The sequence below is a fragment of the Winkia sp. C0117E2 genome, assembly GCF_056590455.1.
On the sequence record NZ_JBWPWD010000008.1, the window covers coordinates 1 to 56,793 of the forward strand.

48 protein-coding genes, 4 tRNA genes and 1 CRISPR repeat array are annotated in these 56,793 nt (G+C 56.3%); of the genes, 21 read left to right on the top strand and 31 right to left on the bottom strand.

Annotated features, from left to right (window positions below; genetic code table 11):
• The first annotated feature begins 57 nt into the window (after positions 1-57).
• Positions 58-483 (top strand): D-aminoacyl-tRNA deacylase, encoded by a 426-nt coding sequence (gene dtd / locus AC1EKG_RS09900; RefSeq protein ID WP_004807228.1) that lies wholly within the window; start codon positions 58-60, stop codon positions 481-483.
• A gap of 3 nt (positions 484-486) precedes the next feature.
• On the opposite strand, the gene AC1EKG_RS09905 is transcribed toward dtd, so the two are convergent.
• The 7 genes from AC1EKG_RS09905 to AC1EKG_RS09935 all read right to left on the bottom strand — a co-directional run bounded on the left by AC1EKG_RS09905 (position 487) and on the right by AC1EKG_RS09935 (position 7,127).
• Entirely contained in the window at positions 487-1,275 is a 789-nt protein-coding gene (locus AC1EKG_RS09905) for an ABC transporter ATP-binding protein (RefSeq protein WP_004807225.1), read from the bottom strand.
• Positions 1,275-2,303, bottom strand: a complete 1,029-nt coding sequence (locus tag AC1EKG_RS09910; RefSeq protein ID WP_481067848.1) for a FecCD family ABC transporter permease — start codon at positions 2,301-2,303, stop codon at positions 1,275-1,277. Before AC1EKG_RS09910 ends, AC1EKG_RS09905 begins: the two co-directional genes overlap by 1 nt.
• Positions 2,303-3,334 (bottom strand): FecCD family ABC transporter permease, encoded by a 1,032-nt coding sequence (locus AC1EKG_RS09915; protein ID WP_004807222.1) that lies wholly within the window; start codon positions 3,332-3,334, stop codon positions 2,303-2,305. The genes AC1EKG_RS09910 and AC1EKG_RS09915 overlap by 1 nt, the downstream gene beginning before the upstream one ends.
• On the bottom strand, positions 3,318-4,346 hold the full coding sequence (locus tag AC1EKG_RS09920) for an iron-siderophore ABC transporter substrate-binding protein (RefSeq protein ID WP_004807220.1): 1,029 nt from the start codon (positions 4,344-4,346) through the stop codon (positions 3,318-3,320). The genes AC1EKG_RS09915 and AC1EKG_RS09920 overlap by 17 nt, the downstream gene beginning before the upstream one ends.
• Positions 4,347-4,511: 165 nt before the next feature.
• Positions 4,512-5,708: a CAF17-like 4Fe-4S cluster assembly/insertion protein YgfZ gene (gene ygfZ / locus AC1EKG_RS09925; RefSeq protein ID WP_004807219.1), complete on the bottom strand. Its 1,197-nt coding sequence runs from the start codon at positions 5,706-5,708 to the stop codon at positions 4,512-4,514.
• The gene (locus AC1EKG_RS09930; protein ID WP_004807217.1) at positions 5,698-6,255 is read right to left on the bottom strand and encodes a heme-binding beta-barrel domain-containing protein; all 558 of its coding nucleotides are present in this window, start codon (positions 6,253-6,255) and stop codon (positions 5,698-5,700) included. Before AC1EKG_RS09930 ends, ygfZ begins: the two co-directional genes overlap by 11 nt.
• Positions 6,256-6,272: 17 nt before the next feature.
• Positions 6,273-7,127, bottom strand: coding sequence for a hypothetical protein (locus AC1EKG_RS09935; protein ID WP_004807216.1), 855 nt, complete (start codon positions 7,125-7,127; stop codon positions 6,273-6,275).
• A gap of 568 nt (positions 7,128-7,695) precedes the next feature.
• On the opposite strand from AC1EKG_RS09935, the gene AC1EKG_RS09940 reads away from it, so the two are divergent.
• Both AC1EKG_RS09940 and AC1EKG_RS09945 read left to right on the top strand, forming a co-directional pair.
• On the top strand, positions 7,696-8,328 hold the full coding sequence (locus AC1EKG_RS09940) for a DUF47 domain-containing protein (protein ID WP_004807214.1): 633 nt from the start codon (positions 7,696-7,698) through the stop codon (positions 8,326-8,328).
• A 3-nt stretch (positions 8,329-8,331) separates the two neighbouring features.
• The gene (locus tag AC1EKG_RS09945) at positions 8,332-9,378 is read left to right on the top strand and encodes an inorganic phosphate transporter (RefSeq protein WP_004807212.1); all 1,047 of its coding nucleotides are present in this window, start codon (positions 8,332-8,334) and stop codon (positions 9,376-9,378) included.
• A gap of 80 nt (positions 9,379-9,458) precedes the next feature.
• Here the strand turns inward: AC1EKG_RS09945 and pstB are convergent, their stop codons facing one another.
• The 7 genes from pstB to AC1EKG_RS09980 all read right to left on the bottom strand — a co-directional run bounded on the left by pstB (position 9,459) and on the right by AC1EKG_RS09980 (position 18,179).
• Positions 9,459-10,238, bottom strand: a complete 780-nt coding sequence (gene pstB / locus AC1EKG_RS09950) for a phosphate ABC transporter ATP-binding protein PstB (RefSeq protein ID WP_004807210.1) — start codon at positions 10,236-10,238, stop codon at positions 9,459-9,461.
• A 21-nt stretch (positions 10,239-10,259) separates the two neighbouring features.
• Positions 10,260-11,276 carry a phosphate ABC transporter permease PstA gene (pstA, locus tag AC1EKG_RS09955; protein ID WP_004807208.1) on the bottom strand — a complete coding sequence of 339 codons (1,017 nt, stop codon included), beginning with the start codon at positions 11,274-11,276 and terminating at the stop codon, positions 10,260-10,262.
• A gap of 9 nt (positions 11,277-11,285) precedes the next feature.
• Entirely contained in the window at positions 11,286-12,242 is a 957-nt protein-coding gene (gene pstC / locus AC1EKG_RS09960; RefSeq protein ID WP_004807206.1) for a phosphate ABC transporter permease subunit PstC, read from the bottom strand.
• A 74-nt stretch (positions 12,243-12,316) separates the two neighbouring features.
• Positions 12,317-13,432 carry a phosphate ABC transporter substrate-binding protein PstS gene (gene pstS / locus AC1EKG_RS09965; RefSeq protein WP_004807204.1) on the bottom strand — a complete coding sequence of 372 codons (1,116 nt, stop codon included), beginning with the start codon at positions 13,430-13,432 and terminating at the stop codon, positions 12,317-12,319.
• 189 nt (positions 13,433-13,621) lie between these two features.
• Positions 13,622-14,920, bottom strand: coding sequence for an NUDIX hydrolase (locus AC1EKG_RS09970; protein ID WP_481067849.1), 1,299 nt, complete (start codon positions 14,918-14,920; stop codon positions 13,622-13,624).
• Positions 14,921-15,005: 85 nt separating this feature from the next.
• Entirely contained in the window at positions 15,006-17,501 is a 2,496-nt protein-coding gene (locus AC1EKG_RS09975) for an RNA degradosome polyphosphate kinase (RefSeq protein WP_004807201.1), read from the bottom strand.
• 9 nt (positions 17,502-17,510) lie between these two features.
• Positions 17,511-18,179 (bottom strand): hypothetical protein, encoded by a 669-nt coding sequence (locus AC1EKG_RS09980; RefSeq protein WP_004807199.1) that lies wholly within the window; start codon positions 18,177-18,179, stop codon positions 17,511-17,513.
• A 247-nt stretch (positions 18,180-18,426) separates the two neighbouring features.
• Here AC1EKG_RS09980 and AC1EKG_RS09985 point away from each other — a divergent pair.
• The 3 genes from AC1EKG_RS09985 to AC1EKG_RS09995 all read left to right on the top strand — a co-directional run bounded on the left by AC1EKG_RS09985 (position 18,427) and on the right by AC1EKG_RS09995 (position 21,067).
• Positions 18,427-18,502, top strand: a tRNA-Lys gene (locus tag AC1EKG_RS09985).
• Positions 18,503-18,928: 426 nt separating this feature from the next.
• On the top strand, positions 18,929-19,663 hold the full coding sequence (locus AC1EKG_RS09990) for a glycerophosphoryl diester phosphodiesterase (RefSeq protein WP_004807195.1): 735 nt from the start codon (positions 18,929-18,931) through the stop codon (positions 19,661-19,663).
• A gap of 75 nt (positions 19,664-19,738) precedes the next feature.
• The gene (locus AC1EKG_RS09995) at positions 19,739-21,067 is read left to right on the top strand and encodes an MFS transporter (RefSeq protein ID WP_004807193.1); all 1,329 of its coding nucleotides are present in this window, start codon (positions 19,739-19,741) and stop codon (positions 21,065-21,067) included.
• 112 nt (positions 21,068-21,179) lie between these two features.
• Here the strand turns inward: AC1EKG_RS09995 and AC1EKG_RS10000 are convergent, their stop codons facing one another.
• Complete coding sequence (locus AC1EKG_RS10000; RefSeq protein WP_004807191.1) at positions 21,180-21,635, bottom strand: hypothetical protein; 456 nt, start codon at positions 21,633-21,635, stop codon at positions 21,180-21,182.
• 108 nt (positions 21,636-21,743) lie between these two features.
• Here AC1EKG_RS10000 and AC1EKG_RS10005 point away from each other — a divergent pair, with 108 nt between their 5' ends.
• On the top strand, positions 21,744-23,060 hold the full coding sequence (locus tag AC1EKG_RS10005; protein ID WP_141740543.1) for a hypothetical protein: 1,317 nt from the start codon (positions 21,744-21,746) through the stop codon (positions 23,058-23,060).
• A gap of 196 nt (positions 23,061-23,256) precedes the next feature.
• Here the strand turns inward: AC1EKG_RS10005 and AC1EKG_RS10010 are convergent, their stop codons facing one another.
• The 4 genes from AC1EKG_RS10010 to AC1EKG_RS10025 all read right to left on the bottom strand — a co-directional run bounded on the left by AC1EKG_RS10010 (position 23,257) and on the right by AC1EKG_RS10025 (position 26,984).
• Positions 23,257-23,523, bottom strand: a complete 267-nt coding sequence (locus AC1EKG_RS10010) for a GlsB/YeaQ/YmgE family stress response membrane protein (RefSeq protein ID WP_004807188.1) — start codon at positions 23,521-23,523, stop codon at positions 23,257-23,259.
• Between the two features lie 153 nt (positions 23,524-23,676).
• Positions 23,677-24,534 carry an endonuclease/exonuclease/phosphatase family protein gene (locus AC1EKG_RS10015; protein WP_004807187.1) on the bottom strand — a complete coding sequence of 286 codons (858 nt, stop codon included), beginning with the start codon at positions 24,532-24,534 and terminating at the stop codon, positions 23,677-23,679.
• A 3-nt stretch (positions 24,535-24,537) separates the two neighbouring features.
• The gene (msrB, locus tag AC1EKG_RS10020; protein ID WP_004807185.1) at positions 24,538-24,939 is read right to left on the bottom strand and encodes a peptide-methionine (R)-S-oxide reductase MsrB; all 402 of its coding nucleotides are present in this window, start codon (positions 24,937-24,939) and stop codon (positions 24,538-24,540) included.
• Complete coding sequence (locus AC1EKG_RS10025; protein WP_004807184.1) at positions 24,939-26,984, bottom strand: mechanosensitive ion channel family protein; 2,046 nt, start codon at positions 26,982-26,984, stop codon at positions 24,939-24,941. The genes msrB and AC1EKG_RS10025 overlap by 1 nt, the downstream gene beginning before the upstream one ends.
• A gap of 204 nt (positions 26,985-27,188) precedes the next feature.
• On the opposite strand from AC1EKG_RS10025, the gene AC1EKG_RS10030 reads away from it, so the two are divergent.
• The 3 genes from AC1EKG_RS10030 (at position 27,189) to AC1EKG_RS10040 (ending at position 27,494) form a co-directional block, all read left to right on the top strand.
• Positions 27,189-27,261 (top strand) — tRNA-Glu (locus AC1EKG_RS10030).
• 48 nt (positions 27,262-27,309) lie between these two features.
• A tRNA-Asp gene (locus AC1EKG_RS10035) sits at positions 27,310-27,383 on the top strand.
• Positions 27,384-27,421: 38 nt separating this feature from the next.
• Positions 27,422-27,494, top strand: a tRNA-Phe gene (locus AC1EKG_RS10040).
• 320 nt (positions 27,495-27,814) lie between these two features.
• On the opposite strand, the gene AC1EKG_RS10045 is transcribed toward AC1EKG_RS10040, so the two are convergent.
• Both AC1EKG_RS10045 and AC1EKG_RS10050 read right to left on the bottom strand, forming a co-directional pair.
• Positions 27,815-29,587 (bottom strand): ABC transporter permease/substrate binding protein, encoded by a 1,773-nt coding sequence (locus AC1EKG_RS10045; RefSeq protein ID WP_004807182.1) that lies wholly within the window; start codon positions 29,585-29,587, stop codon positions 27,815-27,817.
• Positions 29,584-31,026 (bottom strand): quaternary amine ABC transporter ATP-binding protein, encoded by a 1,443-nt coding sequence (locus AC1EKG_RS10050; RefSeq protein ID WP_004807179.1) that lies wholly within the window; start codon positions 31,024-31,026, stop codon positions 29,584-29,586. Before AC1EKG_RS10050 ends, AC1EKG_RS10045 begins: the two co-directional genes overlap by 4 nt.
• Positions 31,027-31,325: 299 nt before the next feature.
• Here AC1EKG_RS10050 and AC1EKG_RS10055 point away from each other — a divergent pair, with 299 nt between their 5' ends.
• The 3 genes from AC1EKG_RS10055 (at position 31,326) to AC1EKG_RS10065 (ending at position 34,257) form a co-directional block, all read left to right on the top strand.
• Complete coding sequence (locus AC1EKG_RS10055) at positions 31,326-31,508, top strand: hypothetical protein (protein WP_141740542.1); 183 nt, start codon at positions 31,326-31,328, stop codon at positions 31,506-31,508.
• A gap of 25 nt (positions 31,509-31,533) precedes the next feature.
• Positions 31,534-31,959 (top strand): ABC transporter ATP-binding protein, encoded by a 426-nt coding sequence (locus AC1EKG_RS10060; RefSeq protein WP_004807177.1) that lies wholly within the window; start codon positions 31,534-31,536, stop codon positions 31,957-31,959.
• Positions 31,960-32,055: 96 nt separating this feature from the next.
• Positions 32,056-34,257 (top strand): AAA family ATPase, encoded by a 2,202-nt coding sequence (locus AC1EKG_RS10065; protein ID WP_004807174.1) that lies wholly within the window; start codon positions 32,056-32,058, stop codon positions 34,255-34,257.
• A gap of 245 nt (positions 34,258-34,502) precedes the next feature.
• Here the strand turns inward: AC1EKG_RS10065 and cas2e are convergent, their stop codons facing one another.
• Genes cas2e through AC1EKG_RS10085 form a run of 4 tightly spaced genes read right to left on the bottom strand, consistent with a single transcriptional unit; the run spans position 34,503 to position 38,954 of the window.
• Positions 34,503-34,778, bottom strand: coding sequence for a type I-E CRISPR-associated endoribonuclease Cas2e (gene cas2e / locus AC1EKG_RS10070; protein WP_004807173.1), 276 nt, complete (start codon positions 34,776-34,778; stop codon positions 34,503-34,505).
• Positions 34,778-35,722 (bottom strand): type I-E CRISPR-associated endonuclease Cas1e, encoded by a 945-nt coding sequence (gene cas1e / locus AC1EKG_RS10075; protein WP_004807171.1) that lies wholly within the window; start codon positions 35,720-35,722, stop codon positions 34,778-34,780. Before cas1e ends, cas2e begins: the two co-directional genes overlap by 1 nt.
• The gene (gene cas3 / locus AC1EKG_RS10080; protein WP_481067850.1) at positions 35,722-38,322 is read right to left on the bottom strand and encodes a CRISPR-associated helicase Cas3'; all 2,601 of its coding nucleotides are present in this window, start codon (positions 38,320-38,322) and stop codon (positions 35,722-35,724) included. The genes cas1e and cas3 overlap by 1 nt, the downstream gene beginning before the upstream one ends.
• 2 nt (positions 38,323-38,324) lie before the next feature.
• Positions 38,325-38,954, bottom strand: a complete 630-nt coding sequence (locus tag AC1EKG_RS10085) for a type I-E CRISPR-associated protein Cas6/Cse3/CasE (protein WP_256172958.1) — start codon at positions 38,952-38,954, stop codon at positions 38,325-38,327.
• Between the two features lie 211 nt (positions 38,955-39,165).
• Here AC1EKG_RS10085 and AC1EKG_RS10090 point away from each other — a divergent pair, with 211 nt between their 5' ends.
• The 4 genes from AC1EKG_RS10090 to cas5e are packed head-to-tail and all read left to right on the top strand — an operon-like array spanning position 39,166 to position 43,102.
• Positions 39,166-40,770, top strand: coding sequence for a type I-E CRISPR-associated protein Cse1/CasA (locus AC1EKG_RS10090; RefSeq protein ID WP_004807165.1), 1,605 nt, complete (start codon positions 39,166-39,168; stop codon positions 40,768-40,770).
• Positions 40,767-41,363 (top strand): type I-E CRISPR-associated protein Cse2/CasB, encoded by a 597-nt coding sequence (casB, locus tag AC1EKG_RS10095; protein WP_004807161.1) that lies wholly within the window; start codon positions 40,767-40,769, stop codon positions 41,361-41,363. The genes AC1EKG_RS10090 and casB overlap by 4 nt, the downstream gene beginning before the upstream one ends.
• A 1-nt stretch (position 41,364) precedes the next feature.
• On the top strand, positions 41,365-42,423 hold the full coding sequence (locus tag AC1EKG_RS10100) for a type I-E CRISPR-associated protein Cas7/Cse4/CasC (protein WP_004807160.1): 1,059 nt from the start codon (positions 41,365-41,367) through the stop codon (positions 42,421-42,423).
• Positions 42,416-43,102 (top strand): type I-E CRISPR-associated protein Cas5/CasD, encoded by a 687-nt coding sequence (gene cas5e / locus AC1EKG_RS10105; protein WP_004807158.1) that lies wholly within the window; start codon positions 42,416-42,418, stop codon positions 43,100-43,102. Before AC1EKG_RS10100 ends, cas5e begins: the two co-directional genes overlap by 8 nt.
• Positions 43,103-43,416: 314 nt before the next feature.
• Positions 43,417-44,666: a CRISPR direct-repeat array (repeat unit 29 nt; unit sequence GGAATTACCCCCGCTCGCGCGGGGAAAAG).
• Positions 44,667-44,809: 143 nt separating this feature from the next.
• Here the strand turns inward: cas5e and AC1EKG_RS10110 are convergent.
• The gene (locus AC1EKG_RS10110) at positions 44,810-46,843 is read right to left on the bottom strand and encodes a hypothetical protein (protein WP_004807155.1); all 2,034 of its coding nucleotides are present in this window, start codon (positions 46,841-46,843) and stop codon (positions 44,810-44,812) included.
• 180 nt (positions 46,844-47,023) lie between these two features.
• Between AC1EKG_RS10110 and AC1EKG_RS10115 the strand changes: the two genes are divergently transcribed.
• A complete protein-coding gene (locus tag AC1EKG_RS10115) occupies positions 47,024-47,431 on the top strand; it encodes a YccF domain-containing protein (protein WP_040315302.1) in 408 nt (135 codons plus the stop codon).
• Positions 47,432-47,490: 59 nt separating this feature from the next.
• Positions 47,491-48,150 (top strand): SDR family oxidoreductase, encoded by a 660-nt coding sequence (locus AC1EKG_RS10120; protein WP_004807150.1) that lies wholly within the window; start codon positions 47,491-47,493, stop codon positions 48,148-48,150.
• A 158-nt stretch (positions 48,151-48,308) separates the two neighbouring features.
• Here the strand turns inward: AC1EKG_RS10120 and AC1EKG_RS10125 are convergent, their stop codons facing one another.
• Complete coding sequence (locus tag AC1EKG_RS10125) at positions 48,309-48,530, bottom strand: hypothetical protein (RefSeq protein ID WP_004807149.1); 222 nt, start codon at positions 48,528-48,530, stop codon at positions 48,309-48,311.
• Between the two features lie 298 nt (positions 48,531-48,828).
• Between AC1EKG_RS10125 and AC1EKG_RS10130 the strand changes: the two genes are divergently transcribed.
• A complete protein-coding gene (locus AC1EKG_RS10130; RefSeq protein WP_004807147.1) occupies positions 48,829-49,512 on the top strand; it encodes a helix-turn-helix transcriptional regulator in 684 nt (227 codons plus the stop codon).
• Positions 49,513-49,585: 73 nt separating this feature from the next.
• On the opposite strand, the gene AC1EKG_RS10135 is transcribed toward AC1EKG_RS10130, so the two are convergent.
• The 4 genes from AC1EKG_RS10135 to AC1EKG_RS10150 form a co-directional block, all read right to left on the bottom strand.
• The gene (locus tag AC1EKG_RS10135; protein WP_004807143.1) at positions 49,586-50,728 is read right to left on the bottom strand and encodes a trans-sulfuration enzyme family protein; all 1,143 of its coding nucleotides are present in this window, start codon (positions 50,726-50,728) and stop codon (positions 49,586-49,588) included.
• A 79-nt stretch (positions 50,729-50,807) separates the two neighbouring features.
• A complete protein-coding gene (locus AC1EKG_RS10140; RefSeq protein WP_004807142.1) occupies positions 50,808-52,160 on the bottom strand; it encodes an aromatic amino acid transport family protein in 1,353 nt (450 codons plus the stop codon).
• A gap of 26 nt (positions 52,161-52,186) precedes the next feature.
• Entirely contained in the window at positions 52,187-52,570 is a 384-nt protein-coding gene (locus tag AC1EKG_RS10145; RefSeq protein ID WP_004807140.1) for a Rid family detoxifying hydrolase, read from the bottom strand.
• A gap of 297 nt (positions 52,571-52,867) precedes the next feature.
• Positions 52,868-54,199: an SLC5/6 family protein gene (locus tag AC1EKG_RS10150; protein ID WP_004807138.1), complete on the bottom strand. Its 1,332-nt coding sequence runs from the start codon at positions 54,197-54,199 to the stop codon at positions 52,868-52,870.
• A 687-nt stretch (positions 54,200-54,886) separates the two neighbouring features.
• Here AC1EKG_RS10150 and AC1EKG_RS10155 point away from each other — a divergent pair.
• On the top strand, positions 54,887-56,793 hold a 1,907-nt coding region (locus AC1EKG_RS10155), incomplete at its 3' end, for a Rib/alpha-like domain-containing protein (protein ID WP_285444520.1).

A 56,793-nucleotide genomic window follows, 5' to 3' on the forward strand; every position in this document is an offset into this window, starting at 1 on the left:
CGCCCCGCCCACCCGCGCAGCTCAAATGGGGCACCGTATTCGCGTTACCATGGCTGTATGCGAGCACTCATCCAACGCGCAGAAGGCGCCAACGTAACGGTCGAAGGAAAGCAGCTGGGAGGCTTTACCGGGCAGGGATTGATGGTTCTGCTTGGTATCACCCACGAAGATGGCAAGGAACAGATAGATAAGGTAGTTCGCAAGATCGCCGATCTTCGCATTTTCGAGGACGAAACTTCCGCCAGCGACAACGACGCTCCCATTCTGCTGATCAGCCAATTCACCCTGTATGGGGACACTCGCAAGGGGCGTCGTCCGTCCTGGTCGAAGGCTGCTCCTGGGCAGGTAGCTGAACCGATATACGAGGCTGTCGCGGCTGGCCTTAGAGAGCGCGGCCTGCACGTAGAGACCGGCCAGTTTGGCGCCCACATGAAGGTTTCCTTCACTAACGACGGACCCTACACCGTACTGGTCGAGGCCTAGTCCCTATACTCTGTGTCTGCCGATGGGCAGTACCAGGGGCGCCCCGGAGGTTGGGTCGGCGATCACCCGGGCATTGATGCCAAATACCTGCCGCATATTTGCGGCCGTCACTACTTCGGCCGGACTGCCGGCTGCAACAATTTTGCCCGCCCTCATGGCGATCAGCTGGTCGCAGTAGCGGGCGGCCATGTTCAGGTCGTGTAGCACCATCAAGATGGTGGTGCCGCGTTCCTGGTTGAGTTCTACCAGCAGGTCCAAAATGTCCAGCTGGTTAGCTACGTCTAGGTAGGTGGTGGGCTCATCCAGTAGCAGCACGTCGGTATCCTGAGCCAGGGCCATGGCGATCCACACGCGCTGGCGCTGCCCACCCGATAGTTCCTCTATGGGCCGGTTCGAAAATTCGGCGGTGCCCGTCGCCTCTAGGGCGTGGGCAATGATCTGATAGTCCTGCTTGCTGTAGCGGCCCCACAGCCCAAGGTGCGGGTGTCGCCCTCGCCCAACCAGGTCAGCTACCGTTATCCCTTCTGGAGCAACCGGAGACTGCGGCAGCAGCCCCAGTACCTTAGCCAATTCCTTGCCGGTAAAGTCGGAAAGGGACTTCCCGTCGAGCTCCACGCGACCACTGGCCGGGGCCAGCAGCCTAGAGAGGGCGCGCAGCAATGTTGATTTCCCGCACCCATTGGGGCCCACTATTGCGGTAATTTTTCCGGGTTCTACCTGCACAGAAAGGTCTGTAGCGACCGGCTGCGCCCCGTAGGTTAGCGTGAGAGTTTTTGCCTGCAGTGAAGCCATTACAGCGTCCTTCCTTCCCTGTTGGCGCGCACCAGCAGCACCACCAAGAAGGGTGCTCCCAGGGCCCCGGTTATGACTCCCACCGGGTAGGAGGTTCCGAACGCAAACTGACCCACAAAATCGGACAGCAGCACCAGAGCCGCCCCTACCAGTGCGGCGGGGAACAGCAGCGGACTCGCCGGCCCGAATATACGTCCGGCAATTGGTCCGGCCATGAACGCCACGAATGCCACGGGCCCGCACGCGGCCGTTGCCACCGCGATCATCGCGACCGCGTACCCAATGAGCAGTAGTCGTTTGCGCTCTACCGAAACGCCTAGGCTGGCTGCGGAGTCGTCGCCGAGCCGCAACACATCCAGATCCCGCGCGTTCATTCCGAGGGCGACTAGTCCCGCTACGCAGATGAGCGCCACGGGCATGACTCGTTCCCAGGTTGCCCCGTTTAGCGACCCCGACATCCATCTGGCGGCCTGGTTTAGGTCCCACGCGGCCGCCCTCGAGAGGGCATAGGTGACCACGGAATTGAGCGCGGCCGCCATCCCAATGCCGATCAGGATGAGGCGGGTCCCCGCAAAGCCGTCGCGCAGCGACAGGAAGTAGATCAGCCCGGCTACTGCCAGCCCTCCCAGGAGCGCCCACGCCGACACCGCCATCGCGGAGAGGTCGAAAAACAGGATCGCAACAACGCCGGCGGCGCTTGCCCCCGCGGAAATTCCGATTACATCCGGGGAGGCCAGTTGGTTTCGCAGCAGAGTTTGGAAGGTGGTGCCAGCGGCCCCGAAGCATGCTCCGGCCACCACGGCGAGGGCGGCGCGCGGCAACCGTAGTTCCCCTACCGTGTAGGAGGCTCCCGGCACGTCGCGGCCGGCGATGACGCCCGCTACTTCGGCGGGGCTGTAGTAAGTCTGCCCGAACAGTAGTGAGGCCACGAATAGGCCGCCCACAATGGTGGCGAGGAGCGCCATTAGGCAGAGGCGGCGGCGCCGTAGGCGGGCGGAGCGCCTGCTGAGCTGTGTTGCCATTCCCATTACAGCGCCTGACCCTTCTGCCTGCGCACAATCCAAATGAAGAAGGGAGCTCCCAGTAGCGGCGTAATGATGCCTACGGCGATCTGCTCGGGACGGGCAACCACGCGTCCTACCACGTCTGCGGCCAGTAGCAGCCCGGCTCCTCCCAGTGCCGCAAACGGCAGCAGCCACCGGTGGTCCGGGCCGAGCAGCAGCCGAAATAGGTGGGGCACGATCAAGCCCACGAAGGCGATAGGCCCGGCCAGGGCGGTAGCTACCCCACACAGCACCACTGCCGCAATTGAGGAAAGTGCGCGGGTGCGAGCTACGTCCTCGCCCAATCCTCTGGCCAGATCATCGCCCAAGGCCATTGCGTTCAGCCCACGCGCGCAGGCAGTGGCCATTGCGAAGGCTACTACGAGGGCGGGGATGGCCCAGCTCATGCGGGTCCAATCGGCCCGGCCGAGCCCGCCAATCTGCCAGAAGCGGTAGGAGTCTAGCGCCTGCGCCCTGGGCAGCAAGATGGCGTTCGCGAATGACACTAGTGCCGCGCCGGTAGCCGCGCCGGCGAGGGCGAGTTTCAGGGGCGAGGGGCCGCCGCGCCCCAGGGAACCAATTGCGTATACTGCGCCAGCGGCCACGCCGGCCCCGATAATGGCCAGTAGCATCTGCACGTTAGGGCTGGTAATGCCGAAGAAGGCGAGGCCGGCCACCACCGCGAAGGAGGCTCCGGGCAGGACCCCGAAGATGCCTGGGTCTGCCAGTGGGTTGCGGGTTACTGCCTGCATTAGTGCGCCCGCTACGGCCAAGGAGGCCCCTACTAGCAGTCCGAGCAGGCAGCGGGGCAGGCGGGTGGAGGCGACGGCTTGGCCCACGCCCTCTTGCTTTCCTAGCAGTGCCGCCCACACGTCAGCCGGGCTGACGTTGCGCACTCCTAGGGTGATTTCTAATAAGCAGAGCCCTGCTAGCGCTACCAGCCCAACGCCTAGTAGCGCCCACCGCTTCTTGCCCTCTACCACCCGCTTTGGCGTGCTGTTACTTGAGGGCGCCATCTAGCAGGTCAAGGAACTTGCCGAATCCCCACTGCAGTCCGAGCGGAGACGGATTTGCTGCCGCTCCCAGATCGTCATTCTTCAGCACGGCTACGTGCCCGGCCTTCACCGCGGGAATGCGCCCTACTAGCGGGTGCTTTTGCATGTCGGCTACTAGCGAGGTCGGGTCGTCCTGCGGCCCGTAGGTGACTATCAAGTCCACGTCAGAGAACATTTCTGGCTTGTCCGAGGAAACCTCCTTATAGAAGCTGTCGGTGTTGCCCGAATACTTCTTCACAATGTCCGGTACGCCCATTCCGGCTTTTTCGAGGATGTCTGCACGCGGGTCGCCACTGACGTAGAAGCCCACCTTAGATAGGTCCGAGCCGTTCGTGCCGAAGGCTGTAAACAGCACCTTCTTGCCTTTCAAGTTCGGGTGCTTGGCCATCTGCTGGTCCACTTCCTTGTCCAGGTCGGCCAACAGCTGTTTGCCTTCCTTTTCCATTCCTAGCGCTTTCGAGTCCATGGTGACCATCTGCTTCATAGTGGTATTCCACGGCTTGTTCGGGTAGGCAACTGTGGGGGCAATCTTGGACAGCTTTTCGTAGTCTTCTTTTGTAAGCCCGGAGTAGGCGGCCAGGATCACGTCCGGCTTCGTATCGGCAACCTTTTCGAATTGGATGCCGTCGGTTTCGTCAAAGAGGACGGGCTTTTCCCCGCCCAGTTCTTCGACTTTTTGTTTTACCCAGGTGACCATGCCGTCCCCGTCGGCGTCACCGAAGGCGGCCTTGGGCATTCCTACCGGTTGAATGCCGAGGGCGAGGGGTACTTCCTGGTTGTTCCAGCCCACCGTTGCTACCCGTTTTGGCTTGCCGGTGATTTTGGTGGTGCCGAGCGCGTGGGTAATCGAAACGGTCTGGCCTTCCCCTTCGTTTTTTCCCGAGGACGCAGCGTCATTTTCCGCTGGCGAACAGGCAGTTAGGGCGAGGGCGGCGCTGGCTGCGAGGGCAGCTAAAATACGTAGCTTTTTCATTCTCACATTCACATTCGTAGCTGAATACTTAGGCCAACCTATCCTAGCGCTACGACAGTGGCTACTCCAGAGCGCGGCTCGCTCCTGGGTGAATTGATTGAAATATTGCCCGGATACTAACTGCCGCGCGGGGCAGCACCTGCACCCCGCGCGCAATTGTTTTGGTTAGGCCAGCCCCAGGCCCGCCTTTTGGCCTCCGGTCAGGCCCGCGGTTGAGCCTCGCAGCCCTGCCCCTGGGCGTTCGGTCGGAGACACGTCCGCTTTGCCGGCCGGGTCCACGATGTCGCTTAGTAGCCCGGCTACTCCGCCCACATCTACCTGCCCGCTCTTGGCAGACCGTTTCACTAGGGCCAGCCCAATGGGTCCGTCCTCGCAGTGGCGGGCAACAGAGGTGAGGGTTCCTACCTTCTTGTCCCCTACCTTTATTTCGGTACCCACCTGGGGTAGCTCGTCGGCAGAGCCATCGAGCGAGACAAAGGCGAGGCGGCGCGGCGGGCGCCCTAGATTCACAATGCGCGCCACCGATTCTTGCCCGCAGTAGCAGCCTTTGTGCAAGTGTACGGCTGTTCTTAGCCAGTCCAGCTCGTGGGGCAGGCAGCGGGCGTCTACCTCGCGCCCAAAGCGAGGCCGGTGGGCCAAAATCCGCATCGCTTCCCACGCGGCGATACCGGCAAGGGTCGGTTCGCCAACCTCGTAGCCCAGTTCGGTTTCCAGTGGGAACCCATCGTTGGCGTTCTTCAGCACGGCGGCTACGGCCTCTTCTAGGCTGGCGCGAGGGGCGAGCCAGATCGCAAACTGCAACGCGTCTTCAGGGGCGGGCCCGTAAGAGGCTCCCCCTTCGCATACTCCCGGCCACGGGTCTTCCCACACCAGTTCGCCAGCTAGGGCCCTCTGCAGCGGCCCACCCAGCGTGAATCCCATAGGGGCCAGATCGGTGGCGACCTCGACTTCGAGCCTGGACATAAAGCGCATTCGCAAGATGTAGTCGGCCATCTGCTCGGCACGGCCAGCGTCAGTTATCAGGTAGGCCACGTCGTGGCGATCAATAATTGCGGCCGAAAAAGCAACGTGCCCGTTGGCATCCAGCAGCAACAGTTCCCGCGACTGCTCACCAATGTCCGTCACTATCTGCGTGCTCAGCGTTGTCAGCAGCGTAAGCCTGTCCGGGCCGCTTACTCGCACTACACCGAAGTGGGAGAGGTCGGTAAGGCCGGCGCCTACCTGCAACGCCCACTGTTCTGCTACCGGGTCCCCGTAGTAGGCGGCTACTGCCTGGTCGGGGCCTTGTCCGCATACTCGCCCTTTGGCAAGCGCCGAGGGCGCGGGCGCGCTGGCAGGTGCATATTCGGGCTCAATCTGCATTTTCAACCTTCGCAAGACGGCCCGAGAAGTCCGTGCCACCCTGGTCGCCGCGGGCCACGTCCTGCGTCCAGAACAATTCGCTGTTTACGAGCCCAAACATGCGCGACGCCTTTGCCGGGGCAGCCGTGTCGGAGGCCAGTTTGATCGAGATTCGGGGGCCGGAAGCCATACCATCCCAGGTGCCGCTTGCCATGGGGTGGCCCTTGCTCGACACTTCGATGCTGGCCTGCACGGGACCCGAACCGGAGTCCGCCACGTTCCGCACCCTCCACCTGGCTTCTTCTTGCCAAAGCTGTTCGCCCTTTTCGAGGCCGCCTACGCCCTCGCGCGCCGTGGCGGTGACGGGAATATCGCCTTCCCTAGGCGTGGCTGCGTAAGTGGTGGTGGTTTGCAGCAATTCTTCGCCTTGAGCGGTGAACGTGATTTCTTGGATGATCATGTGGTCATCCCCATCTGGAACGACCTGCGAACCATAGCCGCGCCACGATCCGACTAGCCAGGCTAGCGGGTAGAGGGTGCGGGGCAAATCAGCATCAATAGTGAACATGCCCCCACCTTACCGATCTATGCGCCGGCTAGCCTAGCGAGGGCGTAGGCCGGGATGGACATTGCCAGCGGCATCATCAGTCCGGTAGCAATAAGGGCGCTGACTGGAACCGGTTTTTTGTCTAGGGCGCGGAAGTCTGCAACGAAGCCCTGCACAAAGAATGCGCCGGCGGACAGGACGGCTCCAAAGATTGGAAACAGCAGGTAGGGGCTGGACCAGGTTGCTGGCAGCGACGGCAGGAATACTTTCGTGGTGGCGTTCAGGGCAGAAGAATTGGTGATTATCACTGCCACAATTAGGCCAACCACTACCCCTGCTCCTAGGGATACGCCCAGTCGTTTTAGCCCGCGGCGGAAGAAGCCACCCACCGAGGCCACGATGATTACTAGCCCAACGGGCAGAGCCATCAGCTGCCACAGTGGGTCTTCCCCCAATGCCACCCAGGAGGCGCCCGCGGTGGCGATTGCCGCGCCGGTGGCCGAGCAGGCTACCGAGATTGACATGTGGGTGCGTTCCATCCCGCGCGAAATCTCGCCGATAAAGGTTGCTAGCAGTGCAAAAGAAAAGCACGCCGGCACCGAAGAGAAATCTTCGGTAAACATCAAAACAATCAGAGTCACGAGCGACACGATCAGTGCCACGGCGGAGGAGACCAGTGGGGCGGGGGCGTGCGCCGCCCTCCCCCAGGGGATACAGAAGCCGGCGACCATTGCCCCGACTATAGCGGCGAAGACCGGGAAGGGGCACAGCGCCCCGACGATCAGCGCCAACCCGGCGAAAGCGGTGGTCAGATAGAAGGCGGGCCGATTCGCAAGGACTTTCCCCCACGTCTCGGTAGTTCCTGCCGTTCTGGCCTTTTGCTGCTTTCTCACGCGCCTATAGTCTCATAAGTTCTGCAATTTTTTGCTTTCCTTCCCCGCTCGGCGCCTTTCGCTGGCGCTGCCCTTACTTTCCCCGGCCCTTTCTTTCTTTTCGAGGGCGAGGTATCTTCCCTGTTCGCGCCTTCGATTTGCTCAACTAACTTTTCCGTAACAGCTAGGACCAGCGCGTATGCATAGGTGGCGGACAACCGTTACACTAAAGGTGGCGTCGGACCGTTTTGCCCCGGGCTCCACTTATAGCCGCTACGAGCGGCCTTCGCGCCGACAGGCGCATCTCGGTCCGACGTCTTTTTCTATGCTCATGCGAACCTATAGCCCCGCCCCGAAAACGGTAGCGGGGCATTCAGGCCCAAAAAACACAAAAATGAAAGTGGGGTTCGTCACAGATTGTTGCGACGCCTGATTTGTTAACCCCAAGGTAAACGGCTATTTACCCGATGATAATTGCGCGACCACAAAAGCACTTCAAAACATTCATGGGACTATTTGAGATTTAACCCCTTAGATTCAAACTAGGCTTTTATTGCAATACCGCGAACGAAATGGAGTTTAGGCCGACATGTTCAACCGCATTTTTAAACGGTCGAAGTCTTCGGACGATTCATTCTTTGCTCTAATGGCGCAGACCGCGTTGCGGCTGAAAGACGCAACTGAGCTGCTGGCACAGATCATTCACGCGAATCCCGAGGATCGCCCTCCTCTTCGCGACAAGCTGCACGACGTGGAGCACGCCGCTGACGAGCTCACCCACCAGATTTCCCGCAAACTCAACCAGACTTTCGTCACTCCCCTAGACCGGGATGACATCCAGATGCTTGCCTACGCCCTAGACGATTGCGTGGATCAGGTGGACGAGGGCGGCGGCCTGATCGTCACCTACAACGTGGACGCCTTCCCCAAGCAGCTTTCCGTGCAGGTAGACGTGCTGCAGCGATGCGCAGAACTGACTGCAGACGCCATGCCCCGCCTGAACGGCCTTTCCGACTTGCGCGACTACTGGGTAGAAATCAACCGCCTGGAAAACGAGGGCGACGTTGCCTACAACAAGCTACTCGCCAAACTGTTCAACTCTGATCTAGATCCGATCGATATTATTAAGCTGAAGGACATCATCGATTCCTTGGAAGAAGGCATTGATTCCTTCGAGACTTTGGCAAACACGATCGAAACGATCGCGATCAAGGAGTCCTAAGCCGTGGAACTCACACTAGTCCTAGTCGCCCTGGTGGTAGTACTGGCACTAAGTTTCGACTTCACCAACGGTTTTCACGACGCTGCCAACGCGATCGCTACCTCGGTATCCACCCGCGCACTAACGCCGCGTGCTGCCCTAATCATGGCCGCGTCCATGAATATCGTGGGCGCGCTTTTAGGCACCGAAGTTGCCAAAACCATTGGTCAGGGCATTATCGACATCAGCCAGTACTCTGAAGCGGCAGATCCGAGCCTGCGCCTACACGGGCTGGTAATCATTCTGGCTGCCCTAATTGGTGCAATTACCTGGAACCTGATCACCTGGTGGTTCGGCCTGCCTTCCTCGTCCTCGCACGCCCTAATCGGCGGCCTGGTGGGCGCAGGTCTAGCCTCTGCCACCCAGGTGCAGTGGAGCGGCATTGTTGAAGAGGTCGTCATCCCCATGTTCGCCTCGCCACTGCTGGGCTTCGCAGTTTCCTACCTGGTAATGAAACTGGTTCTGGCCCTGTGCGCCAATCTGCAGTATCACCGTACAATGCGCCATTTCCGCATCGCCCAAACCATTTCGGCCGGGGCAATGGCCCTAGGGCACGGCCTCCAGGACGCCCAGAAAACAATGGGCGTCATTGTTATGGCACTGATGGCCGGCGGCTACCACGGCATTGACACTAATGGCGAACTAACCATCCCTCTGTGGGTGAAGCTCGCCGCAGCACTAGCAATTTCTGCCGGCACTTACTCTGGCGGTTGGCGAATCATGCGCACCCTCGGCCGCAAGGTCATCGAGCTAGACCCCGCGCACGGCTTCGTAGCCGAAACGGTTGCAGCCTCGGTACTCTACCTTGCCGCCTATGTCTTCCACGCCCCCGTTTCCACCACGCACACCATCACCGCCGGCATTATGGGCGTTGGCGCAACCCGCCGCCTGTCGGCAGTGCGCTGGGGAATGGCCGGCAACATCGCCGTAGCGTGGGTACTAACCATGCCCGCCGCAGCACTGGTTGCAGGCCTGCTATACCTGCCCCTACACCTGCTGATTGGGGCCTAACCCAAAAGTTTGCGCTCGCGGTCCGGGCGCAAAAAGTGCACACAGCTTTTTGGCTGTGTGCACTTTTCTTTGTCTTCTTTTTAGCCGAAGCGCCCGGACACGTAGTCTTCGGTTGCCTTGTTGGAGGGGTTCGAGAAGATCTTGTCGGTCTTGTCGATCTCTACCAGCACGCCGGGCTTGCCGGCACCTTCCAGGTTGAAGAAGCCGGTGCGGTCAGAGACACGCGCCGCTTGCTGCATGTTGTGGGTGACGATGACGATCGTGTAGTTCTCTTTCAACTTGATCATCAGGTCTTCGATCGCCAACGTCGAGATGGGGTCTAGTGCCGAACAGGGTTCGTCCATCAGCACTACCTTCGGGCGCACTGCCACTGTGCGGGCAATGCACAGGCGCTGCTGCTGGCCGCCGGAGAGCGAAGAGCCGGGCCGGTCCAGCCTGTCCTTGACCTCGTCCCACAGGTTTGCGCTGCGCAGGGATTCTTCGACCAGCGCGTCTGCGTCAGACTTGGCTAGACGACGCGAGTTTAGCCGCACCCCCGCCAGCACGTTCTCGTAGATGGACATGGTGGGGAACGGATTTGCCCGCTGGAACACCATGCCTACTAGGCGGCGCACCTGTACCGGGTCCACGTCCTTGTCGTAAATGTTCTTGCCTTCAATTAGCACTTCGCCCTCGACGTGGGCGCCGGGGATCGCTTCATGCATGCGATCTAGAGTGCGAAGGAAAGTAGATTTACCGCACCCGGAAGGGCCGATCAGCGCGGTGATCGAGTTCGGCTCAATTTCCATATTGACGCCGCGGACGGCTAGGAAATCGCCGTAGTAGATGTTTTCGTTGCGAACTTCAATGCGAGTAGACACTGCCATTTTCCTTTCGGGGTCTTAGTTGCGCCCCTTCGGGGCAACGGCCGTTGCAATTGCACGCGCAATAATGTTCAGGGCCATTACTAGGATGATTAGCGCGAGGGCGGCGGCCCAAGCACGCTGGTAGTTGATGTCGGCGATGCAAGTGCCACCGCCTTTACAGGGCACTAGGCCCTGCGAGTACTGCCGGTAGGCATACACCGGCAGCGTGGTCATCTGCCCCTTGAACGGGTCAAAGTTAATCCAGTTGACCAGGCCCGCGGTGAACAGCAGCGGGGCTGTTTCGCCAATGATGCGGGCGATTGCCAGCATGATCGACGTGGTGATGCCGCCAGCTGCGGTGCGCAGTACGACCTTCAGGATTACCCTCCACTTGGGCACGCCGAGGGCGAGTGCCGCCTCTCGTAATTCCTGCGGTACCAGCAGCAGCATTTCCTGACAGCCGCGCACCACGGTGGGGATCATGAGTACTGACAGTGCCACCGCACCTACGATGCCTGCCTGGTATCCGGGCTTTACTAGCAGCGCGAAGGCTGACAGGGCGAACAGGCCGGCGACGATCGAGGGGACGCCGGTCATGACGTCCACGAAGAACATGATTGCCCGAGCCAGCTTGTTGTTGCCGCCATATTCGGTAACGTACACGGCGGTGAATAGGCCAATTGGCGCCGATATGAGGGTTGCCAGGGCGGTGATGATCAGGGTACCAATGATGGCGTGGTAGATGCCGCCCGCATCCATGCCGCCCGAGACACCCTTCATGGACACTGCCACGAAGTAGGGGAAATCCCTGAGTAATCTGGCCCCGCCCCGAGCGACGGTAATCCACAGCAGGGACACCAGTGGGATCATGGCCAGGATAAAGCAGATCGAAACCACTACGGTCGAGATCTTGTCTTTGATTGCCCTGCGTCGGTTCAGACCCGGATCAGCAGGCGCGAACGGGTTATTCTTCGGGGCCTGCGGGCGGGCATCCGAGGACGAGGATGGGGCGAGCGCAGACGAGGAGCTGCGGGCCCTTGACGTATCAGACATTGGATCCCCCTACTTTGTGCCTGTGCGGGCTAGAATCCAGCGCGCAAGCATGTTGACGATCATGGTGATGAAGAACAGGGCCAGACCGGTGGCGAAGAGGCCAGACAGGGCGAGGCCGGTAGATTCGGGCTGTTGCAACGCAATGTTGGCCGCAATGGTCGAGTGCTTGCCCGCTTCAAGAATGTGGAACGAGTAGCTGGCGCCAACCGACAGCACCATTAGCACTGCCATGGTTTCGCCGAGCGCGCGTCCGAGCCCCAGCATGGATGCTGAGACGATGCCGGAGCGGCCGTGCGGCAGCACTGCCAGGCGAATCATTTCCCACCTGGTGGCACCAAGGGCCAGTGCTGCTTCTTCATGCAGCCCCGGGGTCTTTAGGAAAATTTCGCGGCTAATCGAGGTGACAATGGGAAGAATCATGACGGCTAGGATCACGGCGGCCGACGAGATGGTGCGCCCGGTCGGAGAGGCCACCCCGCCAAATAGGGGGAACCAACCGAAGTGGGCATTGAGCCACTTATTCAAAGGCACTAGCTTCGGCACTAGCCAGAGGGCGCCCCACAGGCCGTAGATTACCGAGGGGATAGCTGCCAGCAGATCCACCAGGTACCCCAGGGTTTGCGCCAGCTTCTTGGGCGCGTAGTGGCTGATGAAGAGGGCGATCCCGATTGCAACCGGCACAGCCATCAACATTGCCATGCCAGAACCTAGCAACGTACCGAATACCTGCGGCATCGTGAACTGCCAGATGTTTACGTGACTTGCCGACCCCATGGTGGTAAACACTTTGCCCTGCGCCAAGATCGCATCCTTGGCTTGCAGCAGCAAGAACACTGCTACCAACGCCAATGTGGCCAAAATGGTGATACCTGCCAGCAGGGCGATGGCGCGGAATACAGCGTTACCCGTTTTACCCGTTCCTTTGGAATCGGTCAGCAAGTTAGCTTCTGATCGCTTGACCGTCATGAACTTCCTACTTCCAACTCTCATGCGAAAGCGTTCGGTAGCGGTTTCCCACTACCGAACGCCTCGTTGCATAATTAGCCGATCTTGATCTTGTCTAGGCTCTTCTGAACCTTCTGTCGCATCTCGTCAGAAATCGGGGCAGAGCCTGCGCTCTCGGCAGCGGCCTTCTGGCCCTCCTTGGAGGAGACATACTCCATGAAGGCCTTTACTAGGTCGCCCTCTTCCTTTTCGTACTTGGAGCAGACGATCTCGTAAGAGATCATGATCAGCGGGTAGGCGCCCTCTTCCTTAGGAACGCGAACCACGTCCAGGGCCAGGTCGCCATCTGCGCGATCCTTGGCCGGCTCGGCGATGTCCGCAGCCTTGGCAGCGGTTTCCTGCGACGGAGCAGTGTAACCGTCACCGGACTTCAAAGAAGCAATGCCCAGATCGTCGCCTGCCTTAGAGAAGTCGGCGTAGCCGATGGTGCCCTCGGTGGACTGTACTGCCTGGATCAGGCCAGAGGTCTTGTCACCGGTCTCGCCACCAGCAATTGGCCAGGTCTTGTCGGCTTCGTCAGTCCACACGTCCCCAGCGGCTTCGTGAAGGTAAGAGGTGAAGTTTTCGGTAGTACCGGACTTGTCAGAACGGTGAACCGGGGTGATTGCCAGATCGGGTAGCTTGGCATCCGGGTTGGCCTTGGCAATGGCCGGATCGTTCCAGTTCTTGATTTCGCCCTTGAAGATCTTGGCAACTACGTCAGGATCCAGGTTCAGCTTCTTGACGCCCTTGATGTTGAAGACGACGGCTACCGGGGAAATGTAGGTGGGCAGATCGAAAGCATCGGCGCCACAGCGATCCTTGGCCTTCTTTACTTCGTCGCCCTCGAGGTATGCGTCGGAACCGGCCCACGCTACCTGCTTGCCAATGAACTGTTCAATGCCAGCGCCCGAGCCAACTGCACCGTAGGTGATCTGGGCATCGGGGTTGTTTTCCATGAAGGTCTGAGTCCAGGTGGTCATTGCCGACTCCTGTGAGGAAGCGCCCGCACCCTTCAGGGAACCGGATACGGATTCGCTCTGCTGCGAAGTCTTGTCATTGCCGTCCGCCTTTTCGCCAGTAGCGTTGTCGGAACCGCAAGCAGCTAGTGAGGTGACCGCGAAGGAAGCGGCTGCAGCCACACCCAGGAACTTGTAAAACTTCTGATTCACTTGTGATACTTCCTATTCTTCGTACCGAATGGGAGGGCCTAGGCCCTGACATGTACAAGGTACGGAAGTCAGGTGTAGATAAAGTTCAACCCAAGTGAACAGTTGGTGAACAAACTCGATTTACAGTTGTGACGTGCACATACGCTAACGGCGGTGAGTTAGAACACTCTAATGATTCGGTTTCTTACCTTACGCGCGCACCAGTTCGAGGGCGACTACCACCGGTCGGCATTCCAGCTGCGCTTCCCGATCTACCGCAGCGGGAGCCGAGACTGCCTTGACAGGCTGAGCCTTCGACTTCTTCGCAGGCTTGGTGGTGCGCAGGGCCGACCCCTTGGTGGGGAGCGCTACCGGAGTTCCCTTCTTACCCGCCAGCAGCGCGGGCGACGGGCCCTTCTTCTTCGGCTTGGCCTCGTGCTCCAGTTCCGGGCCGCCCTCGTAAGCGACGGGCACTTCCCCACTGTCAGACAGCAGATGCGCCACGGGCGTGGGCAACGGATCGTCCTCGGCAAGAGGCACGAGCGCGATGTGGGCAACCAGCATTTGCGCGGTGTGCAGATACGGGTCTTCCTGCGGCAACTGCCGCGTAATAGCGTTCGGAGTGATCCCGGCTAGGGCTCCGACGAGGGCGGGCAAAGTAGGCCGGTGCACGCACACGCCCCTGGCCTGCCCGTCCGCCAGCCACTTCTTGGCCAGTTCGCGCACGGCAGTCCCGTCTGCCGCATAGGCAGCCTCGGTCAGATCCGCGAGCGCGGTAAGAGGCGCGCCAGTGAGGGTGGCAAAAGGAGCCACGGTCTGGAAGCAGCGCCGCCACGGCGAGGTCAGTACCTGGCCGATGCCATAGGCGGACAGGATCGGAACCAGGTTCTTGGTTTGCCCGACACCCTTGCGAGCGAGCGGGCGGGCCGATTCTTCGCCCTCCCACTTCTTGCGCCCTACCGCCTTGGCGTGGCGCATGATCAGCAGCGGCTGGGTTTGTGCGGTGCGGTTACGAATGTGCGCAACCGCCTCGTCGAGTAGACGCTGGTCCCCTCGCCGGGTAAGCATTTTGCGGGCTTTAGCAGGCTTCGCCCACTTGGTCTGATCGATTTCAGAGATGGGGGCACGCTTGGCGAGCGGACGGCCAACCATTGCCGGCTCACTGACATCTAGCTGGCCCAGCCAGTAGCGCACCTCTTTGGTGTGCCCGACGCCCAGCCGGTACCGCTGTGTCTGCAACGGCACGCCCAGGCGCACCGCAAAGCCGGTTTCCTCTTCGACCTCGCGGACAGCGGTAGCCACTATGTGTTCACCGCGTTCCATCTTGCCCTTCGGCCACGACCAATCGTCGTAGCGGGGCCGGTGCACGATCAGCACCTCAATGTCGGCCTCACTGCGCGGAATCTGCGTTCCCGGGATTGTCCTGCCACCTTGGCGCAACCGCCACACAATAGCTCCACCTGAACGCACAATACGGGAAACAGGCGGCCGAGGGCGGGGCCTTGACATTGGACCATCCTTTCATTACCGGCATGCCGGATAGCTAATTCTAGTTGTTAACCCTACCCGCCCTTGCCGGTGAATGCCGAAACGTCTACTTACGCCCCTTGACACGCTTGTTAGCCTGCTCCATCAAATACGTCTGAATATCCAGCAGCGGCTGGCCTTCTTTGTCTTCGATGTGCCGCTTCCAAGTCCCATCCGCCTGCAGGTGCCAGCTGGAAACCTTCTCGGAAGCCTCCAGCTCTACCAAGCCTGCCAAATGTTCGATCATGTCAGGATCAGTGATGCGGATTAGTTCTTCGACGCGCCTGTCCAGGTTACGGTGCATCAGGTCAGCCGAGCCGATCCACACTTCGGTGTCTCCACCGTTGCAGAAGGAATACACGCGCGAGTGTTCCAGATACCGCCCCAGAATGGAGCGGACGCGGATATTGTCAGAGACGCCCTCGATCGGGGCACGCAATGCGCAAATACCGCGCACCACAATATCTACCGGGATGCCCTCCTGGGAAGCGTGGTAGAGGGCATCAATGATCGCTTCATCTACCAGCGAGTTCATCTTGAAGCGAATCCAAGCCGGCTTGCCCGCACGCTTGTTCTCTATTTCGCGGTTGATGCGCTCCAGTAGGCCCGGCCGAATGGAACGAGGCGCCACCAGCAGGCGGTGGAAGGTGGTCAGCGGCGCAAACCCGGACAGCTGATTGAACAGGCGGGTCAGATCCTGGGCTACGTCGCGGTCGCAAGTCAGCAACCCCAGGTCCTCGTACCCGCGCGCCGTCTTGGGGTGGTAGTTACCGGTGCCCACATGGCAGTAGCGGCGCAAACCGTCAGATTCCTGGCGCACCACCATCGACAGCTTGCAGTGAGTCTTCAACCCCACCATGCCGTAGACCACATGCACCCCGGCGCGTTCTAGTTTGCGGGCCCACCCAATGTTGGCCTCCTCATCGAAGCGGGCCTTAATCTCGACAATCGCCAGCACCTGCTTGCCAGCCTGGGCAGCGTCGATAAGTGCCTGCACGATCGGCGAATCGCCCGAGGTGCGATACAACGTCTGCTTGATCGCCAGCACCCTCGGATCTTTAGCCGCCTGGGTAACAAATTGTTGCACCGAAGTGGAGAAGGAATCGTAGGGGTGGTGCAGCAGCACGTCGCCGTTGCGGATCGACTCGAAAATGTCCGTAGGAGTGGCGGATTCGACCTCGGCAAGACCCGCGGCCGTAACCGGCAAAAATGGGGGGTACAGCAGATCGCGAATGTCCAGGTCGTGCAGGATGTTCAGGCAAGTCAGATCCAGCGGCTCCGGCAACCGGAATACGTCTGCCATCGAGATCTCGAGTTTTACCACCAGGAAGTTCAGCACGAAATCGCTAATACCTTCCGACACTTCCAATCGCACCGCCGGCCCGAAACGGCGCTTCAACAGCTCCGTCTCCATAGCCTGCAGCAGGTTCTCGGCGTCGTCCTCTTCAACCTCCAGGTCCTCGTTACGAGTGACCCGGAAGGTGTGGTATTCCAACACTTCCATTCCGGGGAACAGGTGATCCAGGTGGTGACCAATAACGTCTTCAATAGTGACGAAGGTGGCGCCCTCGGCCGTATCCGATGCCTCTTCGGGCCGAATGCCATCTACTACCTGGTCAACCGAAACAATACGCGGTAGCCCCTCAGGCACCTTCACGCGGGCAAAGTGCTGCTTGCCGGAAACGGGGTTGCGCAGCACAACCGCCAGGTTCAGGGACAGACCTGAGATATAGGGAAATGGGTGAGACGGATCCACTGCCAACGGGGTGAGCACCGGGAAAATCCGCTTGCGGAAGTAGCGGTGCAGCTGATGGCGCATTTCCTGGTCTAGGTCTTCATACTTGCACAGGTGTAGCCCTTCCCTGTCGAGGGCGGGCAATAAGGTTTCCTGCACAAAGTCGGCTTGGCGGCGGGTTAGCTTCTGTGCCCGGTCGGTAATGCCCGTCAGTACCTGCCGCGGGCTGAGGCCGGAGGCAGATGGGCGGGCGATGCCGGCGGCGATGCGACGCTTTAGCCCGGCTACGCGCACCATGTAGAACTCATCCAGGTTCGAGGTGACGATGGTGGTGAACCAGGCGCGCTCTAGCAGGGGCAGGCGAGTGTCTTCGGCCTGTTCCATTACGCGCAGGTTGAAGTCCATCCACGATAGTTCGCGATCGCCAAAGCGGCCCTCGGGCAAATTCACTTCCCTAGCGGGAGTCTTGGGTGGCTCCGGAACCTCCTCGGCCGGCGGGATGGGAGCGGGAGTGAGCGGGGTGGGCTCTGCCTGCTCGCTTTCTTCGGGCTCGTCCTCGAATTCGGAATCTTCGTGTTCGTGGCCGGGGAACTGGGAAGGATCGGCGGTGAAGTCTTTCGATTCGGCCGATTCAAAGCCTGATTCGTTTACGGCATCCGGCTTGGCAGCGGCCTCATCCGCCTCGGCCTCTGCCGCTACTTCCTGGGCGGGGCTTCCTTCCCGTTCCTGCGGCTCTTCAGCGGGGACACCTCCGGCCTGGGCGGCAGGATGGGAAAGTGAGTCCTGGTTATTAGTCTCGGGAATTTCCATACCGAAAGCGTTCCTCATATTTACCCCTTAGTTAAGGTTGTGGTTTGCCGCGGCGGTTGCTGCGGCCTCAAAATCATCAGCGGTCTTGGTCAGAGCCGAAGCCCTCCGAGTCACCTGGTCTGCCAACTCGTCCTTATCAGACGTAATCCAATCCGGGCCCGCAGCACCGGCGGCCAAAATGTGCATTACCTGTGCGGCCACCGCCAGGCGTTCGCCTACCCAATGGAGCGGTTCTTCGACCTCGTCAGGAGCCCCCGCCAGCACCTGGTTGATCGCCCCGAAAGCCTGATCGAACGGAGGCGGGTTCTTCACGCCGTGCGCCCGCTGCGGCGCGGCCAACCCCTCGTTATAGCGCTGCTGGGTGGTTTCTCTGTCCCGCCTTGCCCATTCGCGCAGCAAGTACAGCCGCCAGAGGGCGCCAGGCAGCGTAGAGGCGGGCTGGCCCGACCACAGTTCGGCCACCAGATCAACATTGCCTGATCCGGCTATCTGCCGCAGCCTGGGAACCAGCACCTCGGGGGTGGATATGGCATCGCCCAGCGTCATAGGCTTGTCAAAATGACCGTCAAAGGTGCCCAGCAACAGTTGCGCGGTAGTGTGCGCAATGTCGGAACGCAGCGCCGGGTCAGCATCCCCCACAATGTTTTCGGCATCTTCGGGTTCAAGCATCGCCGGCCGACGAAAACGGGCAGACATGGCACTCCTCCTAATATCAGACTCATTGTGAACTAATAAAGTAAATTTTAGTTGAATAAGCCCTCCCCTTCAGCGGCTATGGGCCATCCCAATTGCGCCAGTGGGAAACATTTGCGCTGGCACCACCCCATCCTCGCGCATCCGCCGAAGGCGCCCAGGCGCCACCAGTGCAATAGAGAGCAATATCTCGGCGATAAATTTCCCCGTTCCGCCCGGGTGCTGCTACGATTATGGGGCGCGCAAGCGCGGGCCTATAGCTCAATTGGCAGAGCAACGGACTTTTAATCCGTGGGTTCAGGGTTCGATTCCCTGTGGGCCCACCATCACCCCGGCAGCAGCCGGGGTTTTTATTTTCGCTTTGGCCTTGCCACGAAAAACACACTCGCAGCCCTAGAACTACGGTCCCAACAGGGAAAATATACAAAAGCGCAGGGAGTTACCTTTCCGGTAATCTACGCCACAGTCACGGGCGAATGTATTGACAATATTTTTGTGCCGAAATAAAAAGTTTCGTAGGCCACAGTCACGTAAAACAGTAGCCGCCGCCATTGCTGTACTCATTTTCCAGGCATTGCACCTTTGTCACACCCGCCCAACGAAGATGAAAAAACGTTCATTTTCATTGCGGGCCAAAATACCCAAAACATACTATTTTTGTGTTGCACTGCTGCGACAAACCTAGTCGCAGCGGGCTCTTTCCACCACCGGTGGGAACCATATTCGCTAGGTTCAATGACGAAGGTTTTTCAATGATTGAAAAGACAATATTTGCTCATAGAGGCGCAAACCGACTAGCCCCAGAAAACACCATGGCAGCCTTCCGCGCGGCTTTCGAGCACGGCGCGAAATGGATTGAAACCGACGTTGACATCGACAAAGATGGCACTCCTATTATCTGCCACGACACCACCTTGGATCGCACCACCGACCACACCGGGCGTTTCTACGATCTGACTGACGAAGAAGTAGCAAAGGTCGATGCCGGCAGCTGGTTCAGCAAGGACTTCAAGGGCGAACACCTGCCCACCCTGCACGAGCTGGTGGATTTCCTAAACGAGACCGGCATGAACGCCAACATCGAATTGAAAGCTAACGAAGAGGGCAAGGAGCGCAGCGAGCTCCTAGTGAAGAAGGTTGCCGAAGAACTAGCCCGCGTTGAAAAATCGCAGATCATTGTCTCCTCCTTCTCGTTCCTACTGCTTTACAAGATCAAGCAGATCGCTCCCGAAACCGTAATTGGTGCGCTGTGGGAAACCTGCGCCCTGTACGACGACTGGCGTTCCGTCCTCGAAATGTTGGGGGCAGAATACGTTCACCCCGAGGACGCGGGTCTAACCAAGGAACGCATCCAGGAGTTCCGCGACTTCGGCGTCGGCGTGAACGTGTGGACCGTAAACGATCCAGCCCGCATCAACCAGCTATTCCACTGGGGAGCCACCGGCGTATTTACCGACATTTCCCACCAACTGACAGACCGCTACTAAGAGGCCTAGTCTGGGCTAACTAAGCCCCTTGTATCGCACGCAAATGGAATTGCGCGCTAAGTAAAAGGACTTACGATGAATTCGAAAAAAATCCCTATCTTCCTGCGCAAGGGCAGGGTCGGCTCCTTCCTGACCGTGGTTATGGCCGGGCAGCTGGTCTACTCGACCTTCGAAGCCTTCAAAGGCTCATTGATGTTGCCACTAACCCACGCGCTAGGAATCGGTGTTGACGATTTTGGCGTTCTAATGGGCTGGCTGGGAATCGCAATGTTCCTGTACGTGCCCGGTGGCTGGGTCAACAACCGCTTCACCATCCGCTCCATTCTGATCTGGTGGTGCTCCTGGCGTCTGGTCACCTTCCTGATGCTCTACATGATCCCCAACCTAAGCTTCAAGATCATGGTTGCGATCGCGATCTCTTGGGGCGTTTGGGACGCGATCGGCTGGCCAGCGGTGGTCAACGGCGTCACCTTTGTTTCCAAGGACGCGGACACAAAGGGGCGCGGCCTGGCAATGGGGCTACTAGAAACCATCCGCCGCGCCGCAGAGTTCCTGATGAACATCGTCATCATCGGCATTATCGCCGTCTTCCCGGCAGCAGCCAACAAGATCATGATCGGCTTCGGCATCGGCTACTCGCTGCTGCTAGTTCCGCTAATCCTGGCGATCTTGAAGTTTGTACCGAAGAACGCCATTGCCGAATCTGAAGACATGGGCAAGAACGCCGCTGCGGCCGTTGGCCTACTGAAAGTGCTGCTTCGCCCGCGCGTGTGGCTGGCAGGCGTTGCCGGTCTGTGCCTGTACTGGTGCTACGTCAACCTGATCTACTCGTCGGCTCCTTACCTGCAACTGGTATTCCACGCTTCCGACGCAACCGCGGGCGTGTTCGGCATTTTGAACACGGGCCTGATCGGCGTCTTCGGCGGACTAGTTGCTGGGATCGTCGCGGACTACGTATTCAAGTCCTCGACCATGATGATGGGCGCCGCCCTCACGGTTACCGCGGCAGCTACCGCGATCATCCGTCTCCTTCCTTCCCAGCAGAATATGGTCTGGCCTGCAGTAGTCCTACTAATGGTTGTCGCATTCGGCGTGTTCATGGGCAAGGCAGTGATCTTGGCACCTATCGCCGAACTGCAGCTTCCTGAAGAGATCAACGGCTCGGCAATGGCAGTGGGCTCGTTCCTAGTTTACGCATCCATCTTCTGGGCGAACCCGCTGGCTGGCAAACTGGTAGAGGCCCACAAGGCTAACCCCTATGTTGGCTACCAGCAGATCTTCTGGATTACCTTGGTTGTTGCCATTGTCGGCGCAGTCTGCGCTTTCATCCTTGCTTTCATCAACAAGAAGATTGACAAGGTTGAAGATCAGAATGCCGACACCAAGGAAACGGCTCAGGCTTAGGCCTAGCCGACTGGCGGGGCTAGCTGGTGGGCCCTGCTAGTAAGGGGCGGACAGGTTTCCTGTCCGCCCCTCTATTACATCTACCGGTGCAGACAAGCGGCCTCCCGGTCGGTTACTTATCAGTCCACTGCAGGAAGCGCGTGTGCGAAATTTTATTGTGCCGATCCACCGAATCAATCCGCACCTTCATTGAGCGGCGCGCCAGTTTGCCCGTGGGGATCTGCTTGAATCCGATGATGGAATCGTGAGTATTTTCCAGCCCGTGCACCATGACCCTGGGGTAGGAACAGGTGAGCGGCGGGCCCTGCACCATCTCGTCACACATGAAGTAGGCGATGCCGTTGAAGTACAGGTTGCCAGAGACCTCGTGTTCGCCCTCGTTGTAGGAATAGACCTTGGCCGAAGACTTTTCGGGGGCATCCGCGTACTGCGCCCTATCATCAACGACCTTGTTGTTATTGGTGTAGGTGGGAGCGGACGCGGGACCAGGCTTGGGAGTGCTGGCACACGCGCTGGCGCCAAGGAGCAGCGTTAGCGCTGCTGCCAGCAGACATGAAGACTTTCTCATGTTTAAATCATGCGTTGGAAGGGCAGTAATGGCAAATATTTTCCCCTCTAACCTACGGGCGCGTAGGATAGGGGCGTTGACGCAATCGCAATGAATAGAGGGGCGCTCTTGTCGAAGTGGACATTGGATGGTGCTAGCAGTGCAACTCGCCTGATCCAGGGCGCAATGAACGCCGCTGCCAGAGCCACAGGTTCCCCAAAGGTGACAGAAGTTGGCGACCGTGATTGGCGACAGAACTATCCCACCTCCTTCCATAACCTAACTGCGCTCGAGGGCGAAGACTCCCCCACCATGGCCAAGGCAGCGTTGGATTTCATCTACGCTAACGCCCAGTTACCGGATGGGACTAACCTTGCCGAAGCTAAGCCCATTGCAACTGAGGTGCCTGTTTCGCAGGTGGGCAAAGCCGATCAGGCTGCCACGTGCCCGGTTCCACGGCTTTCGCTGCCGATTGGGCATTCGCTGTTGAACAAGCGCGCCCAGGCTGCTTTGTCGATTGTTAGCTTGCATCCGCAGTGGTGGAATCTGGCCGGCTACGAAGTGGTGGTGTTGGCGGGGGCCGCGCAGCTTGCACCCACGGTGGCCCTGGCGCACGCGGGCGCTACGGTACACGCGATTGTGCGGGCAGATTCGAAGCGGCGTAAGGCACTGTTGCAGGCTTGCCAGGATGCGCCTGGCAAACTGGTGATTCCTTCGGGGCGGATATGCGATGTGGTGAAGAATCCCAGGCAGTTGGCCGGTTACATTTGCGGCATTTCTAAGCCGGTGATTTTGGTGGATGCGCTATATGCGCCCTCGCGCGCCCATGTGCACGCGGCAATTGCGGCTGACCTGGTGGAGCGCATGGTATGCCAGGCTCGCCCCGACACTACGGTGTGCTTTAGCGGCACTCCCACTGACGTTTACTATTCAAAGGGGCATCTGGTGGATGCCATCGTGCCACTACAGGGGCCGAACTATTTAGCGGCGAAGCGGATTGGCCGGTGGCGGGCTAGTACCCTTACCGGCCAGGGCGTTAGCACGATAACGCCTATTCTGCCGTTGGCGGCCACCGAGTCGGTAATGAACTCTGACAAGCTAATCAGCACTATCGTGGGCGCCCCCGCGGTGGGTGTTTACCCGGTAGCCCCCTCCGTAGCAGCGCGCCTTGCGGCTTCGTGGCTGATTTTCGAAATGCATTCTTCTGACGAACCGGCCCCCTGGCAGGGCGTGAAGGCGCCGTGTGGGCTTTGGGGAAACCCGGATTCGCAGCTCAATTCGCTGCTGCCCAATGCGAATATGCGCCTGCACGCGGCGTGGGTGGCCGGTCGGCTAGGGGCTGGCCGCGACGCCTGGGTTGGCCAGGTGCCCGATTCAATATTTTCCGAGGGCGGCAAACGCCTGCGCGTCCTCGCACGGAAAATGCGAGAACGGCTGGGCCGGTAGCCCGGGACTTTATCCCTACCCTCACCCCTGGCGCGTCCACACCTCTACCTTTTACTAAGGCGGCTCCTACAGATGCGAATCACCCGCGTATTTAAGTGTGTATCAACCGGTCACAATAGGTTGCAAAAAAGAAAATGGATACAAAAAAATCCCGCACCTAAAGTGCGGGATTCTTCAGTTCAAATACTATTTGAAACTATTTGCTCTTGCGGCCAGTGGCTGCCAAGTAAATAGAAATAGCAACTACTGCACAGATAGTGCAGACGACCCAACGCCACCAGTCAATGCCGGGGGTGTCAGTCGGGTATTTGAAGATGCCTAGGATCAGGTTGCCAACGACAACGCCGACGACGCCCAGAATGATGGTCCATAGAATGCTTAGCGGCTGGCTGCCCTTCATGAACAGACGGGCCAGTGCGCCAATGATCGCGCCAAAAATAATGGTACCGATGATCTCGCCCATTTTTCTTTCCTTACTATAGGGGTGCGCATTTACGCCTTGCCCCTATAGTTTCACTATTTAGCCCTGTATGCCAGCCCTGCAGGACACTGTTAGCTAAATGTTAGTTTGGAGCGAAAAATTATTAGGAATTTTTCACATACAACGACTCGTTTGTCAAAGTTTGCCACTTTTACGCAATGATGCATCCGACTTCCAGTCGCCCACAACCACTTCCATGACTAAAGCCCTATGGTCGGAGCCCTTCTGCTCGATCACATACGAGTCCTCAAAACGGATCTTCCCGGCCGCTACCGCATGGTCGATAATCGATTTGGGTGCCACCGCCGGGAACGTAGGCATGCCCACGTGCATCTGTTCGCTAACCCCGGTGGCTTCTAACACCGGAGCAGTCCCCAGATTCATATCCCCCACTAGCAGCGTGGAAGATACGTGCGGGGGTGGGACTTCGCCCTCGACAGGAGAACAGTAAGTGCCCCCCACCATTTGTTTCCATGCGTGCGCCAGTTGCGAGCGGGCCGTGACGCCATGAATTTCTAGGTGGGTGCTTCCCACGCGCAACGGCCCACCCGGCGTCAGGACGTCCGCCGCCAGCAGTGCCCGATTCTGCCCAAAGTCAACCGAGGTGGAACTGCCAAAGAGGCCTGCGCCCTTAGCGCGGCCGATGCGACGAATGGGAGCCGCCCCCAGTTTCAAGGTGCGCCACACGGCAACCGGGTACCGCGAAGCCACCACCACGCCAAAGCCGCCTAGCCTAGGCCGCCGCCCCGCCAAGGCTCGCCGCACCGGCAGCCGCAAGAACAATGCCTGCCCGCGGAAAAACGGCAGGAAGCGCCAATGCTTCAGCCCCGCTTCCTCACAGATGAGGGCGCCCTGGTCGCGAAAACCAGAGCGCCACTGCCGCACGTCGACCTCCTGCATACACAAGATGTCGGGCTTTGCCTGGGCAAGATCATGCGCCACATCGGCGTCGTGAGCAATATTGGCGCTGATGACACGCACGGTTGCAGGCATTTACTAGCCTTTAGGAGCGAAGGAAAGGGCCACCGAATTCATGCAGTAGCGCTCCCCAGTAGGGGTCTGCGGAGCATCCGGGAACACGTGCCCAAGGTGCGAATTGCACTGGGCGCAGCGCACTTCCTGGCGAACCATGCCATGGGAGGTATCCGTAGAGATGTTCACCGCCGCCTTCTGCGGGTCGTAGAAGGAAGGCCAGCCGCAGCCCGATTCAAACTTGGTATCCGAGCGGAACAGTTCCGCCCCACAGGCGCGGCAGGTGTAGACTCCTTCCCGATCCTCGCTTAGCAGCTCCCCAGTGCCCGGACGTTCCGTGCCGGCCTCGCGCAGCACGTGGTATTCCATGGGAGTCAGCCGGGTGCGCCAGTCAGCTTCGGTCAGCTTCGAAAAGTCCTCGGCCATTATTCGTCCTCCTGAATTTTTGGCATTAGCTTCGTTTCTGAAGTGCCCGCATCCGTCACGTCGATTGTTTTATTCGCGGGCGGGGCAGCCTCTGCTTTAACGGTACCGGCCTCACCCTTCTGTTGCGCAGGTGAGTCCTCTTGCTGGGCAGTGCCCTCTACCTCTTCATTGTGGGGCCCAGAGAACAGCTGTTGGCCGCGCTCTTCAGCCTCGGGACTGCCCGAGAACATGCGATCCGACATGGTGGTTTCCATTTCCGGCGCGACGGTTTGGGCATCGCGTTCTTGCTGCTCCAAGACGGTAGCGAGCACCTGAGTTTGCGCCACATCTGGGGTGGTTTCCGCCGAGGGCGCATTCCGCTTCTTGCCGCGACGTTTGCTCCCGGGGTGCTCGCTAGCCTGCTTCGCTACAGCTACCGCAACGGCGGCGGCATCCTTGGGTGCAAGCGGCTGGGTGGGCAGGATCGAAGTTTCCTGACCGGTGCGAGGCATGGCGATCCCGCGCGAGCGCAACGACCGCCGCTTGATCTGGCGCCGGGCCTTCTTTTTCGCCGCCTGCAAGCGGGCTTCGTGAATCGACGAGGCAGCCTTGTCATTTCGCTGGTTCTTCTTTTGGCCTCTCTGCCCCTTCTGGTTCTTTTGGTTCTTCTGCCCGGGTTGCTTAGCGCGCCCCTCTCCCCGCGCCAGCACCTGCTTGATCGCTTCGGCCGTATCCAGTTTGTCTATTTGCATGTCCGAGGCCGTATCCGCATCCGTGCGGGAAATTTGGGCTAGCTCCTGCGCCAGGTGGGCGACGCGTTCTTCAGAAACGTCCTGGTTGATCTGCTGGACCACCTGTTGCACCCACCGGTGCCGCGGCAGCGCGTAGGGGGCATTGGACACCAGCCAGGCGTAGAGGCGTTCGCGCAGGTAGCAGCGCAAATCCCAGAGCTTTCCAGAGTTTTCAGCGCTGACCACAATGCGCACGGTCATGTACCGTTCATTCGAAGCAGACACTTGCACGGAGGCAGAGCGGCCGTCCCACAGGTCTGAAGACGAAAGTAGGCGGTCGGCCTCGGCGCGAATCTGCGAAACGGGGGCAGACCAGTCCAGAGACAGCTCCACAGCACCGAGCAGTTGTGGGGTTTGGCGAGTCAGGTTCTGGAACGGCTGCTGGGTGAACGAGGTGGAAGGCACGATCATGCGGCGGTCATCCCACAGCAGAACTACCACATAGGTAAGAGTTATCTCCTCAATAGTTCCCTGCAATTCAGCGCCATCCAGCCCCTTAATCATGACCACATCGCCCACGCGAATCGCATCCGCAAACGCCACCTGCAACCCGGCGAACATATTCGCCAAAGTGGACTGAGCAGCAAGACCGGCAATCAACGAAGCAATGCCGGCGGAGGCAAGGACTGAAGCCATCGCCGCCCTCGCAGCAGGATAGGTGAGTGCCATTCCGATAATGGTCAGCACGATTATTACTGCCTGTAATACGCGCCGGAGCACCTGGGCTTGTGTCTCGATGCGGCGGGCCTTGCGATCGTGCCGCTCCTTTTGCCTGGCAGTTACGTCCTCGATCACCCCGGCTGCCGCGAACGCCAACCAGCCGATGCCCGCATAGCCCAACAGAAGTACGGCGTGCTTTGCGGCGGGCACCCACGAGGCGGCTGAATCCGACGGGTCGAAGGCATAGGACAGCCCAAGGTGGGCGCCGAACACCGCACAGGTGAAATAGGCGGGAACGATAATCCGGTTCTTTACCAGCCGCACAAAACGCTGCCTATGAGCCACCACACCAATAATCAAGTGCAAAAGGAACATCAGCGCAATCCCGATGCCCGCCCCAATGGCCGCCCACATTAAAAGATTCAAAATGTCGACCGTGCCCTGGGTGGCCTTGTCGACCGTTTTAGATATGTCCTCGGTGGACGGTAGCGAGCCCGATTCAGACGGACTAGGCGATGGCGAGGGCGAATCAGCTGCTGGCAGCAACACCCATTGCGCCTGGTGAAACACGGAGTTAGCGCCCGCAAAAGCGCGGGCGACCACAGAGCAGATCATGTATTCCAGGCTAGTCGAGTGGACACAATTAGGCCTGATGAATCCCAATTAAAGACGTGTAATCTTGGCCGCCGTTTAAATTAAAACTGGACGGTGACCAGGCTCACGCCAAAACAATTTTGTGTTCGCAAAGGTTTTCCAGTAAGCTTTATCGAGTCCGAGGGAGACGGCGAAAGCCGAAACGCTCGGGAGCCAAATAAATAGGCCCCCATCGTCTAGCGGCCTAGGACACCGCCCTTTCACGGCGGCGACACGGGTTCAAATCCCGTTGGGGGTACGGTCGCCAAGGGCGACACAACTGAATATATTAGGCATTGCCTACCATGGCCCTGTAGCGCAGTTGGTTAGCGCGCCGCCCTGTCACGGCGGAGGTCGCGGGTTCAAGTCCCGTCAGGGTCGCTGACAGACCCGGGTTTCCCGGGTTTTTGTCTAAGAAAGGCTCTGTAGCTCAGTTGGTAGAGCGTTCGACTGAAAATCGAAAGGTCACCGGATCGACGCCGGTCGGAGCCACAGCCCAGAGGTCGCAACTTCAGTTGCGGCCTCTTTTTTATGCACGCGCTCACGCCCAGCCTTTGGGGCCGCGGCGCGTAACCCACGGGAAATCTGCCGCGAGCCTTGATCAACTTTCGCGAGACATGGTGTTTTGTCGCAAGCCAAGGGCGAACACGCGCACGGTGGTGCTCTAGACCAAGGTTCGGTCGCAATAGTCCAGCCGCAGTAACAACCCAGCAACCAGCCGCCCTCGGCGTTAAGCGAAAAGCCCCTACCCGGGGGAAACCCTGCGGGTAGGGGCTAAGGCGGAGACAATCCGCGTTTGTGCGGCTATCCGCCTATTTGGCTGGTTCTTTGACCTTCAGCCGCTTGGCGAAGTCGGGGTTCTTTTCCATCCAGTCGCGAGTGTCCTGGACTAGGTTCTTCCCTTCCTTCTTGTTCAGCACGTAGTTTTCAAGCGAATACAGCTCTTCGTCTGAGACCTTCAGGTGCTTTAGCATGTCGGCAACTTCGGGGTAGTCCTTCGAGAAGTCGCCGCGGCCGAAGGAGTGGGCCTTTTCGGCTCCGCCTAGCGCGCCCTTCGGATCCTTCAGATCCTTGATGTCGAACGCGTCGTAGGCCCAGTGCGGGGACCAGAGGGTCACCACTATGTCGTCGCCGGATTGCATGGCCCCCTTGAGGGCTCCCAGCATGGTCGCCGTCGACGAGATCTTGAAGTTCATATCCTCGAGCCCGTACTGCGGGATAACCTGGTTCTTAGTTACGCGCGTAAGGCCCGCACCTGCGTCGATGCCAATAATTTCGTTGTTGAACTTGTCCGCGTTGGCGGCTAGCTCATCCAGCGAATCGATGGGCGCGTCCTTGTTCACTGCAATGGTCAGCTTCGCATTGTCGTACCAAGCGCCAAAATCTTGAATCTGGTCGCCGTACTTTTCGGCGTAGTCCTTGTGGGTGGTGGGCAGCCAGCCGTCCATCAGCAGGTCGAAGTCGCCCTCGGCGAGGCCAGTAAAGATGACCCCCACCTCGGCGTCTTGCAGCTTCACATTGTAGCCCTGCTCTTCGAGGGCGACCTTCATAGCGTTCGAAATGACTACGCCCTCGTCCCAACCGGAAGCCACACCAATGCGGATCGTCTTATCGGAACCCGCGCTGCTACCGAAAGCGCCCACGGCAGTCCAGCCCAAAGCCAACGCCAGGGCCGCCAACAGCGCAGCCGGCTTTACGATGCGATCCAGAACAGACTTGCCACCAACACCGTCGCCTGCCGCAGCCTTACGGCCAGCCCGCGAGCCGGTAACACGGTCTAAGAACATCGCCAAGATCACCACGGACAGGCCAGCTTCGGCGCCGAGAGACATGTTCACGCGGTTCAGCGCAGTCACTACATCTGCACCCAGGCCACCAGCACCAACCATGCCGGCGATTACAACCATCGACAAGGACAGCATGATCACCTGGTTTACGCCACCCATAATGGTTTGGCGCGCCAGGGGCAGTTGCACTTGGAAAAGGACGCGACGCGGGGTGGCGCCAAAAGCGTAGGCCGCTTCGACTACCTCTTTGTCAACCTGTTTGATGCCCAGTTCGGTAAAGCGCACCGCCGGGGCAATAGCGAACAGGATCGTAGCCACAATGGCGGGCACAACGCCCACCGAGAACAGCACGACGAACGGGATCAGGTAGACGAACGCTGGCATGGTCTGCAAGAAATCTAAGATTGGGCGCAGCACCGCCGAAACGCGTTTAGATCTGGCCGCCCAAATACCCAGCGGAATACCTATAAGGATAGCTATGGCTGAAGCCAGTATGACCAGCGCCAACGATTGCATAGCATTGTCCCACTGATCCATGCCGTAGATCAGCATGAACCCTAGGAACGAGCCGAGGGCAAGCTTCCAGCCCTTCGCCCACCACCCAAGCAGGGTGAACACCAAGATCCACACCCAAAATGGGGGCGTCAGCAAGATCGCCTGCAACACATCGTTAATACCCTGGAAGATAGTTGAGATCACGTTGAAGAAGCCAGACCAGGAAGCGATCATCCAATCGACCGCGCCCGATACCCAGCCGCCCAACGGGATGCGGAAGGAATCAAGAACCATAGGCATCATTCGGCATCACCTTCCTGAACAGTAGAACCCGCAGCCGGGCCAGAACCACGCCCCGCCTTGTTTTCGGGAGCGGCGGAAGCGGTGTCGGAGGCTGGCGCTACGCCCTCGCGCGCGCTGCTTCGACCACCGTCAACGGTGGCGTTTTTGGGGCCCTCACTGGCACTGCTGCTGGCACTGGCACCCGACCCTTCTTGCGTGGGCGAACTAGACTGATCCACCTTTGGAATAGAGCCGGTAGAAACAGGAGTGACCTCGTTTCCGCTGCCCTCGCCAAGGGCGCGCAGTAGGGCCACACGGCCGATTATCCCCTCTAAGCGGCCGTCCTTAGAAACAACGGGCACGGGGATCGGCTTGGAAGCGGACGGCAAAATGATTTCCGAAAGCGGAGTGTCCGCCGAAATACCCGGGTGCGAATAGTGCACCAGGTCCCGGATCGTGTCCAGGTTAGGATTCTTGCTGAGGGCGTCAGCGATTTCGTCGCCCTCGACATACCCGTGCAGGCGCCTGTCGCCAGAGGCTGTAACCCAGCCGCCTTGCAAATCGGTTTCCTCGAGCTTGCGCAAAACCACCCTGGGGCCATCGTTTAGATATATGCGCATCACGGGGCGGCGCATAATCGAAGAGGCCGTAATAACGCGCGAACGATCAACATCCTGCACAAATTTGGCCACGTAGTCGTTGGCCGGATTCGTAAGAATCTCTTCGGCTGTACCAACCTGAACAATCTGGCCGTTGCGCATAACCGCAATGCGATTGCCAAGCAGCATGGCTTCGTTCAAATCGTGAGTAATAAAAATAATGGTCCGCTTGGAGCGCGCCTGAATTTCTAGCAGCAGCTCCTGCATATCGCGGCGAATAAGGGGGTCGAGGGCGGAGAATGCTTCGTCCATTAACAAAATGTCGCCCTCGGCGCACAACGCGCGAGCCAAACCCACACGCTGTTGCATGCCGCCAGAAAGCTGCGAGGGGTAGGAATCCTCGCGCCCTTCGAGGCCGGCTACTTGCAGTTCGTGGCGGGCTTTCGCCTCGCGCTCTTCTTTGCTGACACCCGCAATTTCGAGCGGGTAGGCAGCATTTTCTAAGACTGTTCTATGGGGAAGTAATGCGAAATGCTGAAAAACCATCGACATGGATTGCTGGCGCACCTTGCGCAGCTCAGCTGGCTTCAGCTTGGTAATGTCAGTGCCTTTAATTTTCACAGTGCCCGCTGTTGCGGGGCCGAGGGCATTTAGTGTTCGCAGTAAAGTCGATTTGCCCGAGCCTGACAGGCCCATGACAACAAATATTTCGCCCTCTTTTACGTCGAAAGAAACATCGTTCACAGCTACCGTGGCGCCTTTTATCGATTTAGGATCGACGCCGTCTTTGAGCTTTTGAACTACTTGCTTTTTGTCCCTTCCAAAGATCTTATAAACATGGTCGCATTCGAGGATGTTCATGTTTCCCTTCGGGGTGCGTGCAGGGGCTAAAGATCGCTAATCTTTCGCGGCCTGCAATGTGTTCAGTTATAGCTGGAATCGGCGATAAAACACCTTCTTTAGGGTTCGGGGAAATGGCGCACATTCGCACGCCCACAATTTCATGCGGACAAGAATGATCCACACTTACTGTCTCAGAAAGGACATAACGTTTCAAGAGAAGGGCCCCATATATGGGCGAGTATCGGTACTATACTGCAGATTTCGCGGAGAAAGCTCCGGGGGCGCTACGTTAGTTTGACAGTGCGGATTTACAGACTTTGCCAAGAGCACGGCCAGCCCAGGCAGATGGCGGAAACCAGGTCCGTCTTGCCGCGCTGTCCATATTGGTGTTCACGCCCCTCGAAGTAGCAACAGCATCCGTCGGGAGCGCCTTCGACATGCTCAACCGAACTAAGAACGTCATTTACTTCGTCTTAGCCATCCTAATCTCTAAATCGTGAGTTTCAATATAACCCGGTGGACTCCATGACAGCAGCGGAAAATGTCAAGCTGGGCTTGCGTTTCGTTTCTAAGAAATTAGCAAAATCAGAACTAGATAACTTGTTCGAGAAGTTTGGCTTGTCCAAGCGAAAGAACTACTACCCTGCCCAGCTCTCAGGGGGACAACGCCAACGGGTAGCAATAATTAGAGCTCTAGCAGTGAAGCCTCACGTAATTTTTGCCGACGAACCAACAGGGGCTTTGGATTCTAAATCCAGTGCCCTAGTAATAGATGAACTTTCTAAGCTTGGGCGCCAAGGCACCGCGGTTGTCATGGTGACCCACGATCTGGATGTGGCAGCTCAGGCGCAGCGGGCCGTTGTGCTACGCGATGGGGAATTAGTGGAAAATGTTTCCCATCCGACGCGGGAACAATTATTCCTAAGTTCAAGGGGCCAAGCCCAAGTTTAGGGGGGCGAGCCCAGCCGCCCTCGCACTAAAGAAACTAACACCGCGGCCACCACGCCACCGCCATCAGCTGTCAGGGGCAGGTGGCACAATGTGGGTATGCCTATCCAGATGACTGACGATTTTGTCCGCGCGCTCGACCTGTTGCGTCAAGGCCGGTCACTGTTCATCACTGGCAATGCTGGAACAGGCAAATCCACTCTAATACGGCATTTCGTCCAACAGACCACAAAGAACGTGGTGGTAGCCGCACCTACGGGGGTGGCAGCGCTGAACGTGAACGGTTACACCCTGCACAGGCTTTTTTCGTTCGCCCCCTCTACTACGGTCGACGAGGTGCGCATGGGGCAGGCGGCGCCAGGCAGGTTCGCGGGGCTGATTTCGCAGCTCGACACTCTGATTATCGACGAAGCTTCCATGGTGCGGGCCGATCTGTTCGACATGGTGTGTTACTCGTTAGAACGATACGGGCCCAACCCCGGTTCACCACTGGGCGGGGTGCAGGTGGTGCTCGTAGGCGACCTGTATCAACTGCCGCCGGTAGTTACTACCGCCGAAGAAGCATATTTTTCTGAGGCCTACTCCAGCCCCTACTTTTTCTCGGCAGCTCACTATTTCCCGGAGCGCTTCCCCACAGTACAGCTCACCCACCAGTTCCGCCAAGCAGGGGATTCAAACCTTGCCTCCCTGCTGGGCGAACTGCGTTCAGGGGACGTCAACGAGCAGGTTATGTCCGCTTTGAACGCACGCGTCGACCCTGATTTTGAACCACCCAAAGGCGAATTTTGGCTTACCATCGCAACCACCAACAGGGTAGTGAGGGCGCGCAACCGCCGCCGCCTGGACGCCCTCGACGGGCAGTTGCACACCCATTTTGCTGCCCGTAGCGGCGACACGAAACGCTTCGAAGCTCCCACCGAGGACAAGCTGGAGTTCAAGGTTGGCGCCCAGGTGATGCTGCTCAATAATGATGCGGCTGGCAGGTGGGTTAACGGCTCACTGGGGGTGGTCGAATCCGTGGCCTTCCCCGAAGGGGATATTGAGGTGCAGGTGCGGCTGCGCAGTGGGAATGTTGTGTCCGTCGGTGTGCACACGTGGGAGGTGACGCGTCCGGCGCTTTCGGCAGGTTCGCTCACTAACCAGGTGGTGGGCACATTCACGCAGCTGCCGTTCAAGCTTGCCTGGGCCGTCACCATCCACAAGTCGCAAGGGCAAACCCTAGAGCACGCCCTAATTGATCTGTCCGGGGGGATTTTTGCTCCCGGTCAGCTCTACGTGGCCCTGTCTAGGTGCAAGTCCCTGAAGGGAATCGTTTTGCGCCGGCATATTCGCCCTCGGGACGTGAAAGTGGACCAGCGGGTGCGCGAGTTCTTAGCGGATCGCCTTGGAAAGCGCACCCAGGAGCGCACGTTTTTGGGGGCGCTGTTTTGTGGCCGCAAGGACGGGTTCCAGCGCCCGCTCGAGGTTGCTATTTTGCGTGAGGACGGGTGGGCGTTCACGTCACTTGTGAACCCCACGCGGGATGTGGGCGACGCGGCTGAACGCTATGGTGTGAGTGCCGCAGATTTACAGTTGGCGCCCACCCTGGCACAGCTTTGGCCCGCGATTGAGCCGATAATTGAGGGCACGGGCGTGGTCACGGCCAACGCCCGCCACGCGCTGAAGGTGTTCGATGACGAGTTGAAGCGGACGGGGATTGTGGCTCCGCTAAAGCATTTTGCCCTCGCGCAGGTTAAGGGGAACGCGCATGCGGACACCGCCTTCGAAGTGGCGTCGTTGGCTGCGTCGGCTACCGTAGAGGGCGACTTGTACGCCTACCAGCCAGCCACCACCAGCGTTTCGGGTTGGGCGCTGCCGCGCGGGGCCGGCAAGATCGTGCCTTTCGGTTACGTGGAAGTGGTGGCAAAAATGTTGCAGGAGCGGCTCCAGAACATGGATCTGACCGCCGAATCTTGCCAAATAGTCGACCGTTTCAATATCGAATACGACCAGCATGTGCACTACCGTTACGCCGGATTACAAATGCCGTTGGCGGACCTGCTAAAGCAGGGAACCCGGGTTTGTTTCACGGGCACCGCCTACGACGGCAACAAAACCTACGAGCGTTCAGACATGGAACTCCTCGCTGTATCAGTCGGGCTGGAAGTAAAATCGTCAGTAACCAAAACCCGCTGCGACCTGCTGATCGCTGCAGACACATCCAGCATGTCAGTGAAAGCCCGCAAGGCACGCACGTTAGGCAAACCAATCTACAGTGCCACCGAATTCCTCACCTGGGCCAAAGTCCAAGGCGAAATCTAGTATTTTCCTAGGGCAGAGTGGCGCGGTAGGGGCCGGTATACCTTTGCAATTGCCTTCCGCCAGCGCGGGAAAAGGCGGGGGGCTAGCCACACTTTCGATAAAGATGGGAATTACCCCCGCTCGCGCAGGGAAAAGTCCACCAGCAATTTTACAGGGCAGTTGCTCACTCTCGCGTGGCTACAGCTCGTCTGAACTAGAACAGTTCCCGGGCCGCCCAACCGAGGCAAGCTCACACACGCCCGGTGCTAGTGCGCCACTAATTGAATACCATCGATGTCTACTATCTGCCTGCTAGCATCGCCACATGTGCGAACTTCAAACCCTTGTTCGTTTTCATTGTTAGAAACAATTAGTGTCAAAACGCCCCCGCTTGCAGCTTCATTGCAGCGTTCCCAAAGATTTTCAACTACAACAGGTGAAGCGTTACCTACGTATACCCCTTGAGAAACTTCAGACAGGAATCTACTTAGGTATCCGTGTAGATGATCCGGTATCGCAGTAGCCGTGACAACCGCAAACATTACGAGTCCTTGCCATACTGAATATGCCCAGATACCTCTTCCCCGACCGATCCGATCAAACGGTCGTCGTCACGACGGGGAAGATGCGGTGATAGAACCTGCATCAGAGCATCCAACATCCTAACCACTACATGTTTTTCGAATATGGCTGCCCTAATTTTCCTTCGAACGAATATGAGTGGGTCTTCAGCAGTTGTCGCAGAAAAAGCCAGCGGTATGGTCATAGTTGGTTTATACAGATCAGCTAAATCAAAAAGTAATGATCGCACATTACCTCTATGTATTATTCCGAGTGCAGGATTTACGCCTATCGCGGAACAGGCCGCCCCAGCGCAGCCGTAGAGTATCGAATTCGCAAGATTCAAACTGACATTCACCACATCGTCTCCGTTAGAATCGCGCCTAAATCCCTTTATTCCGTACTTCTTGGCTTGTGCTTTGTACACGTTACGTATAGTGCGCCCTTCAAGTCCCCGCATCGCATTAATGGTTCCACCGGGCATATTTTCGATGCCTAATTGCAGCTTATACAGGTATAGGGCAGCCTGAATCTGATGTTCCTCGCTGGCAACCAGACGGGCTTGCGCTATAGCCCATTTCGCCGATGAGGTTAGGGGGCTGGCGTGAGTGTAACAACTTATTCCTCCCCCGCCACAGAACATTATTACTACGCCTGATCTTGCGCACGAAACAGCAGCGGCGTGGCTCAAGCTCGTTCCCGGACCGAGCAAAAGCACTGCCATACCAGCAACAGGAACTTGTAACTTGGCAGTTTTAGGCCCATTCCGGTCGCGGCCTTCGCCCTCCCTTATTGCGATAACTCCAGTGCGATCTTGACGAATTAGGCAGTATTCCAAATAGAGGTAACTAACCCTGTCTTCCAATCTCACCTGATGGTTAGTGGGAATAGTTGAAAATGTCAACGCATCTTGGGAGTAGGGCACTAGTTATCACCAACAGTTAAACCCACGTTTGGGTCATAGAATTGGAGCGCGTTAGGAATGAAGTAGTATCTTGCTAAGAGCGATTTTGATTGTGTTAAAGCTACTTTCTCTGCCAGAATAGCCGCATATTTGCTGCCTTCTGGTATAGGAATTGAACCACGCATTGCAGCCTTGATCAGCTCCTGGTCACTACCGCGTGCGGCTAAAAGTCTCTCTGCGCTACCTCCCCATCCGCCGGGTATAACCCCAGTCGGATCGCCCAATATGCATTGAATAGTATTTCTTTTTATGAATCTGGTGGACGCCTCGTTCTCGCTGGATTCTTTCGGGGCCGTCATTGCTATCAGTGTCCCCAACGTCACCCCTTTTTTCGTAAGGTCACCGAGTTTGTTGGCGACAGCCAGGCCTTCTTGCGCTTTGAGCACTTCATCTGCGAGCTGTTCCGTCGCTCCCTCAAAATCTTCAACGATAGTATCTAAAGTTACTTTAGAATAATCAATAAAGTCCTGGCAGTCATCGGGCATTTTCATCATGTGATGGCCGTTGAGCCATTTCCAAGTACGGCTCAGTTCGGCATCAAAATAAGGGAGCACCTGGAAACCAGCATCGTTGTCGATCTTCACAACAGTCATGGGTAGATGCACAGCGCCTGGAATCCTGAGGGATCGATTTATATCTTCACGCCGCCAAACACGGCCAGCACGTTGAATTAACGAGGGCGCCGGACACAATTCCGTCCTCATTACATCTAAGTCAATATCGAGTGATGCCTCAATTGCTTGGGTACCCACCACTGTTAGGCCTTCACCTTTTTTGTCTGGCCCGATAGTTTTTTCTAGTAGCTCAGCGTTTTGTCTGCGGTGTTCTGCGGTCATACGCGAGTGCAAGATGATTGTGTGTTCACCTATTTCTTTGGCTACTTTTTGCGCCCGCTCTACGGTGTTACAGATGATCCCAATGCGTGCTTTAGGGTATTTAGCGCGCATCTTTTTCACCCAGGTTACGTGGTTTGAGACCAACGCATCGTAGGCGATATTTTCGGTGGTGAAAGCTATTTTGTATTCACGCACTGTTGGGATGGAGAGTTTTCCTTCGCACTCGCCAACCTGGAGATTTTCTGAGGCAGGAAAATGGGTTTTACCGGTTGGAGGTTTCCCACAGTAGGCGTTCAAAAAATCAGTGCGCTGTTGGCTAGGAAGTGTTGCGGTCAGTAGTGTCACGCGGGTATTTGTTGCCCGCAACCATTCTAGTAGATTCTCTACGAGTTTCGTTTGGTAAGGGTCCAGCGTGTGCGCCTCGTCAATGACTACGTGCGCGTTAGCTAAAGCAAGTAAACGCAGATGGGTCCATTTTGCCGGCAAAGTAGCTAATAACCCTTGATCCACTGTGCCTACGCATATGGGAGCCAGCAGGCGGGAACTGCCGCTTTTCACGAAATCTGTGTAGTATAAGCCGCCCTCTTTTTTATCGGAGGCAACGGTAACCGGTTGCGCGTAGAGATCTTCGACTGATGCTAATCCGTGTGCCAGGGCGGCCACGTTAGGCGTGTGCTCATAGATTTTGTGGATTCTACGCATCAAAGCGTTTGAAGTCGCTTGCGTGGGCAACAAAAAGATCAGGCGTTCATCCCGGGTGGAATGACGTAATATGGCCGCTTCAGTTTTCCCTCCCCCGGTAGGGGCCATAACGTTCCAGATGCCTCCCCCTACTCGCATAGCTTCTTCTTGCAATGGCCTAGGCTGGTTCCCGCCAAGTATCTCGGCGATTGCAGCCTGCTGGTTTTCCCATCCCTTATAAATCCCAAGGGTGTTTTTTATTCGCTCTAACGCGGAGGTAGCTGCCTTGTCTATCCAATGTTTTGGCTTTTCAAGGCTAATTTGCCCATCAGCGGCGAGGTTAGCGCGCGCCTGCACCCAGTCGGTTCCCGAAGCTATCCGATCGGCTAGTATTACTAGCCCCGCCAAGAGCACAGTAGTAACTCCAGAGGCCAGTCTGGGTAATTCACTAATGCCGCACGCGGTTTTCATAGCCTCTAGGAGGTCTCGTTGAATGGGTTCCCAGTTACGTGTGACCAGGATTCGTTCAAGTTCTTGTTCCTGCCGTTCTTCTTCGGCAGGTTCTGTAAAGCGCCCGTGGTGGCCAAGCGCGGGTATCCCCCACCAGGCGCGGCGCAAGTTTGTACCGGCCTCGAGCGGTTTCGGGCTTAACGCGATCGCACCCACACGCTCATGCCTGGTCAGATAGGGTTTAGCACTTGGTGGTACCGGAATTTCGTCCTCATCTAAGAAAGTGCACTGCTCTTCTTGTAAGATGGCCGCTCGGATACGCTCAAAAGCCTCATTGCTGTTGCGCGGTTGGGCCTGAAAGTAAGGGTTTGCCTTGCCAATATCATGTGTACCGGCGATGTAGGCAATTATCTTTACCGTCTCTGTTTGGTCGCCGTCAGCTAAGTCTTCGGCAATTTGCTCGCGCAGCCCTGGCCGCAGCCAGCCCATGTAAAGTTGCTTGGCAATTGCCGCCGTATCCAGCAAGTGAGCAAGAAGCGGGTACGGGCGGTCTAGCCCTATCTCTTTCGCCCAAATCCGCTGGTGGATGTCCACTGCTACCGCACTGCTTGTACAGATAGCAGGCCACAGCCGTAGGCTTTAGCCCTGCCCACGCCGTTGATAATAAGGTTTTCTAAAGCATCCGAATCGCCCACCTTAGCCACTCCGTCTATGGTGTCTACCTGAACTAACACGCCGTTCTTGTTTTTCCCATTGCGGTTTGCACCCAAGAGCTGGCGCTGGTGGGAGACAATTTCAATTTCGCTTAGAGCGCCCCGCAGCTTACCTGCAAGCCACTCGCTGAGGTGGGGCACGCCCTCTGGCGCTTCTTCAAAATCGGCAGGTATCGGGTTTACGCCTTTGGCGCCTTTGCGTTGAATTGCGTTTACCGCAAGCCGGAAACGGACTACACTTCCCGAGGGCGGAGGCGTCAGATCAACTTCTTTGATTTCTATTTGCCCTACAAGATCACCTTCCTGAGGCCGCGCCAAGGACTGGACCAAAAAATAGGGGGCCTGACCTGGCAGAAATTCAAAGCGAAAGAGAATCTTGCCATGTTCGCGAGGGTTAGCATTATTGGTCTGCCCAAACAGTGCCATGACTGCCCTGTGCCGGAAGCTAGGATCGTTCACATCCCAACCCTTACTTGGTTTATGGGCGGCACCTCTTCCGAGCGCGGCGTGCACTGGAAAGCGCGTTAGGAAAGCCGTTGTACCCAATTCATCCTCTTTTCTACTGACGAACTAGTAATATTTCACCGCATCAGACTAGTAAGATTAACTGTCTTTCACACTAGCCTAAAAACGGCCTGAGCGAAGACTTATTTATAATCTTTTATAAGCTTGCCATAGGTGGGGGTACCACGTGCTAGCCTTCTAGAAACAGAAAGGAGCGCTAGTGAAGTACAACGCTTTGCGTGGCCCTAAATGGATAGGCCTAGCCACTGGACCGGCAACGGTAGAAGAGGCCTTACTAGCTGCGCATACTACTAATCTAGACCCCAACGTGCCCGGCTACGAATACGGCGCTCAGCTCCGTTTCTTGGCATATCTTTTGCCACTGGTTCTAAGGAATATTGATTCTTCCATTGTAGATGTAGAAGAAAAATATATAGACTCAGACGAACTACTGGAAAACGGTTTACCAGCAGCGGCCGTGAATAAAACTCTAGACAGGCTGCTTGAAGTATCGTATTTAGACAGTCCTGATAAGCCGTTTATGCAACAGCCGGCTGCCAAACATCCTGACTTAACAACTAAGTTTCGCCCCAAAGAGGACACAGTCCGAAAATTACTTCCAACGGTGCCTTCTGAGCAAGGCGATTCTTTTTGGGACCTTTCATTGCCCGAGCAGGAATTCCTACACTCAGCTTCCGCGGCTAGATCCTTAGTGGTGCACAGTTTTTACTCCATGGCAGGGAACGGAAAGTACGCTAACCGAAAAATGCAGATGGGAGCCCCAGGGATACGATTTTTAGGCAAAGAAAATAGCGCCACAGAAATATTTTGGCGAGGCCGCAACCTCTTGGAAACCCTCTTAGGACTGATTCCTTGGAAGTGGGTACAGGGGTCTGGCCTACCTGCATGGGCAGATAGGGAAGGCCGGGAATCAAAGTCCACTGATGGGCATCATCCGCTCTGGTGCGCATCTTGGAGCTCTAACGCGCCCGCTTGTCGCTGGGAAAACGGTAGGCTCCTACAAGTTCGTATAGGAGGCATACCCGAACAATGGTACGCACTCGAAATGGGAACACATAGCGGTTCTCCTTCCGAGCGAAAGGCCGCCGCAAAAGCCTGGTGGGATACCAGAAATTTAACCGACCCCCTTTATTTGTACATAACCGGCAACGATGGTAAGGCACACGCCGCAAGAATGGACATAGGTGAAGACCCCACAAAACTTGCCGTAGAGTGGGCCGCTCGTCAAAACATACCCAAGTTTGCTGGTCGAGACTGTTTAGCACCGGTCCCTCGCGCACACAGGAGCCTATCCTTCATCAGGCACCAAATAGGTAAAACGGCACAGTCTCCAGGAATTTTAGCGTCAGTTGTATATTTCCCAGATCCCTCCAAATGGGTACTGGACCTGAACCAAGAACTGCAAGCTGCGGTTTGCGACTGTGCCCTTATGATTCAGGGCTTACTTCGCGCGGTAAGTGCTCCTTTCCGGCGGGCAGGTAAGGAAGACACAGATTCTGAAGGGCGCATTTACGCACTGGATCCACTGGCCACAAGAAAAACCGACGTAGTAAATGCTTTTTGGCGCAATATCAGCGACGTATACCAAGACTTTATTCGCAGTATCCAAGATACTGAGTCCTCAACATTGCCCCGCGAACTATACCAGAGGGCAGTGGATGCTTCTTTATCAGCATTTGACGAAATAACAGAAGCCTACGCTCAAATTTATCCCAATCGCATCGGATTCGTTAGAAGTAGAGTGTCCTATAACCTCCGGAAAACGGCTAACCTGATCACTCCAAAGAAAGACGTGAAGAAATGAATGAAGTGAGTTCGACGCCGGCATATAAAGAGCTCGTTTACAAGATTCTTAACTGGAGGGAGGAGGGTAGGCGACGTGAGCTTTCAGCCATCCGCAAGGGGGCCATTAGCCAGACTGAATTCTACGCCTACCCATACATTATTCCTTACGCTCAGAATCCTGAACGTGACGATGAACGCATTGCGTTGCTTCGTGTTGCAGCCATTATTGCTGAATTCGCAAACGTGCCACAGGCTGAAGCCGAGCTACGGAAACATACGCTCGGGCTCTGGGCACGCCAGGTTGCAATGGCCCGGTCAGATATTCGCGGTAGTGACACGGTTATCGAGAATCGGCTTACATACATCCACACCCAACCACTTGAGCAGGCTATTCTGACTATTAGACGTATTTTTCAGATAGCATCCTCCAACAAAACCGCTTGTCCGGCTATCGACTACGTAAATTTACTTCATACCTTTTTAAGGTGGGGAAAGGGAGTATCACAAACCTCAAAACAATCACGATTGCGCATATTGCGCGATTATTACTCCTTTGTTCCACAAACCTCAGAATTAAACAAATCCTTAGAACAAACAGATCACGAGGACTAATATGTACCGCAATCTTACTCTGCACATCCTTACCCCAGTCAGCTATTCCAACCTCAACCGCGATGATTCCGGCGTTCCTAAGCGTATATATCAAGGGGGCGCTTTGCGGGCCATGCACTCCTCACAGTCTATAAAAAAGGGGATTCGTACCATCTACGAGAATGCCTCACTCGACGCATCCGTACGATCAGGGGATTTAGCAGACGAAGTGCTACGCACAGCTTTGAAGATAAAGCAGGATGCCGATCAAAAACAAGTATTGAAACATGCGAAGAAAATAATCGGTTCTCTTACCAAAAGCTCGTCGTCGGAGAATGAGGCATCTCGCTCCTCTTGGATGAGCCAAGAAGAGATCCAGACTGCAGCAACGGCCGCTCTTGCCAATTCTGACAACGATTTCATTGCCGATGGACAGACTGGCAGCCTTGCTATTGCTAGCTTCGGCCGCATGTTCGCGAACAAAGCTGAAAAAGGCACAGAGGCAGCGCTGAGTGTATCCCCCGCACTCACAACTCACCAAGCCAACATTGACAACGACTATTTCTCCACCACTGACGATATAAAGGAACGCAACCATCAAACTGGCGCTACCTTCCTGGGGGTCGCGAACTACACGAACGGCATTTTCTACAGAACCGTGACCATAGATCGCGAGCAGCTGAAAGAGAGCTGGACAGGCTTTGGCAAGGCTGACTCCGAGTCCAATCTGCGCGAACTCATAAACGCAATTCTTTATGGGCAGCCTCGAGGCAAAGAACATTCAACAGCCCCATATGCAATGCCTGCGGTAGTTGTTGCAGAAGAGCAGCGCTACCGCACCGCATACGACTTTGAGACGCCAGTTGAGCCGGCCGAGAGCGGTGGTTACCTCGAATCTAGCGTTCAGCGTCTTGCCGAGCAATACGCTGCCGCGCGGCGATTCGATCCCGACAACTTCGGGCCTTGCCAGATCGTTTCCGGCACCTACGGCAACCTTGACGGACGCTTTGGATACCTACGTGTGGCCACGAAGAAGGAGCTTGTAGATGCTGTAGTCGCATGGATCGGTTCTGATGAGTAAGTCCATATACCTTAGGCTAGCCGGCCCATTACAATCGTGGACCGGCATGAAAATAACCGGCAACGTGGCGCATACTAACCGCTTTCCCACAGCTAGCGGTTTGAAAGGCCTCTTAGCTGGGGCACTGGGATATAAGCGTGGGAGCTGGGAAGACTGGTTAGATGAGGTTTTCTTTTCGGTACGGCAAGATCGGCCCGGTCGCGTAGTCGACGAATTCCAAACCATAAACCCGCCGTATAAAGAAGAGATGTTCCGCAGGCGCATCATTATCGCACATAATCTACGGGCAAGCGATAAGAGCATGAGCTTTACTCCTGATGCTCAGAGCGGCACCGCAATTTCGAAACGGACGTATCTAGCTGACTCTGAATTTATAGTTCAGATTACTTGTGCTGACCATACTAAAGATATTGCAGCCGCACTACGTGATCCCACATATAGCACCTACCTAGGCAGGAAGGCATTCGCACCTTCCTTTCCATTTTACCTTGGTATAGGGCCCACAAAAGATTTCGCGAAATTGCCACTATTCGTAACGAACAGCAACTTTAAAGAACGGTTCGCCACTATAAAGGACTATGTTCCCGGACAGGAATTAGCACCTAGACGCCAGCAATTCACCACTGTTGGCACACGAGAACAATGGTACGCAAGTGTGAAGGAAAAACTGCAGCTCTAACGCCTAAAAGACTCGGGAATGATTGCTGACGCGTCCCCTACGTTAATCAATCACGGGGCATGCTACTTACGGCAGGGAGCGTCCTTAAATAGCCTGAAACCAATAGGGTTAGGTGTAGATAAGAATGGCCGCTACTGCAACTAAATGCAACAGCTACAGAAACGGCTATGACATATTAAACGATTATTCCTACACGTATCTGAGCTGCACGTGACACGCCACTCGACAGTGGTCGAGTAACATTTATCGAATTTCTCCCTGTTCCATTCTCACGGGGAATAGAAGGACCTGCTGGCGAGACTGCTCTGAGCTCAGGAATTACCCCCGCTCGCGCGGGGAAAAGGAAGGGGCGCGGCGTGATTGGCGCGAAGAAGCGGAATTACCCCCGCTCGCGCGGGGAAAAGAAACGCTAATGAGGCAGGGCAGCAAATTAATAGGAATTACCCCCGCTCGCGCGGGGAAAAGCTCGGTTGCGTCGTTGCTGTTGGTGTTGTTGTGGAATTACCCCCGCTCGCGCGGGGAAAAGCAAATCCTAGCTGCGGGTAGCGTGGCATGGAGGGAATTACCCCCGCTCGCGCGGGGAAAAGACTGGTATGAGCAAAACGGCATAGAAATAAACAGAATTACCCCCGCTCGCGCGGGGAAAAGAAAAGCCCGAAAGCCGAATGTGCGTGAATGTGCGGAATTACCCCCGCTCGCGCGGGGAAAAGTATGTATGCTCGCGCCGGTGACATGAGCATGTGGAATTACCCCCGCTCGCGCGGGGAAAAGCTCGAGCAGCTGCTCAACCGTTGCGAGGCAGCGGAATTACCCCCGCTCGCGCGGGGAAAAGCATAAACTTTTTAAGCATCCAAGGCATTTACCAGAATTACCCCCGCTCGCGCGGGGAAAAGCATAGCGTGCTTCTGCGTATCGGCGGAAGGGGGGAATTACCCCCGCTCGCGCGGGGAAAAGACGCGGCCTCATCAATGACTTCGTATTCGAGTGGAATTACCCCCGCTCGCGCGGGGAAAAGAGCCTAAAAGGGCGGCAATAATCTGCGCGATAGGAATTACCCCCGCTCGCGCGGGGAAAAGTTTAGTGTTATACGCGTATCCCATAATAAAATGGAATTACCCCCGCTCGCGCGGGGAAAAGTTCAACCCCTTCTTTTTTATAATATTATTTTTGGAATTACCCCCGCTCGCGCGGGGAAAAGTGGGTGCCTGTGGTCGGTATTGGGGCAGCATGGGAATTACCCCCGCTCGCGCGGGGAAAAGCATGTGATGTATAGGCTTGAGATTTGAAAGTAGGAATTACCCCCGCTCGCGCGGGGAAAAGCAATCTCATAGTCGCCGGGGGTAATCTCCAGTGGAATTACCCCCGCTCGCGCGGGGAAAAGAATACTGTTCCGACATCATTCCCCTTTTGTGAAGAATTACCCCCGCTCGCGCGGGGAAAAGCGGTTTGGGTTGGTATTGGCCAGGTTTGCATTGGAATTACCCCCGCTCGCGCGGGGAAAAGGTGCCGCGCCCGATTCCTATTTACGAATCGCAGGAATTACCCCCGCTCGCGCGGGGAAAAGTCTAAATGACCTGCGCTTTTGGGCGTCTGTATCATTCTTCCATGCTGGTAGCTATCTTACAGTCTGCCGCCTGCAAGGTGCGTATCTATGCCTAGTAACGCACCATCTGAGTTCTCCAACTCAGCCCCTGACGCTAGCCTCGGTCAGTTCTTTTTGCGGCTTAGTTTTGCAACTGCGCCCAGGCTAATCATTGCCATGGCTCCTAGCAGAGTGGGTACTAAAGCTGTCGCTCCAGTTGTCGCTATGAACGAGCCGACTGTTTTTGGCTCACTCGCTTGCCGTTCCGCATCAGACTTGCCGCCGTTTTTGCCCCCAGCGTTTTTGCCTTCGCCGCTGGGCTGAGCACCTGGTTGCGAACTAGGCTTTGCACCGGGTTGGCTTCCAGGCTTTGCCCCAGGCTGCGTTCCAGGCTCGGTGCCGGGTTGCGCGCCGGGATCGCTAGTGTTGTCGCCCTCGTCAGTACCGGTGGAACCGTCCTTGCTGCCGGAGGCGCCCTCACCGTCCTTGCCGCCGTTGGAGCCATCGTCAGTTCCCCCGGCTGTCGCTCCCGCTCCGATTGGCAGGGTTACTTCTTGTACCTTTTTCCCGGAAACTAGGTCCCAGGCTTCGACGGTCAGGTGGTCGTCGAAAACGCGGGCTCGTAGTGAGGACGAACGGTCGTCTTTCAACGTTTCTTCGTCATTGTCGCCGTCGGGGACGATTCCTTCTTTGACGGCGCCCGTGTTGAAGACGGGTATTCCATCTCCAACATTTTCAGGCAAGGTGTAGCGCCCCCACCAGTCGTTTAGCGTAACAATGTCGTGGGTGTGGGAGGTAAAGAAGGCAACGTTTTTGCGTCCACTCAAAATGTCGTTGAGCTCTTCAACGTCGTTGTAATCGTTCTGGTACCAGGCCGAATGCGTACCCGAAACCGTGTTGGCTAGGGTGTAGTGGGAAAATATGAGCACCGGCCGCCCTTCGTTTTCCCAGTGGTCCAGCCGCCCTTTCAACCAATAGAGTTGGGCCTGCGACGCGTTCCAAAACGGTTCTTTCCCCTGGGAGGCGTGGTCGTCGTAGTATTCGGTTCCGAGGGCGATGAGCACCACTCCCCCAACTACTTTTTCCGCGTACGGCTTGTCTCGGTCAGCCCAGGTCAAAAAGTTTTTCTGTGCTTTTTCGCTGGATAGTTCTTGCCCGTACTGTTCGTGGTTGCCGCTGCCCCACAGTATGTCGGCTCCCGTGTAGGGGTGAGCTTTCAATATCTTTTCGGCTTCGAAGTAGTTCTTATCGCGCATGGTGTCCACGAAATCACCGTTTACCACTAGCGCCGTACTCTTGTCTTTGAATGCGGAAATGCGGTCCATTGCCCGCCCCCATTTTTTCCCATTTGTTGGGGCGTCGGGGTTTGCGTGCGTGTCGGAAATAATGTCGATAATTCCTGTAGGCTTTTTATCTTCGTATTTGTACGGCTTGTGTAGGGCAACATTGTCAATTGCCCACCACTTATCGTTGTATGAGTTGTTGTAATTGAAGGATATTTGTGCCGTCTTGGCTCCGCCCGGCACTTTTACCTCCAGCTCGTGGTGGTTAGAGTAGTCGTTCTTATCCAGGGTAAGCAGGGTTTGGCCTTCCCCGCCGCCAAAGCTGATGGTTACGGTGGCGTTTTGGCCCTTTTTGCCCTGCCGGTAGTGGGAGTCGAATCCCAGCACTAGCTGGTTTTGTCCGCCTACCGGAATCTGGGGGGTCACCAGCGCTGTTGAGAAGCTTTCGTCTTTGGCTAGTCGCTGGTGTTCAGATTCCATCACCGCGAAGTTGCCGCTGCCGCGGGTGAACCAGTGGCGTTCATCTGTGCCTGCCGCCCAGGTCCACTGGCGCACGTCTGTGAAGGTCCAGCCTCGCCAGCGCTTTTCGCCCGAGGAGGCTTTCGAGGTTTTCACTTTCCACCCTTTGGGCCCGGTGTGTGAGAACCAGTCGGGTAGGTGCAGCTCGTCGAAGTTTTCTGCCCAGATTGTTGCCGGCTTTTCTAGGGTTCCGTTCGTCTGCGTATTGTATTTGCCCATGTCCGAGGGCGCTTTCACGGCCGCTCCCGTTGCTTTCGGTGCAACGGGCACATCCGCCTCGCCCGCTTGCGCGAACGGCATCGCGACCATGGTTGCGGCTGTGATGGTTGCCAGCGCCCCTAATTTTTTCACTACCATTTCTTCTCCCTTTCGGCCTGCAGGGCTGTGATGTTCTGTAGTGCCCGGTGGGCCCCTCTTCCAGGCCGCCGGGCCGTGTTTATTCCGCGTCAGCCTAGCTAGCCAAAGCAACGCTTCTTTGACCTCTAGGTGAAGGTGGGGTGAACCTGTCCGGGTTCTGCCGGTAGACTTTGGCTCATGTTGCGCGTAATTTTCAATATTTTGTGGCTCTTTATGGCTGGCTTGGAGCTGTTTTTTCTTTATATTGCTGCTGGTATCGCTGGGTGCATCTTCATTGTGACTATCCCGGTTGCGGTAGCTTGTTTCCGCATGGCTTGGTATATTTTGTGGCCGTTTGGGCGCAAGGTTGTGCCTAAGCCGGGGGCGGGTGCCGGCTCGGCGCTTATGAATGCTGTGTGGTTTTTGGTTGCGGGTCTTTGGCTCGCCATCGGGCACATCGGCACCGCGTTCGTGCAGATGCTTACTATTGTTGGAATTCCGGTGGCGATTGCGAATATCAAGCTGATTCCCATTTCGTGTTTTCCGTTTGGCAAGCAGATCGTGCCTAACGAGTCTGCCGAGGTCACGGTTCAAACCCCGCTGACTTAGCTTGTTCACGCACAGCAATTACCCTTCCGGGGCCCCGTGGGGCTTGTTAGCGTGAAGACATGAGTAAAACAGTTGTAATCATTGGTGGCCATGGGAAGGTTGCGCGTATTGCTGGTCCTCTTTTTGCCGAGGGCGGCTACGCTGTTCGCGCCTGGGTTCGCAACCCTGCTCACGTCGAGGAGGTTAGTGTTGCCAGCGTGAAGGGTGAGCTGAATTCCATTGAGCAGATGGATCAAGAAAAGATCGCTAAGGAGCTCGAGGGCGTGGACGCTATTTTGTGGTCTGCGGGCGCTGGCGGTGGGGATCCGGAGCGCACTCTTGGCGTGGACCGCGATGCTGCTATCCGCACTATGGAAGCCGCGAAGGCTGCTGGCGTGAAGCGTTTCGTGATGGTCTCTTACGATGGTGCTAACGCTCAGGGTGAGCCCGATAAGTCCACCGATTTCCATTACTACTGGCAGGCTAAGAAGCAGGCTGACGAGCATTTGCGCGAGAGCGGGCTAGATTGGACTATTTTGGCTCCTGGCCCCCTCACTTTAGACAAGGGTACTGGCCGCGTAGACGCCGAGCCTGGTTCCGACGGTCGCCGCCGCATTTCGCGCGCTAACGTTGCGCAGGTTGCAGTGACCGCCACGGACGAGCCGCATACTGTGGGCAAGACTGTGCTTTTGGCTGATGGGGATACCCCGGTCGCGGATTATTTGGCGAACCTCAGCTAGAGCTTTTCTTTGGGCGGGGCCGGGCTTGTTCTCGGCCCCGTTTCGTATGTTTGCGAGGGCTGCGCCCCTTTTGTGTGCGCGCGAGGGCACGCCCCCTGGGGCGGGAATAAAAAATTGGCACCACAAAAAGTGGTGCCAATGGGCCAATTGGCCAGTACTTATGATCTGGGTGCGCGGGGCATTGTTGAGCGGATGGCCGCATAGATAGTTACGAGTGCCAGGATCATGGCTACGAACCAGGTGATCATTGCGGGCGCCCACCTGCTGATGAACACAGGCCCTGAGCTGACCATGCACAGTACAGGGATCATAATCGCACTGATTAGTAGTAGGTTATTCTGTTTGATGCGCGGCTTGTCGGAGTCGCTATTGCGGCTCATTTTCAATCCTCTTTTCCAGATTCCCGTCCTTGCGGGAACTTCACTTACAGCACGTTGGCTGGCATCACCAACCATGTGACGCATCTTTATTTTACGCCCTCGCCTGGACATTTTCCACTCTTTGCCATCACTACAGTACCGGGTGAGGACCTTCTGCCTACGCTTACTTCAGATTTAACTTTCACCGCCCTAGGCAGATTCGCTCTAAGGCGCACACCCTAAGGACGCAGCCTTGTTTCGGTTAGGTACCTTATAATTTTTCTGAACTCTGTTACAGATCCGCAACTAGGCAGGCGCGATGGGTTTAGAAAAGAACCTCAACTCCGATCTCTCAGCTGAACGGAAAATCATTATCCGCACTTTGATCCCTCTGGTAGAACCTCTTCAGGCTGTTTTACCTGCCCCCAGCGAGGTCGTGCTTCACGACCTTTCAAAACTGCCAAATTCTATTGTTGCAATAGCCGGCAGCATTACCGGGCGTAGCATCGGAGGGGTCGCCACAAACACTCTTATGCAGGATACTTCTACCGGGAATCTGGAAACTAAATACAACTACAGCACCAAGGCGGCTGACGGTAGTGACGTTTCCTGTTCGACAATTGTTTTTCGCGCCTCTAACGGCACCCCAGTTGCCGCATTGTGCGTTATTAAGGATGTTTCAGTTTGGAAGACTTTGCAGCAAGCTTTGAACTCGCTAATTCCTCCCGCGGTCGTGGGCAATACCCAAACTCCGCCTCCGGATGCAGAAGTTTTTAGCAAAGATGTTGACGAGCTCGCGGCAGATTTACTGAAAAGTGCTATTGCTAGGGCTGGCTCCCCTGTCGCAAAGATGACTAAGAGTCAAAAAATAGCGGTGGTGGCAGATCTTCAAGATCGCGGTTTTTTCGTTTTGAAGGAGTCGGTTGAAAAGGTTGCCAGCGCGTTGGAGGTTACGCGTTTTACTATCTATAACTATCTAAAGGAACTTGGCAATAGGAAATAGGTTGGGCGTTGCGCACGATCGCCACGCGGCTTTCACACACAACGCCCAGTCCTAGATGCATTACCTTTGCCGGTTACAGGATTTGGTCGAGCCCCTGCTTCAGGTCGGCAATAATGTCGGAGGTTTCTTCGATTCCTACCGACAGGCGTAGCAGCCCGTCAGTTACGCCCTGTTTGGCGCGTTCTTCAGGGCTCATGCAGGCGTGCGACATTGCCGCCGGGTAGGAAAGGATAGATTCGACTCCGCCAAGGCTGACGGCCAAGATGGGCAGCTTCAGCACTTGGGCCAGTCTGTTCACGGTCTGCCTATCGGCCACCTCGAAGGATAGTACGGCACCGCCGCTGCTAGCTTGCGACATGTGTAGTTTGTGGGCTGGGTGCGATTCCAACCCCGGGTAGTGCAGTGCTTTTACCGCTGGGTGCTCTTCTAGCATCTTTGCAATTTCGAGGGCGGATTTACCTGACTGGGCCATTCGCAGCCCCATCGTCTTCATGCCGCGCATAACCAGCCAGCAGTCTTCAACTCCTAGCGTGCCTCCAAGCGCTTTCTGCAGCAGGAATATTTTTTCTGCCAGGGCGTCGTCGCTGGTTATTACCATGCCTGCGATTACGTCGGAATGGCCGTTGAAGAACTTGGTTGCCGATTCGATTACAACGTCTACGCCTAGGTCTAGAGGACGCTGGAATAGCGGAGTCATAAAGGTGTTGTCGGCGATGGTTACCAGGTCGTGGCGCTTGGCTATTTCTACTACGCCTCTAATGTCGGTGACGTTTAGCAGCGGGTTAGAGGGGGTTTCTAGGTAGATGCCTTTCGTGTTTTCTTTGATTGCCCCTTCCCACGCGGTAAGGTCAGTTTCGTCTACGAAGGATGCTTCGATGCCGAATCGTGCCATCACTTCGGTGGCCAGTTGGAAGGTGCCCCCGTAGATGGATTTGCACATTACTACGTGGTCGCCCTTGTTGAAGGTGAGTAGCGCCGCCGATATTGCGGCCATTCCAGAGGCGAAAGCGAAGGCGTGTTCGCCTCCTTCTACTTTGGCTACCCCTACTTCGAGGGCGTGGCGGGTGGGGTTGCCGAAACGCGAATAGGTGTATTCGGGGGCTGCTTCAAGCGATTCTTGTTTGAAGGTCGAACACTGGTAGATCGGGATGGAAGACGATCCGGTGTACTGGTCGAAGACCTGGTAGCCGTGGATCAGTTTTGTGTTTGTTTGCATTTTTACCTCTTTTAGAAAGCACAACTGGCGTGCTTTGTTTTGATTCACAACGATGTAGTGGAACGTTTGGTTTGTTTGGCTAGCTAAACGCCAGGAAGGGCGATACTAGCAGTAGGATGCCGGCAAATACTATAAGGATCAGGCCTGGCCCACGCAGCTCCCGCAGGGAGGGCACTTTCAGCACCAAGTAGGTGGGAATCAGGCAGCCGATCATCCCAAAGATGGGCGAGCAGATCGAGGTGAACGAGAGTACCGGCGCGTTCAACACGATCGCACCCCAGGCAACTAGCACCCCGAACACTAAGATTCCTACTGCGAGTAATTTGCGATTTATTTTCTCTTCGGGGATGAACCTCTTTATCACGTTCGTGGCTATTCCTTGGCAGGCCTCTTTGAAGCCTTGGAAGACGCCGAAGAAGGCGGTCATCACGGCGAAGATGTTCAGAACGACGCTCAGGATCTGTACCCAGGCTCCGTCTAGGTTTCGCGCAGCGATCGCAAGGGTCGAGATGTTCTCGTTTGCCGCTTGTACTGCCTGGTCGTGCCCTAGCACCAGGTTGAAGGACATGGCGTAGAAAAACACAACGGTAAACAATATAAAGAAGGCAATGTTCATCGCGCGCACAGATTTATACCGTGCCACCTCGATGTTTTTGTTGTGGCTGCGGAACGATATCACCATGGGCGAAAGCGACTGTATAAACAAGATCGATGTCAGCGTAAACGGCAACAGCACAATCGTCTGCTTGACCAGGTACCCCATGTCCGGGAAGGCGCCAATATTGGCTATGTCCCAGCGGGGAATCATCACTACCCCAAGTAGGAAGATGATCGTTATTTTGGTAATCACCATCACCGAGGAGATACGGAAAAGAATTTTTTCTGCCGCCGAAGCGATAGCCACCAGCACACACACAATCGCCAATCCGTAAAGCGGGTTTGAAGACCAGTTAGTCTTTGTGATTCCGAATGTCTTCAGGTATGAGGCCGAATCGTTGGTGATCGCAGTTGAGTACACGAACACCCATATCACCAACATTATGAAGTAGAGCAGCCCCAGCAGCATCCCCCAGTTCTTGCCCAAGTATTCCGCGATCACGCTCGGATAGTCTTCACATTTTTTCGAATGCGCCAGCGTGTTAATGAACAGTCTTTGGAACAGCCACATTGCCGGGTAGGCAATTACTGCGGATACAAGAAATACCCACACCCCAATTATTCCGACTTTTACTGGCAGGAACACGATTCCTGCCCCAATAGCCATTCCAATGGACATGACGATCCAGCCCCAGTCCGTGGAGTCGAATCTTACGGCTTTTTGCCATTCTTCTTCAGTTAGGCCTGCCTTTTTTGCGTGTTTGCTAACTCTGCTACCGGTACACGCCCCGCTTGAATCGGCTTCAGCTTCGTTGCTGGACACTGTCGTTGTCACTGCCGTTTCCTATCTAGTAGTTCTATTCATTTGGTTGGGCACGTAGCCAGGGCTTCTATTTCTACCCGTGCGCCCATCGGCAGGGCTGCAACTTGGAAGGCACTGCGGGCGGGATATTTTTCTACGTCTTTGAAGGCGTTCGCATACACTTCGTTTACTGCCGCAAAGTCGTCCATGTCAGCCAATAACACCGTGGTTTTAAAAACGTCGTTTAGCGTGCAACCAAATTCGGCTAGGACTGCCGCGACGTTGCGCAGCGACTGGGCCGCCTGAGCCGTAACGTCTACTACTTCAATCTGCCCAGTTTCCGGGTTCAGCGGCAGTTGGCCAGACACTGCAATCACGTTGCCTGCAGCTTTTGCTGCCGAATAGGGTCCTACTGCTTTAGGGACCATGTTTACCTTAGGCATTTTTCCTCCAAAAATACTTATGTGCGCCCTGCCGGCGCTACAAAAATATTGGCGCAAACACCCCATCCAAGTCAACTATTTGTTGAAACTATTTTTTCAGCCTCTTTCCGCCGTTTTACGCCCCTATCCGACGGGCCACCCCGAAATTAGCGGCCAGTTTTCAACAGTTTTTCAACATTAGGTTGAAAGACCCAATCGCTCAACAGACAGGTTTTTCACACGCTAACGAGGGCGGCCACCCCACCACGCCGGTGAGCTAGGGGCGGCTTCAACACTGAAACCGCCCCTCTACTCTTGCTAGCTAAACGCCAGGAAGGGCGATACTAGCAGTAGGATGCCGGCAAATACTATAAGGATCAGGCCTGGCCCGCGCAGTTCGCGCAGCGATTTTACGCGCAGCACCAAGTAGGTGGGAATCAGGCACCCGATCATGCCGAAGATGGGCGAGCAGATGGACGTAAATGACAGCACGGGAGCGTTGAGGACGATCGCTCCCCATGAGACCAGAACACCAAACACTAAGATGGCGAAGGATAGTAGCCGGCGGTTGATGCGTTCCTCGGGAACGAAACGCTTGACGACATTCATGGCGATGCCTTGGCAGGCCTCTTTGAATCCTTGAAAGACGCCGAAGAAGGCGGTCATGACAGCGAAGATGTTCAGAACGACGCTCAGGATCTGCACCCATGCCCCGTCTAGGTTGCGGGCGGCGATCGCCAGCGTGGAAATGTTTTCGTTGGCGGCTTGCACCGCCTGATCGTGACCCAGCACTAGGTTGAAGGACATGGCGTAGAAGAACACGACCACGAAAAGGGTGAAGAACGCGATGTTCATGGCGCGCACGGATTTGTAGCGTGCCACCTCGATGTTTTTGTTGTGGCTGCGGAACGAAATCACCATGGGCGATAGCGACTGGATGAACAGGATCGATGTCAGCGTAAACGGCAGCAGCACAATCGTCTGCTTGACCAAGTAACCCAGGTCAGGGAAAACGCCAATGTTGGAAATGTCCCAGCGGGGAATCATCACTACCCCAAGTAGGAAGATGATCGTGATCTTGGTGATTACCATGATCGAGGAGATGCGGAACAGCACCTTTTCGGCCGTGGAGGCGATGGCAACCAGAATACACACGATCCCCAGCCCGTACAGGGGCGCACTGGATAGGTTGGTGCGGGTGATGCCAAAGGTTTTCAGGTACGAGGCCGAATCGTTGGTAATCGCGGTCGAATACACGAACACCCATATCGCCAACATTATGAAGTACAGCAGCCCCAGCAGCATCCCCCAGTTTTTGCCAAGATAGCCGGCAATGACTGACGGGTAGTCTTCGCATCGCTTGGATTTGGCCAGGGTGTTGATGAAGAGCTTTTGGAACAGCCACATTGCTGGGTAGGCGATCACGGCTGAAACCAGGAACACCCATACGCCGATGATGCCTACTTTGACGGGTAAGAAGACGATGCCGGCGCCGATGGCCATGCCGATCGAAAGGACGACCCAACCCCAGTCAGTCGAGTCGAATTTAGTGGCGGCCTTCCATTCCGGCACGCTCAGGCCCGCCTTTAGGGCGTGGCGCTGTTCGCGCGAACTAAAGGTGGAAGTTTCAGGAGCGGTTAGCGTACTCATCGCGCCCCTACTTCTGCGCACCCTCCTCGTGCATACACATACAGCAACAGCCACCGCCAAAGACGCGGGGGCGGCGTTTGCTGGGTTGCAGGGCAGCGTTCATATTCCTTTTCTCCATTTCGAGTTCTGGCGTCTTACACAAAAGCCTTCAGCTGCGTATAAACCGCGGCTGCATAAAAGTGTCCTAGCGGCACCCCACTCTGTCAAGCGGAAGCTGCACTTTCAAACATCGGGGACTGGGCCAGACTTATCGAGGGTGGGGTCAACTCGCTGAGGGTGAGCTAGCGTTACCAGCGAATACGTGGGCAGGCGGATTGACGCAGTAAGCAGACGCGCGGCGGCGAACATTTCCAAGCAGTTCTATGGATTCTTGCGATCATGTTTCCAGTCGGTAACTATTTATAGGATATTCGAGCGCACCTGAACATTCTCTTTACTAGCATCGGAGAATAATGCGGAATAGCCACGAAAGCGCGGCACTGAAAGTGGCATTTTCTTGATAGGACGCTACGGACTATAACAAATAGGAATATCTCAAATAGCGACTAAAATGCTATCCTTCTGGCGTTATTTGACCAGATTTCAAGTAAAAATACGCAAGTGAAGCAATGTTCACGCGTCTTATAGATTGAACGGCGGGCAATACTAACTTGTATTTTTACGAGGCTTACAGCAAGAAGGGAAGCCATGAAGAAAAATAAGGCCAATGAGGTCCTGCGCAAACATGCCGCTGGGGCCATTGGTGCGGGTATTTCTACTGTACTGATTCTAGGTAGCATGGGTTCGGTAGCGCTAGCAGCCCCTCCCGCTAGCTCCTCTACTGATGCCCCCTCTGCACATTCCAGCGACCCCGCAAAATCGATTCACTGCGGCGGGGCGGTTGCAAAGAACTTCTTCCTTGTAGATGGACTCACCAAGGACGAAGTCCAGGAAGTTCTTACTAGGAAGCTTACCGAGCAGGGACTGAACCCCTCTGATTACACGATCACTATCGAGGATTCGAAGATCAAAAAAGCTAACGCCGGTTCTTATGGCGACGGCCGTAGAAACCGCGTTATGACGGTCGAGGTTACGATCACCCCCAAGGCTGCGGGCGCGCCGGCCGTCACCTGTAATACCAGGATCCTCTATTACACTCCACCGTTTGCGTTTCTCGACAAGGGTAAGTTCCCGCAGAACCATACGCACCACAACGTTGGCAAACTGGTAGTTGATAACCCCGATTCCTACACTATTTCGCCCGAAGACAAGGTTAAGCTGATCGATGCTTTCCTAAAGGCCAACCCGAACCTGCAGCTGGAAAAGTCTCAGCTACAGATGGACGACAATGGCAACCTGACCATAACTAACAAGGCCGGCGAGGATCCGTATTCTGTGACTGTTCCTGCCGAGGAATTCGTTAGCGTGGTGGGCAAGGTTAAGGACATTTTGGTGTTCTTGGATCCGGCTACCGGCAACAAGCTATCTACCGAGGTGCCCGCGGTGCGTGTCCCGCTGAAGGCGGGTAACTGGGATGATTCTGACCTTTGGGGCACCAATAATGCGGGCGCCAACCGCAATTTGAGCGCTAAGGCGCAGCTTTCCGGGTTGGATCTAAAGCGCGAGGGCAACGAACTGGTAATTTCCGGCAAGTTCGATTCCAGCATTTCGAATAATGCTGGTGGTACCAGATACCTTGGCATTCACCGGAATTCGAGTAAAGAATACAACTATACGCAGTCGTTCTCTAATGGCTTCAAGGTCAGAGTCGTACCCCTTAAAGAAGACATTGTGGTCCGCAATCTAGATAAGGATGCGAAGTTCACCCAGGCTGATGTAGAAAAGCTGATCGATGTCGACTACAAGAAACTCAACCCTCTAAAGTTTAATCAGGATAAAGGCCTGACGGCGGCTCAAATACGCGCGGATGTAAATTCAAAGATAATCAGGAAAATTTCTGTTGACGGGCTAAAACATGAGCTTGGCACACAGGAATTCTCAGGCACTCTGCGGACTGACCTTAATGTTGTTTCTCCTGTACTGAAGGCTACAGCCATCTACTACACCGAGAAGATTCCTGCTACCCTTGTTTCGGATCCGGACAAGTTAACTCCTGACCAGATTGCAGAGATCACCAGCAAGGTCAAGAAGGTAAACAAGCTTAAGGATACTGACAAGGTCACTGTAGACAAGGCTGGCAATGTCACTATTGAATTCAAACGTGACAAAAACGACCATAACAAGGTTAATGCCACCAAGAAGTTCAAGGCCCCATTGGCTCAAGCTAAGTACCCGGACGGAAAGGTTGAAACCGGAAAGAGCATCGAATCCCCGATCACTACCCCGGAGGGTTACAAGTTCCCGACCGGAACCAAGTTCGTTGTGGACGGTGACGCCCCCGATGGGCTAACCGTTGGCCAGGACGGCAAGATCACCTACAACGCGCCGAAGGATAAGACTCCGGGCGATTTGACCGGAAAGGTACTGGTGACGCTGCCAGATAAGAAGACTCCGATTTCGGTTCCTTTCAAGATCACCGTCATCCCGGCTGTTCCCGAAATGTCCTACCCGGATAAGAAGGTAGAGGCCGGCAAGAGTGTCGAAACTCCGATCAC

Bases quoted from the DNA above. Each gene is read 5' to 3' on its own strand.
- dtd (WP_004807228.1), top strand. From the start codon at position 58: ATGCGAGCACTCATCCAACGCGCAGAAGGCGCCAACGTAACGGTCGAA.
- AC1EKG_RS09905 (WP_004807225.1), bottom strand. From the start codon at position 1,275: ATGGCTTCACTGCAGGCAAAAACTCTCACGCTAACCTACGGGGCGCAG.
- AC1EKG_RS09910 (WP_481067848.1), bottom strand. From the start codon at position 2,303: ATGGGAATGGCAACACAGCTCAGCAGGCGCTCCGCCCGCCTACGGCGC.
- AC1EKG_RS09915 (WP_004807222.1), bottom strand. From the start codon at position 3,334: ATGGCGCCCTCAAGTAACAGCACGCCAAAGCGGGTGGTAGAGGGCAAG.
- AC1EKG_RS09920 (WP_004807220.1), bottom strand. From the start codon at position 4,346: ATGAAAAAGCTACGTATTTTAGCTGCCCTCGCAGCCAGCGCCGCCCTC.
- ygfZ (WP_004807219.1), bottom strand. From the start codon at position 5,708: ATGCAGATTGAGCCCGAATATGCACCTGCCAGCGCGCCCGCGCCCTCG.
- AC1EKG_RS09930 (WP_004807217.1), bottom strand. From the start codon at position 6,255: ATGTTCACTATTGATGCTGATTTGCCCCGCACCCTCTACCCGCTAGCC.
- AC1EKG_RS09940 (WP_004807214.1), top strand. From the start codon at position 7,696: ATGTTCAACCGCATTTTTAAACGGTCGAAGTCTTCGGACGATTCATTC.
- pstA (WP_004807208.1), bottom strand. From the start codon at position 11,276: ATGTCTGATACGTCAAGGGCCCGCAGCTCCTCGTCTGCGCTCGCCCCA.
- pstC (WP_004807206.1), bottom strand. From the start codon at position 12,242: ATGACGGTCAAGCGATCAGAAGCTAACTTGCTGACCGATTCCAAAGGA.
- AC1EKG_RS09970 (WP_481067849.1), bottom strand. From the start codon at position 14,920: ATGTCAAGGCCCCGCCCTCGGCCGCCTGTTTCCCGTATTGTGCGTTCA.
- AC1EKG_RS09975 (WP_004807201.1), bottom strand. From the start codon at position 17,501: ATGAGGAACGCTTTCGGTATGGAAATTCCCGAGACTAATAACCAGGAC.
- AC1EKG_RS09980 (WP_004807199.1), bottom strand. From the start codon at position 18,179: ATGTCTGCCCGTTTTCGTCGGCCGGCGATGCTTGAACCCGAAGATGCC.
- AC1EKG_RS09990 (WP_004807195.1), top strand. From the start codon at position 18,929: ATGATTGAAAAGACAATATTTGCTCATAGAGGCGCAAACCGACTAGCC.
- AC1EKG_RS09995 (WP_004807193.1), top strand. From the start codon at position 19,739: ATGAATTCGAAAAAAATCCCTATCTTCCTGCGCAAGGGCAGGGTCGGC.
- AC1EKG_RS10000 (WP_004807191.1), bottom strand. From the start codon at position 21,635: ATGAGAAAGTCTTCATGTCTGCTGGCAGCAGCGCTAACGCTGCTCCTT.
- AC1EKG_RS10010 (WP_004807188.1), bottom strand. From the start codon at position 23,523: ATGGGCGAGATCATCGGTACCATTATTTTTGGCGCGATCATTGGCGCA.
- AC1EKG_RS10015 (WP_004807187.1), bottom strand. From the start codon at position 24,534: ATGCCTGCAACCGTGCGTGTCATCAGCGCCAATATTGCTCACGACGCC.
- msrB (WP_004807185.1), bottom strand. From the start codon at position 24,939: ATGGCCGAGGACTTTTCGAAGCTGACCGAAGCTGACTGGCGCACCCGG.
- AC1EKG_RS10025 (WP_004807184.1), bottom strand. From the start codon at position 26,984: ATGATCTGCTCTGTGGTCGCCCGCGCTTTTGCGGGCGCTAACTCCGTG.
- AC1EKG_RS10045 (WP_004807182.1), bottom strand. From the start codon at position 29,587: ATGATGCCTATGGTTCTTGATTCCTTCCGCATCCCGTTGGGCGGCTGG.
- AC1EKG_RS10050 (WP_004807179.1), bottom strand. From the start codon at position 31,026: ATGAACATCCTCGAATGCGACCATGTTTATAAGATCTTTGGAAGGGAC.
- AC1EKG_RS10060 (WP_004807177.1), top strand. From the start codon at position 31,534: ATGACAGCAGCGGAAAATGTCAAGCTGGGCTTGCGTTTCGTTTCTAAG.
- AC1EKG_RS10065 (WP_004807174.1), top strand. From the start codon at position 32,056: ATGCCTATCCAGATGACTGACGATTTTGTCCGCGCGCTCGACCTGTTG.
- cas2e (WP_004807173.1), bottom strand. From the start codon at position 34,778: ATGTTTGCGGTTGTCACGGCTACTGCGATACCGGATCATCTACACGGA.
- casB (WP_004807161.1), top strand. From the start codon at position 40,767: ATGAATGAAGTGAGTTCGACGCCGGCATATAAAGAGCTCGTTTACAAG.
- AC1EKG_RS10100 (WP_004807160.1), top strand. From the start codon at position 41,365: ATGTACCGCAATCTTACTCTGCACATCCTTACCCCAGTCAGCTATTCC.
- cas5e (WP_004807158.1), top strand. From the start codon at position 42,416: ATGAGTAAGTCCATATACCTTAGGCTAGCCGGCCCATTACAATCGTGG.
- AC1EKG_RS10110 (WP_004807155.1), bottom strand. From the start codon at position 46,843: ATGGTAGTGAAAAAATTAGGGGCGCTGGCAACCATCACAGCCGCAACC.
- AC1EKG_RS10120 (WP_004807150.1), top strand. From the start codon at position 47,491: ATGAGTAAAACAGTTGTAATCATTGGTGGCCATGGGAAGGTTGCGCGT.
- AC1EKG_RS10125 (WP_004807149.1), bottom strand. From the start codon at position 48,530: ATGAGCCGCAATAGCGACTCCGACAAGCCGCGCATCAAACAGAATAAC.
- AC1EKG_RS10130 (WP_004807147.1), top strand. From the start codon at position 48,829: ATGGGTTTAGAAAAGAACCTCAACTCCGATCTCTCAGCTGAACGGAAA.
- AC1EKG_RS10135 (WP_004807143.1), bottom strand. From the start codon at position 50,728: ATGCAAACAAACACAAAACTGATCCACGGCTACCAGGTCTTCGACCAG.
- AC1EKG_RS10145 (WP_004807140.1), bottom strand. From the start codon at position 52,570: ATGCCTAAGGTAAACATGGTCCCTAAAGCAGTAGGACCCTATTCGGCA.
- AC1EKG_RS10150 (WP_004807138.1), bottom strand. From the start codon at position 54,199: ATGAGTACGCTAACCGCTCCTGAAACTTCCACCTTTAGTTCGCGCGAA.